Annotated in this window: 43 protein-coding genes (1 of these 43 running past the window's edge); 5 read left to right on the forward strand and 38 right to left on the reverse strand. The window is 21.4% G+C overall.

Annotated elements, in window-relative coordinates; all coding sequences use genetic code 11:
• The first annotated feature begins 1,236 nt into the window (after nucleotides 1-1,236).
• Nucleotides 1,237-1,425, forward strand: a complete 189-nt coding sequence (locus tag ATP_RS00005; RefSeq protein ID WP_012504159.1) for a hypothetical protein — start codon at nucleotides 1,237-1,239, stop codon at nucleotides 1,423-1,425.
• Nucleotides 1,426-1,693: 268 nt separating this feature from the next.
• Here ATP_RS00005 and ATP_RS00010 read toward each other — a convergent pair whose 3' ends face one another.
• From ATP_RS00010 to ATP_RS00060, 10 genes are all read right to left on the reverse strand, one after another.
• A complete protein-coding gene (locus ATP_RS00010) occupies nucleotides 1,694-2,341 on the reverse strand; it encodes a hypothetical protein (protein WP_041186045.1) in 648 nt (215 codons plus the stop codon).
• 70 nt (nucleotides 2,342-2,411) lie between these two features.
• Entirely contained in the window at nucleotides 2,412-3,506 is a 1,095-nt protein-coding gene (locus ATP_RS00015; RefSeq protein ID WP_012504161.1) for a metal ABC transporter permease, read from the reverse strand.
• Nucleotides 3,507-3,512: 6 nt separating this feature from the next.
• Nucleotides 3,513-4,586, reverse strand: a complete 1,074-nt coding sequence (locus ATP_RS00020) for a metal ABC transporter permease (protein ID WP_012504162.1) — start codon at nucleotides 4,584-4,586, stop codon at nucleotides 3,513-3,515.
• A 1-nt stretch (nucleotide 4,587) separates the two neighbouring features.
• A complete protein-coding gene (locus tag ATP_RS00025) occupies nucleotides 4,588-5,334 on the reverse strand; it encodes a metal ABC transporter ATP-binding protein (RefSeq protein ID WP_012504163.1) in 747 nt (248 codons plus the stop codon).
• A gap of 54 nt (nucleotides 5,335-5,388) precedes the next feature.
• Entirely contained in the window at nucleotides 5,389-6,462 is a 1,074-nt protein-coding gene (locus ATP_RS00030) for a metal ABC transporter substrate-binding protein (protein WP_012504164.1), read from the reverse strand.
• 1,592 nt (nucleotides 6,463-8,054) lie between these two features.
• On the reverse strand, nucleotides 8,055-8,774 hold the full coding sequence (locus ATP_RS02725) for a hypothetical protein (RefSeq protein WP_012504165.1): 720 nt from the start codon (nucleotides 8,772-8,774) through the stop codon (nucleotides 8,055-8,057).
• Nucleotides 8,775-8,878: 104 nt separating this feature from the next.
• The gene (locus tag ATP_RS02730) at nucleotides 8,879-9,595 is read right to left on the reverse strand and encodes a hypothetical protein (RefSeq protein WP_012504166.1); all 717 of its coding nucleotides are present in this window, start codon (nucleotides 9,593-9,595) and stop codon (nucleotides 8,879-8,881) included.
• A 1,027-nt stretch (nucleotides 9,596-10,622) separates the two neighbouring features.
• Entirely contained in the window at nucleotides 10,623-11,426 is an 804-nt protein-coding gene (locus ATP_RS00050; RefSeq protein ID WP_012504167.1) for a Bax inhibitor-1/YccA family membrane protein, read from the reverse strand.
• Between the two features lie 491 nt (nucleotides 11,427-11,917).
• Nucleotides 11,918-12,655 carry a hypothetical protein gene (locus ATP_RS00055; RefSeq protein WP_012504168.1) on the reverse strand — a complete coding sequence of 246 codons (738 nt, stop codon included), beginning with the start codon at nucleotides 12,653-12,655 and terminating at the stop codon, nucleotides 11,918-11,920.
• A 219-nt stretch (nucleotides 12,656-12,874) separates the two neighbouring features.
• Nucleotides 12,875-14,140, reverse strand: coding sequence for an AAA family ATPase (locus tag ATP_RS00060; protein ID WP_231834336.1), 1,266 nt, complete (start codon nucleotides 14,138-14,140; stop codon nucleotides 12,875-12,877).
• A gap of 314 nt (nucleotides 14,141-14,454) precedes the next feature.
• Between ATP_RS00060 and ATP_RS00065 the strand changes: the two genes are divergently transcribed.
• On the forward strand, nucleotides 14,455-14,865 hold the full coding sequence (locus tag ATP_RS00065; RefSeq protein WP_012504170.1) for a hypothetical protein: 411 nt from the start codon (nucleotides 14,455-14,457) through the stop codon (nucleotides 14,863-14,865).
• 805 nt (nucleotides 14,866-15,670) lie between these two features.
• Here ATP_RS00065 and ATP_RS00070 read toward each other — a convergent pair.
• From ATP_RS00070 to ATP_RS00155, 18 genes are all read right to left on the reverse strand, one after another.
• Nucleotides 15,671-17,320 (reverse strand): ABC transporter ATP-binding protein/permease, encoded by a 1,650-nt coding sequence (locus tag ATP_RS00070; protein ID WP_012504171.1) that lies wholly within the window; start codon nucleotides 17,318-17,320, stop codon nucleotides 15,671-15,673.
• A gap of 483 nt (nucleotides 17,321-17,803) precedes the next feature.
• Nucleotides 17,804-18,382: a hypothetical protein gene (locus ATP_RS00075; protein ID WP_012504172.1), complete on the reverse strand. Its 579-nt coding sequence runs from the start codon at nucleotides 18,380-18,382 to the stop codon at nucleotides 17,804-17,806.
• 294 nt (nucleotides 18,383-18,676) lie between these two features.
• Nucleotides 18,677-19,375, reverse strand: a complete 699-nt coding sequence (locus tag ATP_RS00080; protein WP_049821837.1) for a hypothetical protein — start codon at nucleotides 19,373-19,375, stop codon at nucleotides 18,677-18,679.
• A gap of 106 nt (nucleotides 19,376-19,481) precedes the next feature.
• Nucleotides 19,482-20,978, reverse strand: a complete 1,497-nt coding sequence (locus ATP_RS00085; protein ID WP_012504174.1) for a carboxypeptidase M32 — start codon at nucleotides 20,976-20,978, stop codon at nucleotides 19,482-19,484.
• A 369-nt stretch (nucleotides 20,979-21,347) separates the two neighbouring features.
• Nucleotides 21,348-23,597: a hypothetical protein gene (locus tag ATP_RS00090; RefSeq protein ID WP_012504175.1), complete on the reverse strand. Its 2,250-nt coding sequence runs from the start codon at nucleotides 23,595-23,597 to the stop codon at nucleotides 21,348-21,350.
• A 271-nt stretch (nucleotides 23,598-23,868) separates the two neighbouring features.
• Nucleotides 23,869-24,639 (reverse strand): hypothetical protein, encoded by a 771-nt coding sequence (locus ATP_RS00095; RefSeq protein ID WP_012504176.1) that lies wholly within the window; start codon nucleotides 24,637-24,639, stop codon nucleotides 23,869-23,871.
• A 741-nt stretch (nucleotides 24,640-25,380) separates the two neighbouring features.
• On the reverse strand, nucleotides 25,381-26,754 hold the full coding sequence (locus ATP_RS00100) for a 2-hydroxycarboxylate transporter family protein (RefSeq protein ID WP_012504177.1): 1,374 nt from the start codon (nucleotides 26,752-26,754) through the stop codon (nucleotides 25,381-25,383).
• 439 nt (nucleotides 26,755-27,193) lie between these two features.
• Entirely contained in the window at nucleotides 27,194-27,910 is a 717-nt protein-coding gene (locus ATP_RS00105; RefSeq protein ID WP_041186046.1) for a hypothetical protein, read from the reverse strand.
• A 645-nt stretch (nucleotides 27,911-28,555) separates the two neighbouring features.
• Nucleotides 28,556-29,131: a hypothetical protein gene (locus tag ATP_RS00110; protein WP_012504179.1), complete on the reverse strand. Its 576-nt coding sequence runs from the start codon at nucleotides 29,129-29,131 to the stop codon at nucleotides 28,556-28,558.
• 115 nt (nucleotides 29,132-29,246) lie between these two features.
• Nucleotides 29,247-29,441, reverse strand: a complete 195-nt coding sequence (locus ATP_RS00115) for a hypothetical protein (RefSeq protein ID WP_012504180.1) — start codon at nucleotides 29,439-29,441, stop codon at nucleotides 29,247-29,249.
• 421 nt (nucleotides 29,442-29,862) lie between these two features.
• Nucleotides 29,863-30,624 carry a hypothetical protein gene (locus ATP_RS00120; RefSeq protein ID WP_148208572.1) on the reverse strand — a complete coding sequence of 254 codons (762 nt, stop codon included), beginning with the start codon at nucleotides 30,622-30,624 and terminating at the stop codon, nucleotides 29,863-29,865.
• A 319-nt stretch (nucleotides 30,625-30,943) separates the two neighbouring features.
• On the reverse strand, nucleotides 30,944-31,144 hold the full coding sequence (locus ATP_RS00125) for a hypothetical protein (protein ID WP_012504182.1): 201 nt from the start codon (nucleotides 31,142-31,144) through the stop codon (nucleotides 30,944-30,946).
• A gap of 147 nt (nucleotides 31,145-31,291) precedes the next feature.
• Nucleotides 31,292-31,603, reverse strand: coding sequence for a hypothetical protein (locus ATP_RS00130; RefSeq protein ID WP_012504183.1), 312 nt, complete (start codon nucleotides 31,601-31,603; stop codon nucleotides 31,292-31,294).
• A 533-nt stretch (nucleotides 31,604-32,136) separates the two neighbouring features.
• Nucleotides 32,137-34,494, reverse strand: a complete 2,358-nt coding sequence (locus tag ATP_RS00135) for an N-6 DNA methylase (protein WP_012504184.1) — start codon at nucleotides 34,492-34,494, stop codon at nucleotides 32,137-32,139.
• 180 nt (nucleotides 34,495-34,674) lie between these two features.
• Entirely contained in the window at nucleotides 34,675-35,535 is an 861-nt protein-coding gene (locus ATP_RS00140; protein WP_012504185.1) for a deoxyribonuclease IV, read from the reverse strand.
• The gene (locus tag ATP_RS00145; protein WP_012504186.1) at nucleotides 35,528-36,724 is read right to left on the reverse strand and encodes a DEAD/DEAH box helicase; all 1,197 of its coding nucleotides are present in this window, start codon (nucleotides 36,722-36,724) and stop codon (nucleotides 35,528-35,530) included. Before ATP_RS00145 ends, ATP_RS00140 begins: the two co-directional genes overlap by 8 nt.
• A gap of 111 nt (nucleotides 36,725-36,835) precedes the next feature.
• Complete coding sequence (locus ATP_RS00150; protein ID WP_012504187.1) at nucleotides 36,836-37,264, reverse strand: transcription antitermination protein NusB; 429 nt, start codon at nucleotides 37,262-37,264, stop codon at nucleotides 36,836-36,838.
• A gap of 50 nt (nucleotides 37,265-37,314) precedes the next feature.
• Nucleotides 37,315-37,929 carry a superoxide dismutase gene (locus ATP_RS00155; protein ID WP_012504188.1) on the reverse strand — a complete coding sequence of 205 codons (615 nt, stop codon included), beginning with the start codon at nucleotides 37,927-37,929 and terminating at the stop codon, nucleotides 37,315-37,317.
• A gap of 348 nt (nucleotides 37,930-38,277) precedes the next feature.
• Between ATP_RS00155 and ATP_RS00160 the strand changes: the two genes are divergently transcribed.
• Nucleotides 38,278-38,952, forward strand: a complete 675-nt coding sequence (locus tag ATP_RS00160) for an adenylate kinase (RefSeq protein WP_012504189.1) — start codon at nucleotides 38,278-38,280, stop codon at nucleotides 38,950-38,952.
• 251 nt (nucleotides 38,953-39,203) lie between these two features.
• Here ATP_RS00160 and ATP_RS00165 read toward each other — a convergent pair whose 3' ends face one another.
• Nucleotides 39,204-39,905 carry a hypothetical protein gene (locus tag ATP_RS00165; protein WP_041186048.1) on the reverse strand — a complete coding sequence of 234 codons (702 nt, stop codon included), beginning with the start codon at nucleotides 39,903-39,905 and terminating at the stop codon, nucleotides 39,204-39,206.
• 1,105 nt (nucleotides 39,906-41,010) lie between these two features.
• Between ATP_RS00165 and ATP_RS00170 the strand changes: the two genes are divergently transcribed.
• A complete protein-coding gene (locus ATP_RS00170; protein ID WP_012504191.1) occupies nucleotides 41,011-41,811 on the forward strand; it encodes a hypothetical protein in 801 nt (266 codons plus the stop codon).
• 397 nt (nucleotides 41,812-42,208) lie between these two features.
• Here ATP_RS00170 and ftsH read toward each other — a convergent pair whose 3' ends face one another.
• From ftsH to ATP_RS00215, 9 genes are all read right to left on the reverse strand, one after another.
• The gene (gene ftsH / locus ATP_RS00175) at nucleotides 42,209-44,011 is read right to left on the reverse strand and encodes an ATP-dependent zinc metalloprotease FtsH (protein WP_012504192.1); all 1,803 of its coding nucleotides are present in this window, start codon (nucleotides 44,009-44,011) and stop codon (nucleotides 42,209-42,211) included.
• Between the two features lie 52 nt (nucleotides 44,012-44,063).
• Nucleotides 44,064-45,872 carry an ABC transporter substrate-binding protein gene (locus ATP_RS00180; protein WP_012504193.1) on the reverse strand — a complete coding sequence of 603 codons (1,809 nt, stop codon included), beginning with the start codon at nucleotides 45,870-45,872 and terminating at the stop codon, nucleotides 44,064-44,066.
• 155 nt (nucleotides 45,873-46,027) lie between these two features.
• Complete coding sequence (locus ATP_RS00185) at nucleotides 46,028-46,654, reverse strand: hypothetical protein (protein WP_041186049.1); 627 nt, start codon at nucleotides 46,652-46,654, stop codon at nucleotides 46,028-46,030.
• Nucleotides 46,655-47,211: 557 nt separating this feature from the next.
• The gene (locus ATP_RS00190) at nucleotides 47,212-47,937 is read right to left on the reverse strand and encodes an FtsH/Yme1/Tma family ATP-dependent metallopeptidase (protein ID WP_041186050.1); all 726 of its coding nucleotides are present in this window, start codon (nucleotides 47,935-47,937) and stop codon (nucleotides 47,212-47,214) included.
• Nucleotides 47,930-50,839, reverse strand: a complete 2,910-nt coding sequence (locus ATP_RS00195; protein ID WP_012504196.1) for a hypothetical protein — start codon at nucleotides 50,837-50,839, stop codon at nucleotides 47,930-47,932. The genes ATP_RS00190 and ATP_RS00195 overlap by 8 nt, the downstream gene beginning before the upstream one ends.
• A 90-nt stretch (nucleotides 50,840-50,929) precedes the next feature.
• Nucleotides 50,930-52,333: an AAA family ATPase gene (locus ATP_RS00200; protein ID WP_012504197.1), complete on the reverse strand. Its 1,404-nt coding sequence runs from the start codon at nucleotides 52,331-52,333 to the stop codon at nucleotides 50,930-50,932.
• A 24-nt stretch (nucleotides 52,334-52,357) separates the two neighbouring features.
• Complete coding sequence (locus ATP_RS00205) at nucleotides 52,358-53,251, reverse strand: hypothetical protein (protein WP_041186051.1); 894 nt, start codon at nucleotides 53,249-53,251, stop codon at nucleotides 52,358-52,360.
• A 57-nt stretch (nucleotides 53,252-53,308) separates the two neighbouring features.
• Nucleotides 53,309-54,712, reverse strand: a complete 1,404-nt coding sequence (locus ATP_RS00210) for a hypothetical protein (RefSeq protein ID WP_148208573.1) — start codon at nucleotides 54,710-54,712, stop codon at nucleotides 53,309-53,311.
• Nucleotides 54,713-55,361: 649 nt separating this feature from the next.
• Nucleotides 55,362-56,624 carry an aminopeptidase P family protein gene (locus ATP_RS00215; protein WP_012504200.1) on the reverse strand — a complete coding sequence of 421 codons (1,263 nt, stop codon included), beginning with the start codon at nucleotides 56,622-56,624 and terminating at the stop codon, nucleotides 55,362-55,364.
• A gap of 407 nt (nucleotides 56,625-57,031) precedes the next feature.
• On the opposite strand from ATP_RS00215, the gene dnaX reads away from it, so the two are divergent.
• Nucleotides 57,032-57,671: the 5' end (the start) of a DNA polymerase III subunit gamma/tau gene (gene dnaX, locus ATP_RS00220; RefSeq protein WP_012504201.1), read on the forward strand. The gene runs 1,103 nt beyond the window's last position; 640 of the gene's 1,743 nt are visible here — the first part of the coding sequence; the start codon lies at nucleotides 57,032-57,034; the stop codon falls past the right edge of the window.

A 57,671-nucleotide genomic window follows, 5' to 3' on the forward strand; every position in this document is an offset into this window, starting at 1 on the left:
ATATATATATAACTTAGACCATGGCGCGCACATCGTTATTAAGCTTCTCAAAAGAAAAACAAAAGAGGGAGGGCTCTGCTTGGGTTTTCGAAAAGCGGGGCGCACCTCCCTTTATTATTTAGTTTACAAAAAAAATAGCAAAATAATCTCATTAATCTTTTTTTTAAATCATTATATATATAAAGAAATTGCAAGATAATTTTTAAATATTATATATATTATTAACATAAATAAATAACTAATTATAATTATTTTTTTTAAGTAAATAATATTTATTTATCTATTTTTAAAAAAAATATGTTAAAATATAATAAATTATTTATTTAAAATATTTTTTAAAAAAATATGTTAAAATATAATTGAAAGCATAAAGATAAGTATAAAAAAAATAAGATTATCATTATTTTTATGCCTTAAATAAAATATTTTATCAATAAAAATTAGAAAGAAAAAAATTGAAAAAAAAATAAATTTAAAAAAAATAAAAAAATAAATAAAAATTACTACTATTTATTTTTATTTAACATAATTTGTATATTATTAATTTTTTTTATCTTAAATTCAATAAATAAAACAGAAAAAAAAGAAATAAATGAAATAATTGATTTAAAAGAAAATGATTCAGAAAATTATAATGATTTACAAACTAAAATTGATAATTTAAATAAAAATTTAAGTCTAAAAGAACAAGAAAAAGAACAACAAATAACCAAATCAGAGCAAGATAAAAAAGATTTACAAACTAAAATTGATAATTTAAATCAAAATTTAAGTCTAAAAGAACAAGAAAAAGAACAACAAATAACCAAATCAGAGCAAGATAAAAAAGATTTACAAACTAAAATTGATAATTTAAATCAAAATTTAAGCCTAAAAGAACAAGAAAAAGAACAACAAATAAAAATTTTAGAACAAGATAAAAAAGATTTACAAACTAAAATAAATAATTTAAATATTGAAAAAGAACAACAAATAACTAATTCAGAACAAGATAAAAAAGATTTACAAGCTAAAATTGATAATTTAAATCAAAATTTAAGTCTAAAAGAACAAGAAAAAACCACACAAATAAAAATTTTAGAACAAGATAAAAAAGATTTACAAGCTAAAATAAATAATTTAAATATTGAAAAAGAACAACAAATAACCAAATCAGAACAAGATAAAAAAGATTTACAAGCTAAAATTGATAATTTAAATCAAGAATTACAAAACTTACAATTAAAAGCTACAGAAATGATAACCCAAACACAAACATATAATAACGAATTACAAACTAAAATAGATATTTTAACTCAAGAAAAAGAACAATTATTAAAAAATTTAAATGAAATACAAAAAAATTCTAGTAATAATGAATCATCACCTTACAATTTACAACAATCAATAGAAAACTTTGTAAAATCAACAACAAATCAGTTTTAATAATAAATTTAAAACTTACTAAAATAATTATTAATTATTATTCTTTATTTATGAAAAATAAAATATATTTTACTCAAAAAGAGAAAAAAGTTTAAAAAAGGGATTATAATAATAATGATAGTTTTAAAAAAACATATAATTTTATATAAAAAGTATCTATTATTTGTTTCTATCAATTTTAAAAATAATAATCATAGTATAAATATAAATAATTTTTAAAACTAACTTAAAATATATAAAAAATAATATAAATAAATTCATTATTATATTATTTTTTATCTAAATAATGGAAATTTTTAAAATAAAATAAAATTCTTAAACAAACTAATAAATTAAATGAGTTAGTAGTCAAATTGGGAAATAAATTTAACAACATAATAATCAAAAAAATAGAATATTTATTTTGTAAATTTAATTTTTCTTTAATAGTATCAAAATATAAATAATAACCATTAAAAGTTTTAGAAATAGTTTGAAAAACAATCATTAATAATAAAAATAAAAATATTTTATAACGTTTATCGAAATTATTAATATTTTTATTATTTGAAAAAGATAAAAATAAATAAGAAAAACAAGGAATAAAAAAATTTGTTAAAGAATTTAAAAATATCCACTGAAATTGAGAAAAATCACTTTTATAACCAAATGTCGCAAATAATTGATAAGAACCGGGTAAAATGTTAACAAAAAAACAAATCATAGAATAAATAATTATACCTAAAAAACTATATCTAAATTCTAAAATAATTACCATCAACATTAAAGGTATACCTGAAATTATAAAAAATTTAATATGAAAAAATGGTACCATAATGTTAGATAAAAATATGTGTTTTGAAAATATTTCTAAAACAAAAGATGAAGTTATTAAAAGAGAAACTATGATTATTTTACGTAAATTTATTAATTTCATTTTCAAAATAAATTTTATTATAACCCCCCAATATTTCTAATATATATATACATATATATATAAATAAAAATTAATTATTAATAACTCCAAATTCTTCATTCTTTTTATATAAAAATTCTTTCCCTTTTAAAGTTACAAATATATAATTACCTTTAAATCTAATATATTTTTTTTCAAATAAAAAATTAAGACATTTTTTATAAAAATTTAAAGACCACTTTAAATCTAAGGGAATTATTTCAGTATCGATTTTTTTTTGTTTTTTATTATGATTTTGAATATGCATTAATAAACTAATTGAAAAAAAAATCTTTTTTTGAAAACGATATTTAAATATTTTAGAAATAATTCCGTTGTTAGGTGCAAAAAAAAGCACTAATAAGAACAAAACTAAAGTAATGAAGGATGTTAAACCAGATAATGGTAAATCTGTTAAAATAGATAAACAATAACCAATATGAGCACTTAAAAAAGCTAATAATATTGATAATAAAACGCTATGAAATAAATTTTTAGCAAATAAAAGAGCAGTTGCAGCTGGTCCTATCATTAAAGCAATTACCAAAATAGAACCAACAGCATCAAAAGAAACTACCGTTGTTAAAGAAACCAAAGTAATTAAAGCATAATTAATTAAACCTACAGAAAAACCTAAAGAAGATGCCAAAGCTTTATCAAAACTTGCAATTTTTAATTCTTTATAAAAAACTAATACAAAAATAATATTTAAAAATAAAACTACTAAAATATTAAAAATCCTTGGTAAAGTTACTAAATTAGGGTCGCCTAGAAGTGCGGCATCAACATCCACATGCGCTTCTTTAATTCCAGTGATATTAAGGCCGATAATAATAACCGCAATAGAAAATAAAAAAGAAAAAGCAATTCCAATTGAAGCATCTTCATTAACTTTTTTATTACTACTCAATAACTCTGATAAATAAGCAGTCAAAAGGCCTGTCAATGTGGCTCCTATAATAAGTAACGGCGAAGATAAATCCTTTGTATATAAAACCGACCCAACAATTCCCAATAAAACACTATGACTAATTGCATCCACTAACATAGATTTTTTTTTCAAAATTAAAAAACTACCTAAAATAGAACAAGCAATAGAAGTGGAAACAATAGCAAAATAAGGATATATCAGTATTATATTAAACATATTTTTTTATATTCTCCCTTCTATTAATTCTTTGACTAATTTTTTTCCTTTAATACTAAAATGAATTTTGTTTTCTTTTAAAATTAAATAACCTTGCTCAAAAAATAAAGGATTAATTTTTTCAATATTTAAATTATTTAAATCATTTTTATTTGTATAAAAATGAATTAATTTTTTAAAAATAATAATCTTCTTTTTATAATGGTAATGTCTGTAATTGTTTTTAATAATACCATTTTGAGGAGCTAAAAGTAAAGATAAAAAAACAAAAATACTTAAAATTAAAGTAATAGCAGGTCCGGTTGGTATAGTGGATTCATTAATTTTAAAAGAACTAATTAAAACACCTAAAATACTGGCAATAATAGAACAAAAACCAGCAATTAAAAAATTTAAAGATAAGCGATTACTCCAATTTCTAGCAATTAATCCGGGAGCAATAATTAAAGAACTAATTAAAATTACTCCTACAATTTGTAAACCAATAATTACTACCAAAATAGTTAAAGAATTGATTATAAAATTCATTATTTTGGGTTTAATTCCTATTATTGTAGCATATTCTTCATTAAAAATAAATAATTTAAGTTCTTTCCAAAAAAGAGTAATAATAAAAAATACTACTATAAAAATAATTATAATTATTTTAAGTTGTTGATGTGATATTGAGGCTGCTTGACCTAAAAAAAACTTATCTAAACGAGAAATTTTAGTATCAGGAGCGTGAATTTGAGCATATGATAAAAGTACCTTACCTAAACCAAAAAAAGAAGATAAAAGTAAAGTTAAAATAGCGTCATATTTAATTTTTTTGGTATACTTTTTAATTATTTCGATCAAAAATAAAACTAAAAAAGAAGCAATAAAGGCACCTAAAAATAAATATTTATCATCAAATTCATTTGTAATTAAATAAACTATGACAATTCCAGGAATACAGGAATGCGATAAAGCATCACCAACTAAAGCTTGCTTTTTTAAAACTAAAAATACCCCTAAAAAACCAGCAGTTATAGCCAAACAAGAAGTTCCTAAAAGTATTTTTAATATATATATCCATCCATCATCTATAGAATTCATTTCATAAACCTACTTCAGTTACTTTTCTTTGAAATTTATTATCAGCATAAGTTTTTTTAATATTTTCTTCGTTAAAATTTTCAGCAATAGTTCCACTAGCTATTTTTTGTAAATTAATTAAAGTTACATGATCAAAATAAACAGGGACTGTATCTAAATCATGATGAACTACAATTAATGTTTTCCCTTGTTTTTGAAGAGACTTTAAAACTTCAATAATAGATTTTTCTGTTTTAATATCTACACCTTGAAAAGGTTCATCCATTAAATAAATATCACCTTCTTGTGCTAAAGCTCGAGCTAAAAATATTCTTTGCTGTTGACCACCTGAAAGTTCAGATATTTGACGATCTTTTAAAGTAGTCATTGAAACTTTTTCCAGACAATCTAAAGCAATGGCTTTATCTTTTTTACCAGGTCTTTGGAACCACCCTAAATGGCCATAACGCCCCATTAAAACAACATCTAAGACAGTTGTGGGAAAATTCCAATCTACCGAATTTCTTTGTGGAACATAAGAAATTTTTTTATAAACTTGTTTATAAGATTGACCGTTGAATAATATCTTTCCCGATATTTTAGGAATTATATTTAACATAGTTTTCAATAAAGTTGATTTTCCAGCACCATTTGGCCCTATAATAGCCATTAAAACACCTTGTGGTACTTCTAAATCAATATCCCATAAAACTGGTTTTGATTCATAAGCAACAGTTAAATCTTTAATATCAATGAAATTTTGTTTCATATTGATTAATTTTTCCTTTCTTATAAAAAAATATTATATTTTTACAATAAATTTTCATTTTTTGCTTAAATATTTGAAAATAATATTTATATTATGTTGAAATGTTTCTATGTAATCATTTTTATCATTTAAAGAATCTGAATATAAAAGATTTTCTTTATCGTCTGTAGTGGGATGGACTATTTTAACCCATTCTAATGATGATTCTTTGAGAGATTTAATAGTATTTTCAGGAACAGAACTTTCAGTAAAAATAGCTTTAACACTATTAGCTTTAATAATAGGAATCAATTCTAAAATCCGACCCGAGCTAACTTCATCTTGAGTAGAAATTCCTTGTATAGGTTCTAATTTAAATATTTTTTTATTTTCTGTTTGTATTTTTGATCCACCATCTTGTATTTTATTTAAAAAATCACATAAATAAGAAAAGGCATCATGAGCTGTAATTAAATAAACTTCTGATTGACCAAAATTTGTGTCAGTAATTTGTTGAATAATATCTTCTTTTAATTTTTTTAATTTTTCATAATAAATATTAAAATTACGATCTATTTGAACTTCAATTTTTGATTTATCTTGAGGTTTAATAATTTTTTTAATTTCTTTTTTTAAACCTTCGCAAACTATTTGCCATAAATCAACATTAAACCAAATATGCGGATCAGGATAGTCACTTTTACCACGTATTATGTCCTGATTATTGTTAGATGTTAAATATTCACCTGCTGAAAAAAACTCACATGCATGATTTTCACTTTGACATAAAGTTTGAAAAGCTTTTTGCATTTGCGCTTCTAAATGAAGACCATTAGTAACCATTAAATCAGCACTTATAATATGCCTTAAATCACTTGGTTTAGCTTGATAATTATGTGGATCAACTCCAGTTGTCATTAAAGTTTTAACCTCAAAATAATCATCATTTGTTTCATTTAATTTAATCCCTTGGGTTAACTGTTGAGATAAATTACCTAACATAGTAGTAGTAGCAACTATCTTTTTAGAAGATTTAAAATCATCAGCCTTCAAAATCTTTAAAAAAGTTAAAATACTTAAAAATACCAATAAAAAAGTACTTAATAATAAAATGCTAATGAAGTAAATTTTTTTTTTTTTTAATTCCATTTGATTATTACCAATTCCTCCTTTTTATATTTTATTTTTTATCAATTGAAAATAATGAAAAAAATTTAAAATAAATTTTTATTTTTATTAGGTTTTAATTTTAAAATTATCATATAATTTCAAATATTTTAAATTTTTATATTTAATTATTCTAAACTCATTTCAAATAATGACAATTAATATCAATAAAAAAATAAAAATTTGAAATAAAAATCATCAAAGTGTAATTAAATTTTAAATATAATGAAAAAAATAAATATTATCTAATATTATTATTATAACTGATATTTAATGTAACTAGTATTTAAAAAAATAATTAAAATATATTTTTTTTCGTAAAATTAAATTTTTTTAATTAAATAATTTCAAACACATTATATAACAATATTAATCAATATTTCAATGTTTAAATTTTTTATTTAATTTAATTTTTATATAAAAAATCGATACTTATTGAAGTTTTTTTATTTTTTAATGATGGAATTTTATTTTAAGATTACAAAAAATTAAAAAAACAATGGAGAATTAATTATTATATTAATTTCAATTTTTTTAAAAATAAAATAATTATTGATAACTGATATTTAAAAAATAAAGATCAATTAATAAATTTTATAATTGTATTTTTTTATTCTTTCAATAAGGATAGTTGAAAAAAAATAAAGCCAAATTTTCTAGATAATCAACCTATCACAAACATTTTTATTATTATCAAAAATGAAATATAAATAAAAAATTAATCAAAAACACGTCATTAAACAAAAATACAATACCCTTTTATAAGAGTATTAATTATTAAAGAAATTTATTTATTTTTTTACATATAAAAAAAATCAAATTTTATTTAAAAACTTAGATTTTTTTTATATGTAATTGAATTTTATACCATATTTTCTTAAATGATAAAATATTATAAAAGAGTGAGAAACTTCAAAAAATTGGTATATTTATAAAGATTTAAACTTTGTCATATAAAATTAACATTTCCAAAAATCTGATCTTAGATAATAAATTTTTTATGCTAATTTTCTTTCATAATTTTTATAATGATATTTATATATTTTTAATATATATATATATTTGGTAAACGTTTAAATATAATTTCTGTGCACCTTTTTTTCCTACATGAGGATGATATATTCCAGGATTTTTATAGCATAATCACAAATTTTTAAGTGTAAAACAAAATGTTCTAATAAATTGCCATAAAATAAATTATAAGATTTTTGATATTCGAAAAAAACTTTTTCAACATATTGGGAATTTCGATAAACTTCTCGCTTCGTATTCAAATATATGATGAATATCTAAACCTTCATGAGAACTTTTAATGATAGAATTATCTTCTTCAAAATCATGATCTAAAAAATAATCACCTTTCTACTTGGCCATATTTGTGTGGTAAAAAACACAGTTGGATCATATGCGGTGGACCAGAAAATGGAACCACTAAAAACACAAAAATAAAATAAAAAATCGTTTATTAAATTTAATTGAATAATCACTAAAAAAAATATTTTGTCAAATTTTTTATTAAAGAATTTTTTAAGTTTAAAAATTAGTGATAATAGGTTATTTAAAAAAAATGACTCTCATTTCGAGAGCCATCCAGAGAGGATCCATTTAAATATTTTTTTTATTAATATTTTTAATATTTTTTTGATTGATTTTGGTTTTGGATTTTTTTCTTTTAATTTTTCATAATACCTTATACTAATCGGAAAATAATTATGAGAATTAATCGTTTTATTAAAATCATTTTCTAAAAAACGGAAAACCCCTAATAATTGAAATAATTTTACATAGTAACACCAAAAACTGGCGTACAATTCACAAACATAATATATTATCAATATACAAAACATAATAACTAAAAAATAAATTAATATATGCATAATTTGATTATAAATCGAGGTTTTATATATAGAAGGATCACGAAGAAAAACTGGAATTAACCATATTATAATTGTAACTAAAACAGTCCAAAATTTTAATTGAGATAATTTTCTTAAAAAATAATTTTTTCCCCAAGGTAATTCTGTACCATATGTATCTAATTTATAAAATTTGTTCCCTCTCCCTTTGCTAGGAACATCTGGCAACGATTCATAAAAATCAATATTATTTAAGGTTTTGGCTTTATTAGGATCTTTATAAATAAATATTGTTCCTCGTATTATTTTAAAACAAATATAAGAATATACTCCTATTAGTATAAAGCATGAAATAAAAATAAAAATCCCAAATATTATTTTGTTTTTCATAAAATCAACATGACTGCTTTTTAATTCTAGTAAAGTAATAAACAACATCGAACTTAAAATTAAAAAAGCGATGATATCTTTAATTATTTGTTTGTATTGAATAATAATAACCTCCCTTCTTTATATATTTTTTATAATTCAAAAATATTTTTTTAAAATAAGAAACGGAAACCTTTAGTAAGAGTGTCATAAACACCGTAACCAATATCTTGAACTGTATTAACGGTTGCACCAACACCTTTAATGACTGAAACGGTGCCTCTACCAATATTATCTGCGAAATCTAAAGGATCTTTTACTTTTTTATAATTATCTTGATTAAAAAGGTTTTTACCTACCTCTTTAAAAACGTTAACTGGATAATTATTTGCTTTATTTATAGTTTTACTAAATTCAAAAAATCCTCTGGCTAAATCACGAGCTACTGGAACATCGTCCACGAAATCGGTCACATTCATTATAACATCTTCAAAATTGCTAATATATGAACTGGCAATTTCTAAAGCGGCAGGATTATTTTTTTCGAAAATATCAACTACTAAATCTGCTAATTTTTCACTTACAACCCCAGCAGCACCAGTAATTAAAAAATTACCGAAAGATAACTTATTAATAGTTTTTTTAGATACTTTTTCAGCAATCTTTTTCATAATTTTTTCAATAGTTATTTTTTTGTTTTTAATATTTTTAACACTTGGCACTTTATCTGACGCTTTATCTATTATAGCGGAAGCAAATTTTACTGCAAGATTACCTTTAGCATGTCTTGCTTTTGAAATATCATGATGTTGTAATACATTCACATCTTCTCTTATTTTCCAAAAACAATACATATGGGGTGAACCATTACCTAACCATCTTAAATCCACAAAATCATAATTGCGATCTCTTTTATTTCTAGTACCACCATCAAAATAAACAGCTAGAATGTCTTCTTCATCCTTAATAGACCAATAAATAGACCCTTCTTTTGTAGCATTATATGATGAAATATTGCTGACAGAACCATTAAAATTAGGATTAATATGGGTTTTAATCTAATTTAGAACTGTATTTTCATCAGCATCAGATTCTAACATGACGTGAATAATTTCTGTTTGTCTAATAGTTCTTTCGGAAAATTCATTCTCACGCAACCCAAAAATTTGATTATTAAAAACCAATAATAAAAAAATAGTGATTCATAAAATAATTTTTTGAAAAAAAAGCAAATTTATTTTTTAACATCATATAATGAATATAAAACCTCAAATTATTTTTTTATATTTCATAAAACTATGTAAATAATTAAAATAAAATTTAATAAATAATATAATTTAGATAGTAAATTCCTTCTTAATTGTTTGATAGTTTAAAATTATATGATATAATTCCAATTTAAAAGTTATCCATTTTTTGTGTTCATTTTTTGGTTCCTTGTTATCATTTGTGAGAGAAAAATAGAACCGTTAGAAGTACCAAAAGAAAAAATTATTTATTAAATTTAACTATATGATAAACAAAAAAAATATTTTGTCAAATTTTTTAAAAATAATTTAGTTTTAATAAAAATTTGAAAAAATATTTTTTTTTAGTTATTATTCAATTAAATTTAATAAACAATTTTTTTTATTTATTTTTGTGTTTTTTAGTAGTTCCATTTTTTTGGTCCACTGCAATATGTTAATAATAATATTGTCTCGATATCTGTTAATTTTTCATTATCTTGATATTTATTTAAAATTTTTTGAATATCTTCGAAATGTTTTTGTAAATTATACAATCTTTGATAAATAAATAAGATTAATAACATCAATTTTATCAAAGTTATTAATCTTATTTCCTCAAGTAATATCAAAAAATCAAAAATTATCTATTATTTAAAATATCCGTTAAATTTTTTTAAAGTTCCAAATATTATTTGCGTTCTCTAAATAGTCCTGCATAATACATTAATTCTAAAATACGAATAAAAATATAAATAAGGGTGATTTGAAAACCTAAAGCCACTTGCCATTCGTATTCTTTGGAAATATTCTGTTGAATAATTTGTTCGGCATATTTAAAATCCATCGCTAAACTCAAAGTACCGATTATAATAGCAAAAATAGAAACGAATGCACCTAAAAATGGGTTCATTTGCTTAATACTATAACCACTGTAAACCCTAGAAAAAAGGATTATTAAGTCGAATAGAACAATCATAAACATCGATATCATAATAAAAATAACAAACTTTTTAGTAACTTTAATAATATTATTGTAAAAAGCTAAATTCATTAATATAAAAAGAATTGAAACACTTAGAAGATCGATAGCTACCAACATTAAAACATTATCATAAACGATATTTAATAAACAAAATAAAACACCAAAAAACATGCCTTCAAAAATAGAATATGTCATCGCTACATATTTAACCATTTGAACAGGCAAAAACCTAGAACCTATAATTAATATAAAAGAAATGATTGGTAAAACAAACAAAATTAAAATAATAGAAACTTTACGATCATTTAACGCAGTTATTTTAGCAGGTTGCACAGTTAAACCACCATTAAAAAGAAAAAAAGTAATGATAGTTGTTGCAATAGTAACTAATAAAAGCGTGATAGTTTTTAAAGCAATACTTTTTCTCGAAACATTATTTTTAGATATGGAAATACTTTTTTTTGTATTAACACTATTTAAAACATCATTTAAAATTATGTTTTTATTCATTTTAAAACTCCTTTTAAAATTATTTTTTATGATTTATTAAGATTAAATTTTTTTTAATTTTTAAAATTATATTATTTGATTTTTTAGTTTATATTTATTTATAAAAATTATATATATTATACATAAAAAAATTAAATTTTAATTTAGATAATATTAATATAAGAATTATTTTTTTGATTTTGGCTAAAAAAATATAAATATATAAAATAAACAATATAATAAGATTATTTATTTAAAACAATATCTTTTTTAATCCTCCTATTTTTTATGTTTAATTTAATTATATTTTTGATGATACATCATTATATCTGATATCTAATCAATTTGTGTTGTTATTACTATTAAATCATTTTTATTGAAATAATAAAAAATATAATTATTACTATAATTATAACAATTTATTAATAAATTGTTAATTTGTTTGATTTAAATATTAAACAATATAATTGCTTTATTTTTAAAAAAATTAAAAATTAATATTTTTTTTAAATTTATTTATCACTATTGATAATTTTTTTAATAAATTTATATACAAATATTATAAAATTTAAAAATAAAATAATACCAATGAAAAATTTCACTAAAGTTAGTTTATCACTGAATAAATCTTGAAATTTTTTCAATACTTGATTCAATATCGTATCATTAGTAGTTTTATCTCTCATATTTTCAATGGGTTGTTCATTAAATGTTGAAGTATGTTGTTGATCATTTCCATAAATTAAATATTGAAGTTCATTAAATACCTCTCGACCATAATCATTAATCATTTTTTTTCTAAAATCATTTTCATTATTTATAGAAATATTATAAGGATATTTTTCTTTTATTATTTTTTGATTTTCCTGATTATTTCTTTGACTACTAACAATACTAACTGTTTTTAACGTTGAACCTTCCCATAAAACTTCACTTGGTTTTGTTAAATAATATAATTCTAATTCATTATTAGGTTGTTTAAATTTAATTATCAAAATTGGTTTTCTTATATTATCTCCTTTTAAAAAAACTTGCAGAAAAATACTAGTAGGTTTAAATTCATGAAATTTTTTCGTTTCCAAATATTTCAAAGGTTTAGAAAAAATTAACTCTTTATCATCTGTTAAATCAGTATATTTTAAATCGATTAATTTAAGTTCTTCTTGAGCTTTAATAAATTGATTAAAAACCAATATTAACGCTAAAAATATCAATAAAAAAAACTTAACAAATAATTTAACTCGGATCATTTAACATATCTTTTCCCTTTCTAAAACAAAAAAAATTTAATATTAATCATAGAAAAAAATATTTTAAAACTACTCAATAAAAACTTTTTTATAATGATTTATAAAACATTTAAATTAATTTATAAATAATTAATGTCAAAATCATAAAAATAGTCAGACCTAATAAAAATTTCACTAAAATTTGATAATCACCAAAAAAATCAGAAAACTTAAAATTAATTAAGTTTTGCTCGAATTTTCAATTTTATCTAAAATTGCGGTATCTTTAGAAACTACCATTGAATAAGCAGTTTTTAAATCTGATATTTGAATTTTATCGCGTAATTTTGGTTTTCTATAATTTTCTGAAATTTTAGGGTCAACAATTTTACGATTTTTAGCAAAAATATTGACAGCTGTTTTTAAAATATTTTCTAAAGTACGATTTGATTTTAAAAAACTATTTTCACCTTGATAATCATCTAAAGCCACATTAATTACTTTGAATAAATAATTTTTCGCTTCATCACTATAAGGATTTTTACGACGATTAATCATAAATTTTAAGAATTCCTCACGTTCTTTACGCTCAAATGGTTTTACTTCAATGTTATAAGTGAAACGTGATTTAATTGCTTCTTCTAATTGGTCAATATGATTTGTGGCCCCAATTACGAAAACTGGTTTATTAGGATTATTATCAATTGAAGTCATTTCAGTTTTAAAAGCATTCACAACATTAGCAACTTCAGCATTAGCTTCAAGATTGTTAATATTAACGAAAATGGTTTCACATTCATCTAAGAAAATGATGGCACCACCTTTTTGTTCAGCTAATTCACGAGCTTTATCAAATAAATCTTTTACCATTTGTGTAGCAATTCCGCGATATTTTTGGGAGAACATTGAACTTGGAACTTCGAAAAAAGGTAATTTAATTTCTTTAGCTACAGCTCTGGCTAAGGTAGTTTTACCTGTACCAGGACAACCATAGAGTAAAATTCCTAAAGGCGGCTCAACATCACCAATATTTTCATAATTAGTTTTATTACGCATATAATCAATAAAACCATCAACTGCCACTTTTTCTTCTTTAAAACCGATTAATTTATCAAATGGTAAAAATTTAGTGGTATCTGCGGGTTGAAATTGTAATCTATCTTCTTCATTTGATTCTTCTGGAGAATTGGGTGGATTACTTTTTACATTTTTTGAATTTGAATTAATTTTTTCACTGGAATTAGTTTCTAACTTTTCATTCGAATGGAAGCCGGAGTGTTCAGTATTTATTTTTGATAATTTTTCTTCTATCGAAACAATTCTCTGATCAAATTTTTTCGATTCCTTGGACATCATGGTCATATAAACCCAAATTATAATTAACAATAAAAATAAAACTAATAAAAATAATTTCATTACAATTAATTTTGAAGATTTTAAAACGGTTGGTGAATTTGATTTATTAAATTCTTTTTCAAATTCTAAATTATTTTTTTCAATTGACATTGATTTCAATTCCTTTTTTTACTAATTATTTATTTAACATTTTTATTATTTTGGATTATCTTTAGAATTTTTTAAAATCTAAAATTTTTTTAAAAATTAAATAATTTAACTTATTATTTCACCATTTTGGCAATTTTTTTTAATTTCAAAAATATTTATTGTTAGAAAGTTATTAATAATATGAATTTTTTTATTTTATGATTAATAATGATTTTATTTTTTTAATATTTAATTTTAAATATACAAATTATGTATATAATATTATTAAGATACTTAAATTTAAATAAAAAAAACATTAAAAGAAAGAATATTTTATGCATAATTTAAAATTAAATATTAAAACATTAATTATTTTAATTATTAATTTAGTTTTGATATTTTTAGTAAGTTGTAATATTATTAAAGCTCAATCAGATAGTAAGCATTTTTTAAATTTAGAAGAAAAACCAAATAAAGAATTATTAGAATCAAAAATATTATCCCAAAAAGAAAAAAAAAGTTTAACATTAAAAAGAGATATAAAACAAAATGAATATGAATTAAAAAAAGATCAAGGAAATAGATTTTTTATTTTACAAAAAAGACGAGAAGGTAATTTTTTTCATCGAACAATTTATTTTTTCAAAGGTTTATATGAATTTATGCGAGAGGATTGGAAAAGTAGTTTTTTCGGTATATCAACTATCGTAATTATTTTTTTAATCATCATATTTATTTTGAGTTAATTTTGATAATTTAATAAATGTTTATAAAAACGTTTGATTCTATATAATCAATAATTTTAAGTTCCAAGAATACATTAAATTTTATTCTGTTGAAAACATTCACATTAAAAAATCAAAATATTTATTTAATATTAGCTAGAAAAATGAGACCATTAAAAAACACCAAATCAAATAAAAAATTGTTGATTAAATTTCACTTCATAATAACTAAAAAAATTATTTTATTAAAACTAAATTAATTAATTTTTAAGAAAATTATTTTTTTTCAAAATTATTTAAATTTAATTTTGATGGGTAATTAAATCAGAAAAAAATTAAAAAATTTTTTAAAAAACTAAAATCTAATGCTAAATATCCTTAATTAACTTGAAAAATTTTTTTATATTAATCTCTTTTACCTCTACTATTATATATAATATATATAATAGTAATTTTTTTTTATTTACGATTAAATAGAGGGTATTTTTTGCAACTCTCACCTTTATTATTGATTAATTTTTACAATACCCAGTTTTGAAGTTTAAAAGTTGAGAGAATATGATAATTTCAATATTTTTGGAGGGGTAGAAAATGATTATCATGATGAATAAATTTAGTAATAATGATAATAATTTCTTTTTGAGATAAATGTTGATTAATTATTTTTCAATTACCTCCTAAAAAATTTCACCATGATGTTCATATTCTGTTTCGAAATAGTTTTAAGGAAATAACTAGGTAGAAAATTTTACTTTTTGATAACAAAAACTATATGGTTACTAAGATATAATAAATTAATATTTGATATTGGCAAAAATTAATATAATTATCTATTTAAAATAACTTCAATAGGTTTTTTTCGAGCGAAATTATAAATAGGATAAAAAATACTAATAAATACAATTAAAAAAGTACTTACAACAATATTTAAAAATGCAATGCCTAAATGTAAATAAAAAATAATGTTTTCTCTAAATGAAATCAAGTCATCCTTCATTTTACCGATGATTGATATTAATTCTGAGGGTAATTTTTGTATAATACTTACTTGTTCGCAGTTTTCTAACCTTACAACATAAAAATTAATCATTTTTTTTACTACATCTTCAATCAAAATATTTCTAAAAGGAATGAAATAAAAAAACAAAATCGCAAAAATAGATATTAAACTAGCAATAACAAAACCTTCACTAAAAAAAATCTTAAACACATCTCTACTTCTAGCGCCTAAAGCTCTTAAAATTCCAATTTCTTTTTTTTTAAATTGAATACTTTGTTTTACAAATCGACCAACAGTAAAAAAAACAGTTATAAAAACAATTAAATTTAAATATAACATATTTTTTGTGCCATTACTTATCGTTGTTTCAGCAAATTGCAAAAAAAATTGAATCGACTTATCTAAAAAATCTATTTTTTTTAATGATTCTTGTAAGGATAATTGTTGTGCATGAGTTTGTAGATTTTTTAATGATTTCACACCAAAAAACGCAGCATTCGTAAAAATTTGGCAATATAACATCAACGCAGATATTAATAAAAAAAATATTAAAGCAATTTTTTTTTCTTTAAAATAACTCATGCCCATTTTAAAAGCTAATTTAAGGGGTAAATAACTACCAATTTTAATCATTTCTCGATGTTCGTGGGTATTATCATTCGCCACTTGATTAGTCGCTATAAAAGAAGCTTTAAAGTCATTTTGGTTTTGGTTTTGCATTTGAAGCAAAATTTCTGGGGTAATTTTTTGTCCAATTTTGAAACTTTTCGGATTAAAACCCTGTTGAGGAGATGGAGAAACATTATTTTTTGATAAGTCTGATAACACTTTTCCATCTTGTAATTCAATAACCCTTTGACCATAACGATAAGCACTTTCCGCATCATGACTAACAATAATCACTAACTTATCCGCAGATAATTTTTTAAAAATTTCTAAAACCTGTTTGCCTGTTTTAGAATCTAGATTGCCGGTGGGTTCATCGGCTAAAATAATGGAAGGATTTTTAATAATAGAACGCGCAATAGCGATTCTTTGTTTTTGACCGCCAGAAAGTTGATTAACTTTTCTCAATTCAAAACCATCTAAATCAAAATCTTTTAATAATTTCTTAATCATAACTGGATCAGCTTTTTTACCTTGTAAATGTAAAGGTAAAGCTAAATTTTGCATAACATTCAGATCTTCAATTAAATTAAAATCTTGAAAAACAAAACCGACACTACCATTACGATAATTATCAAAATCACTTTGTTTAAAATTAACAGTTGAATTGCCATTGATTAATATATCGCCATGATCAAAAAAATCTAAACCACCTAATAAATTTAATAAAGTAGTTTTACCCGAACCAGATTTACCTAACATAAAAATTAATCCTTTATCAGGTAAATTTAAAGATATTTTTTTTAACACATTAACCGGCATTTGAGATTTATTAGCAAAATTTTTAGTTAAATTGACTATTTGAATCATAAAAAATATTTTCTCTTACTTTCTTTTGACATTTGATTGATGTTTATATATATAGAAATAATATCTATATTTTTCATCAAAATATATAATTTGCATTCTGAAAAAGCTTTTAAATCCGTTAATTTTTAAATTCTAGTAATACAATTAAATTCTAATAAACACCATTAAAAAATAAATAACAAACATTAAATTATTATTCTTCATTGCATATTAACTTATTAACCAATTAGAATTTTTTTTGAATCAAAATTTCTTATTTATTTAAAATATTTTCATATTTAAAAATGATGGACAATAATCAAAAATTAAAACTCAATAAAATAAACAGTTTTTAAAAGTTTACAAGAAAGAAATAACATTGAACACCGAAGTTTTCTAAAACCTTAGACTTTTTTTAAAAATAATAAAATTTATTTTTAATAAATAAAAATATAATTTAAAAAATTCACTATTTATTTTAAAAATAAATAGTGCATTTTATCATTATTTTTTGTTTTGTTGTGATAATAAAAATTCTTTTTGTTCAAAATTTTTTATATCTTCATATAATCTTTCTTTTTCATTTTCTAGTTGAATAATTGAATATTTATTTTTTTGGAATATTATATTCCCATTATAAACAACTTCCCAACAATAAATATAGAACAAACTAAATAAAGGATATGTTTCTTCATGATTTGGTAAATCAATAATATTATTAAATATTATACATATAATAGAAATAGTTGCGATTATAGATGTAAAAATTATTTGTATTTTTCCTAATGCGAATAAAGATCTTTCTTTTTTTGGATTATTTTTTGATATATCATAATTTTCTACTTTAAAATTAATATTTTTTTGAATTTTATTTTGTAAATTATTTATTTCTTGTAAAAAATTTTTTTTTATGGAAATTTGTAATTCAATATCGCGTTTAAAAGCAAAAACTTTAAAAAAAGGATAAACACTAAACCATGCTAGACCTAAAGTCAAAACACTTATAACAGTAACGAAAACTAATTGTACTGTACTTAATTTACTTTTATCCAAATTTATATTAATAGTTTGAATTTGATTCATTATTACTCCCTGAAATATTGTATTTTTTTAGACTTTTAAAAAAAATAAAATAACTACTTAGATTTTTTTTTATTTTTTAAAACATTGATTTTTTAAAATATTTTTAAAAAATCTTTATGTTGCAACGAAGTGTTACATTTTTTTATTGAAAATTATTTATTTAACGGAATAATAATTTGGTATTTAATGTTTTATAAAAAATATAATTTCTAATAAACTTCTTAATAACAATAATTAATTTATTAAAATTAATTTAAAAATAGCCATTATCATTATTTTTTGATAAAAACCATCTTAACCCCTATAAGAAAAATATCGATTTTTAATAAAAGCTAATACATAATTATAAAAGTAAAATAAAATTGTTAAAATGATAGACATTAATAAAACTAAAAAATAACCTTGTCCACCTTCACTTGTAATATTAAAAATACCTTTGTTCATAGGATCAATAAATGAATAAGGATATTTAGTATTTTTGTTAAATAAACCTTGAAATAAAAAAAAGTAAAAATAAACTAAAGGTTGAATTAAGCTAATATAAACTTTTTTCATATCTATCGGTGGAATATTTTTAAAAAAATAAAAAATAGTATATAAAATAGGAATTATAGTGTGATGATAATGATAATAAGTTTCTAAGGAAAAACTGAAATCTTTAAGTTCTGTTGGACAAACAATAGTATGATTAATAATTGCAGTAAATAAAATAGATGTTAAAGTAATAAAAGCTAAACAAGAAAATTTAGGATTTTTTCTAAACGAAGTAAAAAATAAAGTCATTGTAATTAAAACTAAAATATTACTTTGATTAGTATAATAATAAATTAAATCCAACCATGTCTTAGAACCTTTAATAGATGATTTTTGATAAATATTTTTTAATTGTATAGTAAAAATAATATAAACTATTAAAATTAAACCCATTGCAAATAATATTTTAAAAACATTATCCGCGCGATGTTTAAATAATTTTTTAAATTGATTTTTCATATTCATTAAATTTCTTTCTTTATTTTTTTTAAAATTAACTTTAAATATAAAAATTATGAAATTAAATTTTTCTATCCAAATATTAAATAATTAAAAATATTAATCTTTAATTAAATAAATATTTATCTTCTAAATATTTTAAAAAAGTATATGGATTAACTTCTTTTTCACCTGTCAATTGAAATAACATTTCTTCACTAGAATAAAGAGAACCAAAATTTCTAAAGTTTTGATTTAAATATTGATTTAAATTACTAAATTCTCCTTGAATGAAATCATTTTTAATGTTAGGATAAATAGTTTTAATTTTTTCCATAACCATCGCGGCTATAATCATACCGTTAGCATAACTTGGAAAATAACCAAAACAACCTGCTGACCAATGAACATCTTGTAAACAACCTTCAGTAAAATTTTTGGGTGAAATACCTAAATAATCTTGCATTTTTTGATTCCAAACGGTTGGTAGTTCATCTAAAGATAATCGATCATTAATTAATAATTCTTCAATTTCAAAACGTAAAATAATATGCAAACAATAAGTAACTTCATCAGAATAAATCCGAATGAAATCAGGTTTAACTTGATTAGCGGCTAAATATAAATTTTCCGTTTTAAATAAATCATCATTTAAATTAAATTTTTGACTTAATAAATTAGTTAAATAATTTAAAAATTCTTTCGATTTACCAACTTGTTTTTCCATTAATAACGATTGACTTTCGTGAAATTGAAAACCTCGAGCATTACCAACAGGCTGATTTTTATATTTTTCAGGTAAATTTTGTTCATACAAAGCATGACCTGTTTCATGTACGGTAGCATAAAAACTATTCAAAAAATTGTCTGCAGAATAATGAGTAGTTAAACGAACATCATGAGGAGTACCACCGCAAAAAGGATGAGCGGATTCATCTAAGCGACCCTTATTAGTATCGAAACCTAAAGTTTGCATAATTTGATAATTAATTTTTTTTTGTTGTTTAATTGGTAAAGAAATTTGTTGATATAAATGTTTTTTTAATTGTTGTTTTTTTAAAATTTCTTTAATTAAAGGAGGTAATTTTTCTTTTAAAACCGCAAAGGTTTTTTTGATACTTTGGACTGTCGTTCCAGTATCATAAAGATCAATTAAAGCATCATATAATGATAAACCCAAAGCTTTAGCACGAACTTGAGCAATTTCCTTAGTATATTTAATAACTTCTGATAAATAAGGTTTAAATAATTCATAATCATTATTAACTTTAGCTTTACGCCAAATTAAATCAGCTTGATTAGTGGCTAAAATCAATTTATTTTGTAATTCTTCAGAAATAATTTCTTTATTTTTAATTGTTAAAGCTATTTCTTTTAAATTAACTTGTTGCCATTGATCTAAATCTTTAATTTCTTTTTGAGCTTCTAAAAGCCAATTTTTATTTTCTTTCGAAATCAATAATTTACGAATAATATTATTTAAAGTAATAATTTCTTTAGTTCGACTATTTTCTGAACCATTTTTCATATTACAAGCAATATCCCAACTTAATAAATTTAAAATATTACCTAAATGCCCAATTTCTTCAAATCTTTGTTCTAATTTATGATAATAAAAATTCATTTTTTTCTCCTGAAATTAAATTTTAATTTACATTTTTTTTAAATAAAAAAAATTAACCTAAAAAATAAAATCATGATTATTAAATCAAAAAAATAATCATTATTATAAATATTATATATTTTTTTATAAAATTTCAACTATAACAAATAAAAAAATAAAAAAAACTACTTTTTTAGAAATTATTAATAATAAATAAGAAAAATAAATAAAAAAACTACTTTTTTAGAAATTATTAATAATAAATAAGAAAAATAAATAAAAAAATAAGAACTAAATGTTTAAATTTTTTTTAATTATTTGAAAGAAATTTAAACATTTATATTCTTATTTTCGTACTAAAAATATTTTTTTTAATTTTAAAATATTATATTATTGTCTATTTTTATTTTTAAAAATTTTAAAAGCGATAAAACCTATAGTAACCACAAAAACAATAGTTATAACATATATCCACCAAGAAATTCCTTGGTCTTGAGTTGTTGCTGTTGTTTGGTCTTGAGTTGTTGTTTTTTGTTCTTGGTTAGTTTTTGTTTTAGTTTCTGTAACTTCCAACGGAATTACTTTTGTATTACTAAAATTTAGTCCTGTACGATTTCCGTCTATATCTATTGTTTTACCTGATAAAATTAAATCTTGTTTTGTTTCAGAAAATTTTATTTCCAAATCTTTTGATTCTAATAATATCATAGGATTGTGTGTTTTAATAAAATCAACAATAAGTTTATATTTGTTAGGATCTGAGTTGTTTGAGTTTTTCATTGTGTTAAATTGTTCTTCTGTTAATGTAATTTTTGTTGTTGATGACGGTAAAAAAATGTCATTAAGATTATTACTAAATGTTAATTGTAATTCATTTTGAACAAAATCACTTTGATTTTCAGTTTTTACTTTTAATTTAAATGTTTTTAATCTATAATTCCAGTCTCCTATCTCTACTTTACCTGATAATGCTGCCGGTATATTATTAGTAATAACTGATGAAAATTGGTCATTTTTAACTGTTTGTTGGTCTGTTGAAACATCCCATGCTTCAAATCTTACAGGTCCCACAGTTAAAGAATTATGATTTTTGTTTTCAATTAATTTTTTTAAATCTGTTTTTTGTAATGATTGTTGATTTTCGCCTGATGTATTTTGATTTTGTCTATCGTCCCTGTTGTTATTTTTTGATTGGGATGATTTTGTTGAATCTTCATCAACTACTTTAACTTTCAATGTAGTCATTTTACTATTAATCAATTTATAACTTTTATTTTCTGGTGTACCAGTGTTTTTACCTTTTAATATAACGTTTTTTGTTGATGAATCAAAATCTACATCAAAATCACTCGCTAATAATTCTGTAAAAGGATTTAATTCTTTAATATTTTGAAAAATAAATTCGTATTTTGCTGATTTTTTAATACTTTTATTGTTTATTTCTTCATATTTTTTTGTGTCTATTTCGAAATTGTCTAACAATTTAAGTCTTTCAAGATCATTATCAAATGATAATTCTACTAGATCATTGTTTGCAGACAAAATTGTTGTTTTCTTGCCTGTATTTAATAATTTTATTTTAACTTTTTTATTTGTGTCGTCAAATGTAATTCCATAATCGTCTTTTGTTATTGCAAGTAATTTATCTTGATTGTCTTTTGTTGGTAATATTTTTGTTATCAAATATGTTTTAATTTTTTCTTTTTGTGCTTCAGTTGTTAGTGTTGCGTTTGCGTCTGTTGTCTCTTTTTTTATAGGACCAATATATAAACTATTGTTATTTTTTGCTTTAATAAATGTTTCTGCATCTTGTAATGCGGGCGAAACATTTAAATCAATAGTTTTTTCTCCTCTAAAATTTAAAAATTCACTTTTATCGTCTGCTTTTCCTTGAGTTTTACCTGATAATTTAACTTGTTTCACACCATTGTTATTAACAGTAATTATTGTAAAATTTTTAAATTCTTGGTCATCTAATTTTGTAAAAGGATTTAATTTATTTATATCCTGAATAATTGTTTTAACTATTTCTTTATATTTGTTATTGTGTGTTTGATTTGCTTTTCTTTTTTGTGATTCTGTTGATTCTAAATCTTCAAGTAGACCTTTTTCCAATATTTCAAAGTCTGCAAATGCTAATACAGTTTTTTTGTCTGTTGATGTTGTTGGAACTCTAAGTTTAGTAAGATCATTAGAAAAGGTAAATGCTGTTTTTGCATCGTCTCCTTCTAAGAATAAAGTTTTTTTGTCTTCTTTCACTTTTGCAACAATTTTTAAATCTTTAATTGTTCCATCAGTTACTTTTAAAACACCTGCTGCATCACCTTCAGCGATTTCTACTGAAAGGTCATAATTGTCTTTTATACCATCTATTTGGTCAAATTCTGTTTTTAATAATGATTTTATTGCATCTATTTGGTCTGATTTTATTGTATATGTGTTTGGTGTTGATTTACCATCAAATACCTTATGTTCTATAGGGCTAATTTTTATTGCTCGAGCATCAACTAATGCTTTAAAATCTTTTTTTTCAGCACTTATTGGAACACTAACAATAAATGCCAAAAACATTAAACATATCGCAAAAAAATAAAATAATATATTTAAATTTTTTTTATTTTTAAAATTCGATGTAAACATAAAACTTTTTTTTACTCCTTTATATTTCTTAATAATATTATTATTAATAAAAAAAATTTAAATATATTATTTATTAACAAAATAACAAATAAAAAAATAAACATACTAATTTTTTTATTATATTCTTTAAGTATAATTATAAAAAATAAAAATTCAAGTAAAATGCAAAAAAATAAATTGATCTTATTTTTTTAATATCTGTTCCCAATCCATCGATCAATTATTAATTTTAAAAATTTTTCATCAAAAATCTGAAAAATAGTTAATTATACTAAATTTCATCTAAAAGAACAGCTAATTTATAAAAATTAATCCAACTAAAAAAATTACCAATTAATAAAGGTAGTGCCAAAATGAAATAATAAATTTTTAAAAACATTGCATTCAAAATTAAATTATGATTAATAAAAAAAATAATAAACAAAAATAAAAAAGGTAATACCAAAAAAGTTAAAAAATACATTTTAATAACGAAAAAATGTCTTTTTTGAAATTCTGAAAAATGAATATCATGCTCTTCTTGACGAATAATTTTGGAGATTACTTTTTTTTCTAAATAATCTAAAAAAATAAAAATTTTTAATCTATTATAAACATATAATACCCAAGAAACTATCAATATTAAAAAAATTAAAAATATGATCAATAAAATAGAACCTAAAATAATAATACGATCTATATTGAGAGTATCAGTCGTCATCATCTGCAAAATAAATTTATTTAATGCCAATTCTTCAGTAGGAGCATAAAAACAAATTTTAATTATCAAAATAAATCCTAGTAAAAATAAACCCCAACTAATCAAATATCTTTTAAAAAAGAGACGTTTAGAATCTAAAAACATATATTTTTTTTTTAATTCATCACATCTGTGATTAACAATTACATCATTTAAAGTCCAAGTTAATAAAAAAAATAATTTTAAATAAAAATGAAAAACATTAAATGATGGATCAAAAAACTTCAGACCTATCAATATCAAACTCATTAAAGTCAAAAATAAATTAATAAAAAAGATTTTTTTAAATTTATTTAAAATCAAATTTTATACCTCCAAATTCATCAAATATATTTTTATTTTCCCAATGAAAATAATTAAAGATAAAAAATTATCATTTAAAAAATTTCTTTAAATTATAATTATTATAATCAATTAATGAAATCAAAATGAAAATAATGCTAAAATAAAAAAAATCAATAATAATAAATATTAATATTTATATTTATAATTGAGTTATTTTATTAACTCTGATTGAAAGAAAAACTAAAAAAAATAAACCTGGTAAATAAAAAAATGATATTTTTTTCCGAAGATAAAATAAAAAGAAATCTCCTGTTTACTCAACTATCAAATAATTAATATTGGAGTAAAGAAATTTTTTAAAGTAATATTGATTATCTTCTTTTTATGGATTATAAGACTGATTAAAAATATTTTCAAAATTAGAAGATTAGTTAATTATTAACTGTTTATATATATGATGCTTTATGAAAATAAATTAATGATGTATTATCAATTCTAAAAAATATTTTCTTATTTAATAAATTTATTTTTCCGAAACCAATTTAATTGACACTGATTTCGAGATTCAATTTCATATTTTAATCATCATTGACAAATAAAAAAATAATAAATTAAAAAAGACTAGCTCGATCATAGCTAGTCTAATTATTAATGGTTTAATTTGAAAAAATCTCAAACAAATCAAAAAATTTATCAATATTAATAACATCATCATACTATTTTAACTATCAACAATGTTGTTGTTATTAATTAATTTTATTAAGATGTATAAAAATATTGAAAACTTAAAGACGAAATAAAAAAAATCATTGGTCCAATAATACGAGTAGTAATGTTCATTAAAGGCAATAAATCTAGTTTTTTACTAATAGTGATAATTCCGCCAAATTCTGGAGAATCACCAACACTGTGAGAACCTAGACCGGCAGTTAAGGCAGCTTCTAATGCATAAAAACCAAATTTTTTCGCCAGTAAAAGAGAAATTAAAGTTACTGTTAATAAAGAAGTTAAAACTAATAAAATTATCTTGGATGCCGTTAAAGCTGCTAATAAAATTTTCCAATTAGTAGTTAAACTAAAACCAACCAACATAGGAGCAGCAAAATTAGTAGTCATAAATTTACCAGTTTGAATCAAATTCCCTTGAAAACTGATAGGCATTAAATTAAATAATTTAAAAATAAATAATAAAATTATCATAAATACTAAAACAAAATCGTTATTTTTAAAAAAGACAAAACTTAATACACGTCCCAACATATAAAAAGCAATCGCTATTAACAATCCTGTTCTGATATCGGACAGTTCAAATAATTTTTTATTTTTATTTGTCAAATCACTTTTATTTTTATTTTTAATATATTCTAATTGACCTTGACCATTTAATTTCGTTTTATTTAAATAATTACACAATAAACTCGTGAAAACAATCGCCAGTATACGAGTTAAAATTAAAGGAGCAATTAAAAATGCACGTAATTCAAAGTTATTTATTTTCGATGATACTCTTCCGTACAGACCATTAGTCAGACCATTAACACCAAAATTAACTCCCCCATTAGTTATAGGAACAAAAACATAAAAAATAGCATCTAAGAAGGAACCTTTGGAAATAAATCCTTTAGGAACTGAAAAGTGTAATAAATGTCCTATTCCTCCAACCAATAAAAAAGCAACCGTAACAGAAATTAAAGTTAAAGGAAGAAATTTCTTCATAGATTTTTTTAATAATTTATTATCAATGCTAAAAATACTACCTGCAATTACTAAAAGAATAAAAAAATGAGGAAAATTAATACCTTTATTAAAAAAATCTTCATGAAATTTTTCTACTAATTTCGGTGATATTACCTTTTGATAAACTAAATAAGAAGGAACTAAAGCACATAATAAAAAACTTAGTCCGAATTTATTCAAAAAAGGGATCATATTACCGACAAAATGTAAAAAAATACCTAAAACCATACATAATAATAAAGGTGTAAATAATTGTTGATAATATGAAGCAGTATTTTGTTTAAACATATAAACATTTAAAACACAAATAAACATTAAACCTAAAAAAAATAAAGATTTTAAACTAAAAATTTCATATTTGTTATTTTTATTTTTTATAATATTGGCTTCTTTCATTTTAATTTCTTCACCTTTTCGATTTTTATAATAATTTTTTTTAAAAATTCAAATTTTAATAAGATCTTATTCAAAATATCTTACTAATAATTATATGATAACATTTAATTTTTAAAAAAAACAATATTTAATTTTTATCATCACAATATAACAAATAATCTTCATCTTTAACATTAGGTTTTCTAAATAAATTTTTTAAAATTAAAAATTTAAAAATATTGTCAATGAAAAAAAAAATAATTTAACTTTAATTGAAAAATATGAAAATAAAATTCATCAAATACTGTTCAATTAAACTTAAAAATAATTGATAAAGAATTTAAAAAAATATCAAAGATAACTAATAATGAAAAATTAAATCATTATCATTAAATAAAAAACTACAAAATTAACCATTAGTAAAAATAATTAAATTTTGTAGTCAATTAAATCCAAAATATTAATCTTCTATAGTTTTGATTGTAAAATCAATTTCTAATTCGATGTTATCAACATTTTTTGAGATTAATTCTTTAATTATAGGATATTCTTTTAATATTTGATAATTTAAAGTTTGTTTAAGGTCTAACTTTAACTTGGGATTTGTTTCTCCTGGTTGTTTTGAAGCTTTTAAAATAACATCATCGATTTGATTTGTTGAATTTTTAAATAATGGTGTTTTTAAGAACCAATCGTATATGTAGTGTTGGTTAAACAAATTGTTTGAAATATTTTTTTTTTCATTTGATGATTTGTCGTAGTATGAAATGTTTTTTATTGCAAAATAATCTACATGAACTTTAATATATTCCTTAGAAGAAACTTGATCATCTAAAAAAACTTCATATTCTCGCGTAATTATTGAATCTTTTATTTGTGGTATTGTTTTTGAAATAGAAGTTTTTGTTGTAATTGGTATTAATTCTGAGTCAGTTTTATTTGAATCTTCTGATGGTTGAAAATTTTCTAAATTAACGGGGTTATTAGTTAGATTTACCTTAAAATATTCTGAAATCTCTGTGTCTGTCGGTGGTTGTATCGGTTTTGGTAATTTAACACTCACTTTATATTGAAGACTTTTTTTATGATTTTGTAAACCATAACAAAAAATTGTGAAAGCAATAAATAAAGGAATTATTAAAAATAATTTTAATAATTTATTTTGACTATAGATCATATTTGACTTTCCCTGATTAAACATAATTTTTAAATTATAATATTGTCTATTTAATTATCAAAATCATATTTATATTTTTTTTAAATTTTATAAAAACTTTAATTAATCAAATTTAACTACTTTTGAACAAATATTTTATTTTTTTATTTGTTATTTTTTAATCTTCTAAAAAGAAAACTTAAACTTGATCTAATTTTTTTGATATTGTAAATGATTTAAAAAAATGTCCAAATGTTATTTATAAGACACCTATGATAAACTAAAACACTTTGATAGTAAATATCTTTATGTCTTGATATTCACTGTTAAATTTTTTCAATTTAAAACTTTGTTTTTTAATTAATGATTATCAAATCATGTTTGAATTAATTGTTTTTATGATGATAAATTTAGACTAAATAACCGATATTAACCACTATTTTATTTTATTTTTTACGTTTAAAAATTGCATTTGGTTGTTAATGTAGTTTTAAAATTATAATATTGTCTATTTAATTATCAAAATCATATTTATATTTTTTTTAAATTTTATAAAAACTTTAATTAATCAAATTTAACTACTTTTGAACAAATATTTTATTTTTTAAAAAGTCTAAAAAAATGCAACACTTCGTTTTTTTTATTTTGCTGAATTATTTTGTAATATCAAAATTGTTTGAAATCGAAAAATTTTGATTCTAAATAATGATGAGTACGTGGTTGTATAGGTGTAAATTCTATAGTTTTAGTAGGTGATTTATAATCTTCTTTAGAATCAAGATTTTGATAAATAATAAATTCAAGTATTTTATTGTAGGAATCTTTTTCATTAGTCCTATAAGCTTTTTTGAATGATGATGAGTTTTCTGAATCCATTTCTTCTATTTGTAAAATGTTGTCATCGTTATCCTTCCATTTCTTGACAAGATCAATTCTACCGTTAACAAACCTTTTTGTATCTGTATAAACTTTACAGACAGATAATTTATCTTCCCAAACAACATCAACAACTTGTTGAATAGTTGGATTATCAATTGTATGTTCCTCTTTATCCTTTTTATATAACAATTTAATAGAAGGAGAAGGCAATTTAGAAGGCAATTTAACCGATAATTGATATTTTGTTTCCCGTTTATGAGCAGGTTGTTGAACACCATTAATGGTTATATAAAGCATCAAAAATAAAAACATTAAAAAAAATAAAAAAATCTTTTTTTTTAAAAAAATTTTAAATAAAGTCATATCCCACCAAACCTCTATTTATCATCAATTTAAATAACAATCTATAACCACAAAAACATCTCTCTATATAAAAGAATTCAAATTCTATATAATATGATTTTTTTATTTAAAGTAATTATTTTTTTGGGGAAGTCTTTGTTTCTATCCATTCTATAAAATTATAATAATACAATATTTTAGGTAAAGCTTGAAATCTAAACAAAATACAAGAACCGTTAATTATTAAAAGTAAAAAATTTAAAAAAATTAAAATTTTTAAATCTAAACTAAAAAATATTGGTGTTGAATTATCACTTTTATTTTTATTCATATCGATTTTTTTCCTAATAAAATAAATTTAATTAATTAAATATTCAAAAGATATATAACTTTAGTTATTAAAAAAATTAATACCAAACAATATTATTTTTTTATCATACAAAAAACCATAATCCGAATTAAATATTTAACTTATTAAAATATATCATTTTAAAAAAAATTTTACAAATATAAAGCAATTAAAAATTTCCGGTAATGAAATGTTTTCTTTTTCTTTGATATCTGTTAAAATTTTAAAACTGAATTAATTGGTTAAAATAAAAAAAATCAACAAAACTCAAACAGAGTTGTTGATTGAATGACATTATTTAATTTAAATAACTCAAAGTTGGTGTTCAAAATACTTTTTAACTAAACTTAAGTTATTTATAGAAAACAAACTATTTTAATGTTCCAAATAGTTTAATTTAAAATTATTTTTTAAACCAAAATAGAAAAATAATCAAACATATAATCAAAATCATCGCTACTGGAATAATTAAAAAATAATATTTCCGAGGAAACTGATTTTGATGCATACTACTAAGCTGTTGAAGATTATGATCATTATTTTCATTTACCGAATATGAAAATGATTCTGGAATACTGTTAAAAGGGTGTGGTGTTTGATCATTATTTTTTTCCAATGTTGATATTTGAGTTACTGAGGTGATACTATTCGGAAATATCAGTTCTTTTAAACTTTTATTAGTAAAATGTACACCATCTCTATACAACTTTTTATAAAAACCATTAAAAATTTTATTTTCATGAGTAACAGGGTCTTTTTCTTCTAAATGTTCGTTCGAAAAGATAACTTTATCATGAGTTTCAAATTCAATTTCAATTAATTTCAACTTAAATAAGATTATAACTGGCACAGGGTTCACATGATTAGATTCGGTATCATCCATAAATTTAGTTTTTATATTAATAACTTTCGTAAAAGATGATTGATCTTGGTTAATTCTTAAATCTAAATAATATCTGTAAACTGGCGAAAATTCCACTTCAATTATAAATTGATTTGGTTGTCTCACAAATAGTGTTAAAGTAAAGTCTTCATGCTTTAAATCTTTATTTTGTTCAACGAAAGAAGAAGGAAGCGATAAACCAACTGAATGGTTATTATTATTTAAAACAGTCGCACTTTCTTCACCTTTAATAAAAATAAAATTTAAAAAACTGACAATCAATAAAAATATTATAAACTTAAATAAAAATTTTTGATTAATGATAAACAAATTTAATATCCTTTTTTCTAATAAAATTATTACTATTAATATTTAAATCTTCAATAATAGTAATATTTTTAAATAATTAAAATAAATATATAAAGTAAAAATATATTTAAAATACTTAATATACCTACTTTAATTTTAAACTTTTTTTAGCATGTTTAAAATTAAAAAAGAATTTTAGAGAAAAAAAATACTAAATTTTTAAATTATTTTAAAAATTTAGTAAAATATTATTCATTTAAATTTTAAAATTAAAAAAACTTTAAAAATATCTTTATAAAAAGTAGTCCTTTTTTTGTTTCACTAAGAATTGAAAAACTAAATGTTTAACTTGAGGATTAACAAACAAAATATTTTTATTTTTAATATATTTGGTTTTAGTATTTAAATTTTTTAAAATTACAATTTTTAAAGTTAATAAATTAGCGTTTTTTAACATTTTTCTAATTTTTTGTTCTTTAGTTTGTTTTTTCATTTTTAAAACCTGACAAATAGATTTTTAATTTTAATAAGTTAAAAAAACTTTTTTAAATCAAAAAAAATATTATATACGAAACGTTTTGGTTTAATAAAAATATCAATTAATTGCAAATTTAAAATAATATTTTAAATAATTTCGTTATTAATACTCCTCGCCTTGTGGAAGAACTGACGATGGTGAAGTAACTGTTAATTTCTCATCTTGTGGAAGAACTGACGATGGCGAAGTAACTGGTAATTTCTCATCTTGTGGAAGAACTGACGATGGCGAAGTAACTGGTAATTGATCTTGATCTTTTTCAGAATCTGGTTTAAAAGTTGTACTTGTAGGAATATTAATTACAGTTCGTAAAATGTCTTCAGGATAAATACCATCAGCCCAAAAAAAAGCTAAACCTAATAAAAAAATCAAACCAATTAAAGCTAAAAATTTTTCTAAAATTATTTTTATCATATCTAACTTCCTTAATTTTAATTTATAAAACTCCTTACACTATTAAATTTTTAAAAATTAGTGAAATAAAATTTCTCTGTGTAATTTGATTAATGAGAAGAACTAATTTATTGTTTGTTATCATAATCAATATTGATTTCATTACTTAAATAAAAAATTATTTTTAAAATTAAAACCTAATTAATTACTACTGCATGAATTAAGTTTCGATTTGAAGTAATTTAAATTTTATCAAAGTAAAAAAATTAGTGATAGTTTTAATCAAATGAGACCTGAATAATAATTATTTCATTCATATGATTTCAAAATATCTCTAATTCATTAAGATAAAATTGAACCAAAAATAAAAAATATTCTTCCCTGCTTAAGCAAAAAAATAAAAATACCATAATAGATATATATATCGAAGTGTTGCATTTTTTTGAACTTTTAAAAAAAATAAAATAACTACTTAAATTTTTTGTTTTATTTTTTTGTTTGTTTACTATCTTTAATATTTATTTTATCAGTATATAAATTTATTATTAAAACTTTTATTTATTAAAATTTTCACTGTAAGGTAATGATTTGATATATTCTTCCATAAATTCCCAATCTGCCCCCCCTTTATCGTTGGTTGGAACTTTAATTTGACTATTTTTCATTTTATCATTGCTCCATTTTCTACCATAATTAAATCTATATTTTTCTTTTTCAAGAAGAATAGTAATAAATAAAGCGTTATAAACATTTAGTTTTTTATTTCTTAAAATAGTTACATCAGGAGTAGCATAAAAAGATTTATTTTGATAAAATGAAGAACCTATGGAGCCGTTATTAGCTATTGTAATACAATTAGCTGGAAAAAGTTTTTTTCCTTTTTGGACGTTATCTTTAACACCATTATTTAAACTGCTGGAACTTACTAAAGGGATGTCTCCTTGTTCTAAATCTTTGATGATATCTTTACCTCTTTCAATCATAAATAATTCTTGAATGGAAAAAAATTTCATTTTATTTATATTTAAATTTAATCGATGAAGTAATTGTTTTTCGTTTGTTAAAGAACACAAAGTATTATTATGAACGTTTAAAAATTCAAAAGCGATCAATTCTTTTATTTTTTTGATAAAAATATCATCAGTTAAATCATCATAATTAGTTGTCAAATATTCTTCGGCCAACCATTCATCATGATATTTAACAGGATGATTAACAGATAAACCTTCTTTGTCTTGTTTATTTTTATAAGTAATTAACCATTCATTCTTAATTGAAGGCCATTTATTGTTAATATCAATTCTTCCTTTATATTTTGTTTTCACAAAACCATCATTTTTAAAATAACCAAAAAAAGTATTAATATTACTATCATGAGGAATATGAGCTTCCCAAATTAAAATGACAGTAGCTACTCCCACAGGATAAAATAAATCTTCAGGCATCGATAAAACTGCTTTTAAAGTATGTTTTTGAAATAATCTTTCTTTAATGGTTAATCCTTTAGTATTTAAGGCAGTGCTCATTTGACAAATAGCGACGCATTCCCCCCCTTTGGTTAAGCAATTCAAACTATTTTCAATAAATTCTAATTGTTCTTCAGCATTTCCATTACTATAAGGAGGATTTAAAAAACTAATATTGGGTTTTTTCTTTTTAACTATTTTTATTAATTCATCATCAAAACAATTTCCATGAAAAATATTACTTTTCCCATCGCCTCTCATCATCATATTAGAACATACATGACTAAACATATCTGGTCTAATTTCAATACCTATCAATTGATTTAATTTAATTTCTGCTTGTTTATTTTTTTCATATTTGACATTTTGAACCATCGCTTTCATTGCTGAAACTAAAAAACCACCAGTGCCACAACAAGGATCAAAAACAATATCATTTGGTTGTATATTTATTAAATCACAAAAAAATTCAGTTATATGAATCGGTGTTAAAACAAGCCCTGTTTTTTTATCACCGCCAGCATATTTAATAAATTGAGTGTAAAATTTACCTAAAATATCAAATTTATTATCACGAATATAAGGTAAAATATTATCATTTACATCATCTATTAAATTTCTTAATAAATTATTAGGTATATTTGTTTTAGTTTTTTTATCTTTAATAAATGGCGAAGTTAATTGCTTATTATTTTTATATTTAGAATATTCAGTTACTATAGTTTGAATTTTATCTTTTGAAATTTGCTTATCTTCTAAAATTTGTTTACAAAATTTTACAATATCATCGATCAGTCTGTCATTTTCTTTATGAGTATATAATTTATACTCATTAATAAAAACTTTGTTTTGTAAAGCTACTAAAATAGAACTAATAATAATACACCTTTCCACTTCAGGGATAGAGTTAGAATGTAATAATTTATTATATTCAACAGCTTTCATTATTAAAGCTTCTTCGCTAATAGGTTTTTTTTGTTCTGTTATTATTTCGTTTAATTGTTGAGGATTTAATATTAGTTTATTTTGAATATTTTTATAATAATAACTTTCTTTAATCCATAAAAAAGTAGATATTTTCTTTTCTTGTTCTGTTTCTCCGCTTATCACGATAGCAGTCACATCAAAATCTTTTTTACAGTAATTAGCATAAAGCAAAACACCATCAAAAGCATAATCTTTATATTGTTTTTTATCTAAACTTTCATGTTTAGTTGTAGATGCTTTACATTCTATTAATATTAATTTATCTTGTTGGTTTACAAATGATATGATAAAATCAGGATAACCTTTTCCATCACCGCTTTTACTAGCTGTTTTAAGTAATTTATTTATTCGAGGATTGTCTGATGATTGTTCTTCAATAATGATATTCGGATTATTATAGTATCCTGCTTCTTTTAACATTTTTCGTACAAGTTGTTCAGTTTTCCTTTCATTTACCATTATTGTTTATTTTCCTTTTTTTATTTTTTTATTTATTTTCTTTTGGATTAAATTTCTTCGTATAAAGCGAAGTGTTGCATTTTTTTAGACTTTTTTTAAAAAATAAAAAAATAAAACAAAAAATCTAAGTAGTTATTTTATTTTTTTAAAAAGTCTAAAAAAATGCAACAGTTCGCTTAATTAATCAAAATGATTTTCGGTTCTAATCATAATAATTTCTTGTTTATAAATCGGTTGACCATCAATATAAGGTGTTTCTAAGATCTTTGGCAAAGATAAAAATAAAGGATGATAAATAATTTCCATTAATGCCTTCAATCCAATTTGTCCTAAGCCTAAATTTTGGTGACGATCTTTTTTACTACCTAAACAGTTTTTGGAATCATTAATATGCAAACAAGAAAGATATTTCAGACCAATAATTTGATCAAAAAGTTCAATCACTTTTAAAAAATTATTTTTAATATCATAACCCGCATCAAATACATGACAAGTATCAAAACAAACCTTAATTCGACTTTGATCCTGAATTAATTGAATAATAGCTTTTAGTTCTTGAAATTCGCGCCCAATTTCTGTACCTTTACCAGCCATAGTTTCTAAAGCAATTTTAGTTCGACAATGTGAGGTATTTTTAAAAATTTGATTAATTCCTTGAGCAATTAATTCAATGGCGGTATTTTTAGTTTGTCGAAGAGCATTTCCAGGATGTAGTACCATTTGACTAATTTGCATTTCGTTAAAACGAATAATTTCTTGAGTTAAAAAATCAATGGCGAATGACCGATTAACTGGATTAGGATTCGCTAAATTAATAATATAAGGAGCATGACCAACTAAATCATCCGGATTAATTTGATGTTGTTTCAATAACGTTAAAGCTTCAGAAATTTTAAAATTATTTAAAGCCACACGTTGAGTGTTCGTGGGTGGCCCACTATAAACCATAAAAGTATTCGCTTGAAAGGCAATAGCCGCTTGAACCGCACCATAAAACATATCGGGTTTTTTTAAAGAAACAAAACAACCAATTTTAAGCATTTTTTTTCTTTCCTTGGGAATATTTTTGAATTGATCGAATTTTATTTTTTTTTCTAGGAGTTTTAATTAAATGCGGTTTGTGGTTGCGATCCGGTTTAGGTTTTAAAATTTCAATTTCTTTAGAAGTTAAAATCATTTGTTGAAAATTAAAATGTTGACTTTTTAATTTATTAATTGTTTTTATTTCTGATTCATTGTAAATGGTAATTACTTCACCTGGTTTTCCCATGCGACCAGTACGACCGGAGCGATGTTGAAAAAATTCTAAATGTAAAGGTAAATCATAATGAATCACTAAAGAAATATCTAAATCTAAACCACGAGCAGCTAAATCACTCGTAATAATATACTGATATTTTAAATTTTCAATAGCTTTTAAACTTTGTTTTCTTTGTTTAACTGATAAATCTGATGAAAAATTAAAAACATTTAACTGATGTTTTTTTAAAGTTTCAAATATCGGTAATTGATCTTGCTTACGAGAAACAAAAATTAAAGCTAAATAAGGTTTTAATTTTTGGGTTAAAGTTAATAAAGTTTTTAATTTATCATGACTTTTTAATAAATAATATTTAATATTTTTTAAATAATTTTTAGTTAAATCAATTAATAAAGTAGGACCAAAATTTTGTTTAATAAAATTAGTTAAAAATGGTTTAAAAGTAGCAGAAAATAGCATTATTTTAGGTTTTGATTTAGTAATCATTAATGGTTTTAAAAAAGATAAAAATTTTCGATCTAACAACATATCAGCTTCATCTAAAACAAAAAAAAGGGTGCGGTTAATTTTTAATTGTCCTAAAGAAATAGCATATTCAAATAATTTTTCTGGAGTAGCGATCACAATTTGAGGTTGCTGTTTTTGTAATTTTAAACTAGTTCTTTTTTTATCCATACCACCATAAAAAATTCGTACTTTAACTGCATTTTCAGGAATCGCTTGTAACATTTTAAAAATTTGTAAAACTAATTCATTTGTTGGTGCGATAATAACAGCTTGAACGACAGCTTGGTTAACGTCAATTTGACTTAAAATTGCTAATAAATAAGCATGAGTTTTACCAGTACCCGTCGGTGCTAAACCAATTAAATGTTGTGGTTGAGAGAAATTTTTAAAAACTTCTTCTTGAATAGGAGTTAAATAAGAAAAATTTAATTTTTGTAATTTATCTTTAATATAATTTTTCAAAATAATTCCATTCTTTCTAAAAATAAAACTTGGTTGATCTTTATTTTTAATTTTTTTTAGTTTAATTAAAGATAAAAAAATCTCTAACTAAAAAATTAGAGAAAAATAACTTTAAATATGGTTTTCAGAGATTTTTTTAACCTCCAAATTAGTTTTGAGAGATTTTAAACTATGATAAATTTGATCTAAAATTTTATTATTAAATTTATGTTGTTTTTGATCATCTAATTCTGAATATCTTTTAGTTAATTCCAAAGCTTCATCAATAATAATAGGAGCAATGATCTTATTTTCTAATAATTCAAACGTAGCCAAACGTAAAATAGCTTGGTCTACTTTATTTAAACGTTTTAATTGATAATTATAAAGATTTTTTTGAATAATTTCATCAATTAAAGTTATTTTAGGAATAATTTTTTGAAAAAAAACCAAACTTTGAGGTTTGGTGGTATAATTCAAAAACTTTAAATCCTGGAGGTAAAAATCATATTGATATAATAAAATAAGTACTTCAATACGTATTAAACTTGGTTTTTTCATAACAAAAGATTTATTTTCCTTTATGAATTTAAAATCAGTTGAAGAAATTCTTATTTTTTTAAAACTGAAGTTAAATTATATTCCACTTGAGACCAATTAATAACACTAAAAAAAGCTTCAATGTAATCAGGACGACGATTTTGATAACTTAAATAATAAGCATGTTCCCATAAATCTAAACCTAATAACGGTGTTCCTAAATGCAAAGGAGTATTTTGATTAATAGTAGTAGTAATTATTAATTTTTGATCGAAAGTTAATAATAACCAAACCCAACCACTACCAAAAAGTTTTTTTCCAGCCGCAATAAATTCATTTTTAAAATTTTCTAAAGATTCAAAATGTCGGTTAATTAAATTAGCTAGTTCATTTTTCGGAGTTTTTTGATAATTTAATTTTAAAATCTTCCAAAAAAAAGAATGATTAAAATGACCACCACCGTGGTTTTGGACCACTGTTCTAATCGCAATTGGAACTAAATTTAAATCAGTTAACATTGCTTCTAAAGAATAATTTAAATTTGGATAATTTTTTAAAGCTTGATTAAAATTATCAACATAAGTCTGATGATGTTTAGTATAGTGAATTTCCATCGTTTTAGCATCGAAAAATGGTTCTAAAGCATCATAATTATAAGATAATTCAGGTAATTTAAAATTTAACACGTTATAGCTTCCCTTTCGGAAAATATTTTTTTAAAATTAAAATTTTTTAAAATATTTATACACAAAAATAAATATCTTATATACACATAATTATAACATGATTTTAATTTTTTATAATTAGATTGAAAATTATTATTTTATATGTTATAAATATTAAGTATAGTTTTAAAAATTGAAATAATTGAATCCAAAGATAATGATAAATAGTTAAAAAATCAAGTTCAATAATGTTGGATTTAAATTTTAACCATTTAAAAATTTTTGAAAAACTTTTGGAAAAAATATACCATAAATCGGCTTAAAAGTTATCTTAAATTTCACTAAGTTAACTTTCAGGAAGGAAAGAAATTGAAAATAATATTATTAGGAGCTCCAGGAACTGGAAAAGGAACTCAAGCTGCTCTTCTTTCTCAAATGTTTAAACTTTACAATATCTCTACTGGAGATATGTTTCGAAAAAATTTTAGTCAAAATACTGAGCTAGGAAACTTAGCTAAAGCTTATATTTTAAAAGGACTTTTAGTTCCGGATGAAATCACTAACAAAATGGTGATAGATTACTTATCTGAAGATAAATTTAAAAAAGGCTTTTTACTTGATGGCTTTCCACGCAATTTAGCTCAAGCCAAAATGTTAAAAAAATTTTTTCAAACTAAAAAAATTAATTTAACCGCAGTAATTTATTTAAATACTTCAGAAGATTGTTTACAAAAAAGAATTACTGGCCGTCGAATTTGTCCGAAGTGTGGTAATATTTATCATATTGAAACAAAAATTCCGCGAAAATTATGGTTTTGTGATGATGATCAAACCCCTTTAATCCAAAGAAAAGATGATCAAAAAGAAACTTTTTTAAAACGTTTAGTAGTCTATAAAAAAGAAACTTTACCTTTAGTTAAATATTTTAAAAATCAAACACCGACGCATTTTTTAGAAATTAAAGTAGATGATTTGAAAACTTCAATTTCGGAAGTAACCAATTTAATTTTAATACAAATGCGAAAAGCAAAAATAATTTTTTAAAAAATTTTATAATTATTAAAAAAATAGTTGTTGTAAACAATTTTTTTATATAAAAAAACTAAAAAAATAAAATAAATTCAACTTTTAAAACTAACTAAATTATTAATTAAAAAATCAATAGTTTGTGTAGTTTATGACGTTTAGTTATTTAAAAAAAATGACTCTCAGTTTGAGAGTCATTTAAATATTTTTTATTCATTTTTTTTATTGATTTTGGTTTTTTGGTTTTATGCTTTTAATTTTTTATAATACTACTCAATAATCAGAAAATAATTATGGTAATTAATAGTTTTATTAAAATCATTTTCTAAAAAATGGAAAATTCCTAATAATTGAAATAATTTTACATAATAACACCAAAAAATAGCAAAATTTTCCAAAAATTTATATATATTTCCATTTCCTAATAAAAAACATACAGTAAGTGAAATACGATATAAAATATCATAACAAATATTATAATAAATCTCAATTTTATCTTTATCTATAGAACAATAAAAAACTGGAATTAAAAAATGTGTAATTATAAATAAAAACATCATTAAAAATAATAATGAAAAAAATATTCTTAAAAAATAATTTTTTTCGGAATGTGATTCTGTACCATGATTAATTAATTTATTATTACAATCTCTTTTTTTACGAAAAATAAAAATATCCAAAAACAAAAATAATTGACCAAAATCAATATTATTTAAGTTTTTTTCTTTATCAAGATCTTTATAAATAAATGCTGTTCCGTTTGTTATTTTAAAACAAATATAAAAAAATAATCCAATTATCATAAAGAATGAAATAAAAATAAAAATCCAATATATTATTTCATTTTTCATAAAATCAAAATAACTTTTGTTTACTTTTAGTAAATTTTTTACTTCTAGTAACGTAATAACAAAAATAGAACTTAAAATCAACAAAACGATTATATCTTTAATTCTTTGTTTACGTTGCATCATATAACCTCCTTTTTTTTATATTTTTTGATAATTTATTAATATTTTTTTAAAATAAAAAACGGTTAAGTTTTAAAAAAGTATCTTGAACACCGTAAGTAATATCTTTAACTGCATTAACTGTTGCTTTACTAATGCTTTAAAAATGATCAGCATTAGGTTCTAATATATTACGTGAATAATTTCTATTTGTCTAATAGTTCTTTCTGAAAATTCATTCTCACGCAGCCCAAAAAAACTTAATTATCAAAAACAAATAATAAACAAATAGTCATCATTCAAATAATTTTTTGAGAAAAAGCCAATTAATTTTTTAACATATAATCAATGTTAAACTTCCAATGAATAATTAAAATAAAAAAATAATAAATAATATAATTTAAATAGCAATTTCTTCTTAACTCTTTTAATAATTTAATTATATGATATCACTCCGATTTATAAAGGTTATCTATTTGTTGGTTACTTGTTATAATTTGTGATTTTATAAGTGGTTAAATTGTCTCTTTATTTTTTTTATAAGTAATTTTAGTTTTAATTAATAAAATAGGAGGAGGGAACTTTAATCAATATAAATCTCAGAAAATAGGACTATTATAAATACCAAAAGAAAAAATTATTTATTAAATTTAACTATATGATAAACAAAAAAAATTTTGTCAAATTTTTATTAAAAATAAATTAATTATTTTTTTTAAAAAGTGATTTTTGCTTTCTTGTGTAAATTTTTATGATATATAATCAATATATTTTCAACTTAAATAACAAAACTAAAAATTAAATATTTAATTTTAAAAAGTATTTTATTGTCCAATTTTAAGATTTAAGGTAATATACAAATTTATATTTTTCATGTCTAACATTATGCAAAATATTTACCAGTAATAATGAATTTAATTCAATCTAATTTAGCAACTTAGTATTTTTTTGATCAAAATAATATTTTAAATAAAAAAAAATAATTGAAATAGCTTTATTACTCAATAGTTAAGGCTAAATTTATCTTCTATTAATTAAAATATAAATAAACAACTACTAGTTTTTTTAAGAGCGAAAAAAAATAAGTATAATAAAAATGTGATTTTTTTATTAGAAAGTCATAAAAATGTCAAAAATAAACAAACTTTTATTCATAATAAGTGCGTTAAGTTTAATTAGTTTAGTTATTGGATGGTTATTTTTTAAAACTGTAAATAAGAAAAAAAATCTAGATAACTTTTCACAATTTTTAAATCATCACGATTTACCTAATGATCAAGCTTTAAATGATTCGGATGCTGCTAATAATTGGGATATTAACGGCATAATGAAAAAATTTACCGAAACTAAAAATTCTATTTTAAATGCGACTACTGAAACCGAAGCTAAAGATAAAAAAATAAATTTTTATCATGAATTAGTTGAAATAATGGAAAAAATGGCACCTTATCAAAATAAATTTAATATTCAAGAAAAACAATTTTATGATGTTCAATTACCACAAATAACATCCGAATTTATTAATACTAATTATCCAATTCGGTACGAAATTTTAGATAAAAATATTGATCCACAAAAAACCAAAATTGAAGCTAATAAAACCTATAGTAAAATAATTAGTAAATTTAATCAAAATGATGAATTAGTTATAAAAGAATATTATATTAAAACACTCAATTTTGAACAACTTATTAGGTTGAATGAATATTATCAAGCTAATAAGTTTAAAAAAATAATAACTTATTATCATATGGATGATAATTATATGATATTTAATATTAATCCTAATGATCCTAAAACCAAACCTAAATTAGAAATAACTGAATATAATCTTTATAGTCAAAGACAAGATACTAAATACAATCGAGAAGGTCAAATTATCAGTATAAAACCACCTATTTATGAAACTATCGAAAGTAAAAATTAAATTCAAACATTATGATCCCACTCTCTTTTAAGAGAGTTTTTTTATTTAACTACCGTTAACCAAATTTAATCTATAAAATAATTAATATCATGTTATTAAAAATCTCAAAAATAATATTCAAAAAATATCTCCAAACATTAATCAAATCAACCGAAAAAAACAAAAGATCAAGATAGTTAATTTATTTTCTTCTGCTAACGAATTAAATTCTTTTTCTGCGTGTATGAATAATAATTTTTTCTTCTGAACCAACTATTTTTTTGAAATCTATATTTTAACTTCAATCTCTGTTTTAATTGTTAATTTTTCATCACAATGTTTTTATTTTGATATTTTTTTACTTTAATTAGCACTAATAAAATAAAAAAAGACTCCAAAAAGTCTTTTGATTAAATTCTTATTTCTTAGTATTTACAACTAATTGTTCTATTTCTGCTTGAGTAATCGTTTCTTGTTCTAATAATAAATGAGCGATTTGATCTAATAAGGTTTTATTTTCTAACATTAAATGTTTAGTTCGGGCATAACAATTATCAATGATTTTTTTAATTGCGGTATCAATCAGTTTTTTATCCGAAAATTCGGAATCTTGACTAACTCCTAAATCACTCATCCCGTATTTAGTCACCATTAACCGGGCAATTTTAGTCGCTTGTCGAAAGTCGTCAAAGGCACCAGAAGAAATATCATCAAAAACTAATTCTTCCGCGACACGTCCTCCTAAAAAGGATTGGATTTGTGCTAACATTCTTTTTCGAGAAGAAAAGAAAGTTTCTTTTTCTGGCATCATTAAATTATAACCACCAGCGTTACCCCGAGGGATAATCGTAATTTTTTGAACTTTTTGAGCGTGTTTTAATTTAATCCCAATGACTGCGTGTCCTGCTTCATGATAAGCAACCATACGGCGTTCTTCAGGGTCATATTTAATCGATTTCTTAGCGGGTCCCATTAAAACGCGGTCTAGAGCTTCGGATAATTCAGTCATGGTAATGAAATCTTTGTGATTACGGACAGTCAAAATCGAAGCTTCATTTAAAACCGCAGCTAATTGGGCCCCACTCATCCCTGGAGTTTGTTGTGCTAATTGATGAAAATCAATATCAGAAGATAATTTTTTGTTTTGGGCGTGTAGTTTTAAAATCTCCGCACGTGATTTAATATCTGGTAAATTAACCAGAATTTTACGATCAAATCTCCCTGGTCGTAATAAGGCTGCATCTAACATATCGGCGCGATTAGTAGCTCCAATCACAATAATACCTTTTGCTTGGGTAAAACCATCCATTTCGGTTAAAAGTTGATTTAAAGTTTGATCTTTTTCTTGATTACCGCCTGAAGAATTACCACCTCTTTTACCACCTAGAACATCAATTTCATCAATAAATAACACACAAGGAGCATTTAATTTCGCTTCTTTAAACAATGTTCTGACCCTGGAAGCGCCTACACCTACATACATTTCCACAAATTCCGAACCTGAAACAGCATAAAAAGGAACACTGGCTTCGCCCGCTAAAGCTTTGGCTAATAAAGTTTTACCAGTTCCGGGTGGTCCTTCTAATAAAACGCCCTTCGGAATGGCAGCCCCTATGGTTTCGTATTTTTGTGGTTGTTTTAAAAAATCAATTAATTCGGTCATCTCTTCTTTTTCTTCCGTATTCCCAGCCACATCTTTGAAAGTGAAAAGGGATTTTTGTTTGGCCGAAACTTTAGCATTCGAATTAAGTTTACCTGACGATTTTTTTATATTAGAAATAATATAAAACATAAAAATAGTACTAGAAACAATTGGCACTAAACTTAAAATTAATTCTGATAAATGAAAATCAGTTTTAGGATCTTTTATTTGAATATTCTCTCTACCTTTAATTAAAGAATGAATTTCATGAAAAAAAATCGAATCTACAACAGCATACCATTTTTCTTTTGTGGTTAAATTATTTTTATTTTTAACTAAAATTTCAACTCTATAAAATGATTTTTCAAAAATAGTAGAATTTGTTTCGTAAAAAACAATCTCTTCCACTAAATGATTATCGTCTTTAATTTTTTTTATAATTTCATCAGTTCTTTTTTTAATACCTTTAATTCTTCGTTCAAATGTTAAATCTAGAATTAACAAAATACAAAATAAAATGCTGAAAAAAATAACCAAAAACTTTAAATTAAATATTTTTTTAAAATAATGAGTTTTCATATTTTATATCCTTATTATATTTTTAATTTTTGTCTACTATTTAAAAAAAATATTAAGTTTTGTTATTAAGTTTTGTTAATAGTTCTGAAATATCATCATTATTAAATAATTCATTACTTTTGGTTTGATAAACAATATATTTTTTATTTTCCGATAAAGGTAAAAAACTTTTGTTTTTTTGAATAGTTTCTTGTAAACATTTTTGTAAAGATATTAATAATTTTTTATTTAATTCTTTATCTTGATTAATTTCTTGTTGACATTTTTCATAAATATTTTTTATCTCTAATGTATTAAACTCACAATCATTTGGTAAATTAAATTTATTTTTTATTTTTTCAATTTGATTAGGTTCTATATCTTTTGAAAAATTTAACTTAAATTTAATTAGATCAGATAAATTTATTTTTTCTAATAAAGAAAAATATTCTTTAGTTCGACAACTAGTAATAATTAAATCATAAACACATTGAAATTCCGCTAAAGTTATATCGGTATATAACGGAAAATATTTAACTTCTATTTTTATTTTATCTTTAATATCTAAATTTAAATTTTGTTCTATTTGTTCTTTTAAAAAAAATGCTATTGCTTTTTTTTGTGGTTCATCTTCACAAACCAATTCTAAAACTAATATACTTTGCGAAGGATTTTTTTGTTGCCATTCATCATAACATTCATCATAAGCTTTTTGTAATAAATCATTAATATCTTCAGGAATATTTTCTAAATAAATTTTTTTCATATCATTATCAATATGTTCTATTGAAATACATTCACTATTTCTATTTTTTTGAATTATTTTAATTAAAGCTTTTTTAAAATTATCATTTCTAATAATAGTTGGCACTTCTTTTTTAATGTTTTCATCTCTAAAAAAAGAAGCATCATTTCTTTCGCCTTGATTTAAAAATAAAGCTAATAAATCATTAGAAGCAGAAATAGGAATAAATTTTAACGATTCTTCTTTCGGTTTTGAAGTTAATTCTATTTCATTTAAACTTCCGGAATAAAAATCATCAACTTTTTTTTGTTCATCAGTTATAACTTGATAAAAAATATTTTTAATATTTTTATTATCAAGATTTATATTTTCTAATAATAAACCTTCCTTTGGAATATATTTTTTCACTTTATATTCACCATAAGAAACAAAATTATTTCGAGGCTCCCCATAATTTTGAAAATTATTTTCATATTCAGATGGTAATAAAACTAAATTATTAACCCAATTAGTAATAATTTTTTTAAGATCATCATCAAAATTCAAATAAGTCGAATGAAAAATTAAAGTAAATTTTAAATCATCTTTTTTTTCAAAACAAGTTAATTTTTTATCTTTGTGACTTTTACTTTTATTATTATAATACAACAAAGCATTTTTTAATCTTAATAACCAATGAAATATTTTATTCTCTGAAGAAAATTTATTTTTATTATGATCTAAATAATTTTTTATAGTGTTATAAACAGCATCAGAATTAATTTTTTCTCCGTTTTCGAAAGTTAAATTTTGATTTATTTCAAAATTAACTTTTATTAATTCATTATCTTCATTATCCTTTACAATTTCTGGTTCTGAATTAATAAAAGGTTTTGTTAGAAAATTTAATATTTCTCGTTGATATTTTTTCTCAAAACTTTTTTTATTGACGTTAACTTCTTTTAAAGGATCTAAACAATAAGGCAAAGAATTAAAAGCTTTTTTGTAAGTAATTCTAGAATCGAAATCAAAAATTTCTTTTTTCGGAAGCGAAGGATCATTAATGTTTAATACTTGAAATATAATGATAGTTGCCGAAAATAAAACAATTAAAATTATTAAAAAAATTAAAATAATACGACGATAATTAAATTTCATATTTATAATCTCCTAGTTTTTTAATTATCATTTTTGAAAATTAAATAATATTTTAAATTAACTAATTATTTATAAATTTAATTTTATTTTAATATTTACTCTTAAGAATTTTTCAAGAACTAAATCATAATTTATTTTTTAATAATTACTTTATATTATTTTTTATAAAAAATATAAATAGTTCCTCCATTATGCATTGTTTTTAAGTCCTCTAAAGTGTATCTAGATATTTCATTACCTTCTTCATCTTCTTCTTCATCGCCACCTCTTCTTAAACCACCATCAAAATAAACAGCTATTAAATTACCTGGAGGATCTTTAATAGGACAATCAAACATCCCTGGTTGTACGATATAATTTGTTTGTTCTTCACTTACAACAGAACTACCTGTTATTGTTTTATCAATCGAATTATAAGTAGGAGGGTTAAAAGTTGAAAAACTAAATAATTCACATAATGTTGATTTGTTTGACTTAAGATATGAATATTTATTAAAAATATTTTGCTGCAAATATTCTTTAATTTGCTTTAATTCTTCGCCTTCTTTAACATAAACTTCATGAATTAATTTATTTGATTCATCTTTTCCTTGATTTGATTCAGAATTATTTGATTCATCTTTTTCTTGATTTGATTCAGAACTAATAGGTTTATTAGTCGAAAAATAGTTACTATTATAAATTTTATATAATCCAATTACTAATATTATTAAAAATAATATTGAAATAACAATTATAAAGATTTTTTTATTTTTTTTAAATAAAAATGTTTGTAAATCCAAATTTTTTACCACCTTTTAATTATTATTTTCTTATATATTTATATATTTTTACTCAAAAATTGTATCTTGATAATATATATATAATTTAATCGCACTTAAATAATAGATAAATATGCTAAACGCACTGTTCAATATTAAAATTCAAAACTTAACAAAATGAAAAAATTTTATAAAGTTTTCGCAAAAAATTGGCTATATATTAGTGTAGGGATTTTTTTAAAAATCATCGTTTTTAAAAATAAAAAAAATAAAACAAAAATCTAAATGGTTTTTTATTTTTTTTCTAAAAGTATAAAAAAAATGCAACACTTCGTAAAAATTATTTTTATTTTAACCTCATTCAAAAATAAATTAATTAAACATTTTCAATATTATAGCAACATAAAATAAAAAAACAAGTAAAAAGCTTTTTACTTGTTTTTTATGTAACTTTATTAATTATTTAAATTTCAAAAATTAATATATTAAAATAAAAATGATTAAAGTAATATAAATTTTTTTTGATTTTCTAAATTTTAATTTCTTTTTTATTTTTAAAAAAAACTCATCGGCGTCTTTTATTTTAAAATAAATTGTTTTTTTAAATAAGGAATAATGTGTTTTACATCTTGATGAGTAATTTTCTTACGAGATAATAATAAATCAGCAATGTATTCTAAATATTTTTTATTTTGATTTAAAATAAACTTAACTTTTTTAATATTTGCATGAATGAATTGATTCATTTGAAATTCAGAATATTGATATTTTAATAATTTTTTTTTAATTGATATTAAGTCAGAACCGCAACCTTCACCCACTTTATAGAAAGGAATCTTGTGATCATCTTTTAAAATTAATTCAGCTGCAGCACCTCCCAAAGCAACAAAAACTTGTAACATAGGGTTTTTTGAAAAATAACTAGTATAAGTTTTACCTAAAGTGTTTTTTTCGGGTAAAATATCAGCTTTGATAAATTGACATGCATTATTTGATTTTGATGACAAACATAAAGAAATTAAAGAATGACCTGCTTCATGATAAGCTGTATAATATTCTTCTGCGTGATATTTTTTATAATCAATAAGATTTTTTTGTGGTTCTTGATCAGAAATTATTTCATAAGGTGGTTTTTGGGGAAATACATTTTGATAAACTTCATCAAAAAAATTATCAATATCTGTTTTATTAGTTAAATATATCAAAATCAAAAATAATATTTCCAATAATAATATCATTAAAAAAATATATTTATACTTTTTTCGATTTATTGTATCTCGACAATATTCGTTGTTATTAAACATATAAATATTTTTTATGCCCTTCTGTTTTTGAAATATCTAAATTTTGTAATATATTAATATCATTTACATTATGATTAAAGTTTAATAGTTCTATAATCCAGTTTTGACATAATGAATATTCATCATTATTTTGAATAAAGCTACGTAAGGGTTGTTCTGTATTATTATCTATATTACTTTTTATTTCTTGGTTTATTGCATTAATATCTTTTTTGGTGTTTGTTATGAGATTTTTCAAGTTTTGAATATTTTCTGGTGAAGACAATAATGATGAATTATGTATTTTAAATAATTCATTTGATGATAATTTTTGTTCTATTTGGTTGAAATCCTCTTTTTTTTGATCAAAAAATTTTTCTAATACCTGTTCTTGTGTTAATTGTTTTGAAATTAAGTTTTGAATCGACTGTATTTTTTGTTCAATTTTGTTATTTGATTCTAATAGATTATTTAAATTTTTAACTTGAACCAAGTAGTAGTCATTCGTAGTTTTGTTTTTTTGAAAGTTTTGTTTATCATTTAATAAATTTTTTTGTATGGAATCATATTTCTTTGTGTATTTATCTTTAAATTTTTGTAATACTTGTTCACGATTTTTTATTTCATCATCAAATAATATTAAAGATTCTTCCTTTATAATATTCGATAATGAAATTATATCTTTTTGTCTTCGCTTAATTATATCATTATTTTGTTGTATAATTTTTTCAATTGTTTCAAAAATGTCTTTATATTTCAATATCAATGGATCAATAACATTAAGCATTAAAACATCATGATGTCTCAATGAATTAATTTTTTGATATAAAAAATGTTCTGAATTTTGCGTGATATCATTAAAAGTATTATTAATTAATGTAGTGTCTAAAATAGAAATTGCTTCTTGTGGTTTATTATTCAAACTATTATTTATTTTTTTTATCATATCATTTATGTCATCTAATAATTTCTTACTACTATCATTCAATAATTTTTTTGAATGTTCTATAGTCGATGTTGTTCGTTGATCTTGCTGAAAAGGATGCGGAGTTTTTAATCTTTCTAATCGGCATATATTTTGTTGTATTTGTGATTTGATTAATGATTTTTCATCATTTTCTTTTCTTATTGTCTCTATAAATTGTGAATTTTCTTTTATGAATGTTGAAGTTTTTGTTATATAATAGTCATTAATTGTTGAATTAAATAATGATTGAATTGAATTTTTCGGAACCGAAGACAAAAATTTTATAAAGTCTTTAATTTTTGCATCAATTATATTATATTGTTTTTCTAACGATGTATTTTTTTCGCTTATGTCATCATTTATCGTTTTAATATCCTTTTCTAATAATCTAATTAATACATCTTTATCCTGTAAAAAAAAATTATTGCCATTGTTGTTATTTGAAGTAAACGTATTTTCAATTTCCTTTTTTTGTCTTTCTAAATCTAATAAAATATATTTTTTATTAGCTTCAAATGATTTCAATATCTTTGTATATTGTTGAATAAATCTTTCAGATAAACCCTGAAAAATATCTTTTATTTCTGCATTTATATGATTTGGTGTTTGTAAATCTGACTCTGATTTTAAAATATAATTTTTATTATGCCATCTATGATATAAAGAATATAAGGTTGGAAATTGTTGTTCATGTACATCATTTGTTGTTGTTAAAAATGATGATTCTGTTAACAAATGTTCTAATTTTTTATTATGAACAAGTATTTTTGAATAATAATCGTTTATTCTATTTGTTAAATTCTTAATAAGAGTTTCTCTATTTTTAATAGGATTATTTTCCAATTTTAAATATTCTATTACTTGTTTTAATAGTAATGATGATTTTGTCTCTGTCTCTTCTTCAACACTGAATAAAAAAGAACATTCTTTATTAATATCAATGTTTATGTTTTGATTAATTTCTTGTATTGCTTGTAAAAATTTAGAATCACTTTGATCCACGATATATTTAGTTAAAGAGGGAAAATCTAATTTTTGAATATCAAAATTATTATTATCATTAAGTGCAAGTTCAGTATTAAATTTTTCCATTTCTTCCATTGGTATACCTTTAAATTGATAAGAAGGAATATCTAATGATTTCTGATTATTGGTTGAACTTTGTAATTTAAGAATAATTTCCTGAAAAGTTTTTAAATTTTCTTTATCTTGCTTTATTAAAGGTATTAAAATATCGTCATGATAATCATTCATTATTTCAATTCTAAATTGTGTATTGGCAATACGAGGTGTTTGACTAAAAATTTGAGTTCTTTTTAAATTTTGCTTATCATTATCTTTTTGTTTAGATCGAATATAATCAATATTATTACTATCAACAAAGCCACCATAACCACCATAAGATAAAACAATTTTTTTATAATCATCATCATTAAATTGCGGTGGTTGAATACTATTGTTTCTTTCCGAATTTGTTGTACTTAATTTTTGTAATGATTTTTGATAAATCTCTTGAATCAATGGTTCTTTTAATTCTGATAATAAATCTTGATAACCTTGATTATTATAATCTTCAATAAATTGTTTTCGTCTTTCATCAAATTCTTTCTCTTGTTCTTCACGTTGTTGTTGTTTTTTTGTTTCAATGTTTTGAACAACTAAATTTATATTATTTTCATTATTTTTCGGTATTGCAGAATTAAAATCATTAGAATTATTTTTTAATCTTTCGTTAAATGATTCCTCTTGTTCTCGACGTTGTTGATTTTGTGTTTCAATTAACGAATTATCAAAAGATAATGATGATGCTGATAATGTTATAGAATAATTCAAAAAAATTAAAACTTGGAAACAAAAAATAATAAAAAATAAACAATAAATAATAGTAAATTGAAATTTATTTTTATAATTAAGATTGATTTTTAAAAAATTCTTTAAATCTATTGAATTTATCATTAATTTTTTAACCTCATTATGTATTATTTTAATTTTATTTATTTTTTAAAGCTATTAAATTATTCATCCAATTTATAAGTTCCCACCCAATCATTTCTTATTTTTTATTTTCAAATATTGATCAAAAATTGTAGGACCTAAATATTCACTTAAAGCTTCATTTAAATCACTTATTAAAATTCTTGAATGCCCATGACCAGATGCTAAGTTCGCTGCTTTATCGATTAACATATCTAATTTACGATGAGATTGAATATCATAAAAATGTGTTTTAACCATTTCTAAATCTTCATCAAAAGTAGCTTCTTCTGGCATAACAGTCTTTTGTTGCATGTTTGGGTTTGTTTTGTATTTTTCTTTATCTGTAGTATTATATGCATCTTTATATTGTTTGTATTGGTTATAAAATTCTAAAAATCTTTTATATTTTAATAATTTATCATTAGCACTTTCTAATTTACCTTTAGATTCTTTGATTCCGATTGCATCAATCATATAATGTTGATTTTTTATTAAATCGGAAAAATGTTCAGGTTGTCGTAAAGATTTATTAAACATTTCTACAATTTGTGTTAAATATTCATAAGCTGCTGGATCACATTCATATTTTTTCATTGAATTTTTTAAAAAACCCAATCTTTCGTCTTCTTTTAAATAACCAAAATATAACTTTTCTAAACGAGAAAGAATTGCAGAATCAATACGATCTATATAGTTTGTAGCAGCAATAAAATAAATAGGATATTCGGGATCTGTTTTAACTCCATCTAATTCCTGTAAAAAAAGATTAGTTTTTTTAGCATCCCCTGTTTCAAGATTAGTTGAAACTCTTGATTTCATTAATTCTTCTGCTTCGTCACAAAAAATGATAGAAGGGCTATTTTTACGTGCTTTTTTGAATATTTGTTCAATTTTTTCTAAACTATCTGAAGTAGTAATGGTATAAAAACTCATTTGAGCTTCTTTAGCAAAACATTTAGCTAAATAAGTTTTACCAGTACCAGGAGGACCATAAAAAACTACACCTTTAGGTAATTTATTTGTTTTATGTTTGGTAGCACGTAAAAAGAATTCTTGATTATCTGCTTTTCTTAATTGATAATTATCACTATTATTAAACATATCTTGTATTTTTTCTAAAAATTTTTTTTGAGGAAATGAACCATAAACTTGCTCAAATTTATCAAATTCTTCGAAATTAATATCAGGAGGAGTCATTAATTCTACTAATCCAATATTATTATTTATCTTTATCATTCTGTTGTGGTAATCATCATTAATTGATAAATTATCTTTATTATAATTAGTAGCGACAGAAGAAGGTTTGGATTTTAATTCTGAAAATTTTTCTTCTGATTCAGAATTATGTATATTTGTGCTTTGATTATTATTAACACTAGTCGAATTACTTATTTTGACAAAAACTAATATAATTATTGCAACTATTATAATCAAAATACTTAAAGTTAAAAATATTATTTTTTTTATCTTCATTTTTTATCCCTTTAATCGTTAGAATTATTTTATGCCCATTATCAAATTAGAAAATTGTCTTGGAATTTTGTTTTCTTTTGTTGTATTAATTTTTCTAATGATTTTTCTAATTGATTTCAAGAAAAATAAATTGTAATTACGATCTATGCTTTTTAATATTAATTTTTCATATGGTATTGATGAATTATTTATTTTTTGCTGAAATTCTTTTTGTATAAGTAAAATATTTAATAAATTAGCATAAAAAGTTAAAAAAACTCTGCCAGATTCTATATCTTTTATTAAATTTACAATTACACTATTGTTATTTTGTCCTAATTTTTCCTCTAATTTTTCCCATGTATTTAATTCACTTAAAGAATTTATATTACTATTTAAAGTAATTTTAAATTCATCATGCTTACGACAACATTCTATGAAACCCTTCATAAGATTTATTAATTCTTGTTGTTCTCTATATTCACTAAATGATTCTATAACATTTTGATCCGGTTCTAAATTATCCGACTGAAAAAGTTGAAGTGATTTTTCAAAAATATCTCTATTTTTTTGATCATTTTCTTCATTATTTTGGTATTTTTTTAATGATTCAATAACTGTTGTTAAATTTTGATAATATTTTGAGTCTATATCGTTGTTTAAAGATTGTTGTAAACACATTTCTTGTATTTTATTCAATGAATCTAATGAATTAACAACTAATGTACCATTATTATTAGTAATAATATTAGATTCTTTTGGAATATCTGTTTTTGGTGCTAAATTTTTTATTTTATTAACCTTATATAAAGAGTAAATACTTAGAAATAAATTTATAAAAATAAAAAAAAATAATATTATTGCAATGAATTTAATTTTTATATTATTAGAATTATTATCAATATGATTTACTGATGAATGATTTTTTTTTATTTCCATTTTTTTCACTTTCTGTTTATTTATTATTTAATTTTTTATAAAGAATTTTCTAATAAACTATAATAAAATATCTTGTAATTGATTATTTTTTTTTTGTAATTCTTGAAACACTTTCAATATTATTTCGTTGTCAAATTTGTGTTTTAAATTTTCGTTTTCTATATCCGAATTTAAAATAAAATTAGATTCTTCATAAGGAAATGTTGAAAATGATTTATCATAATAATATGATATATTATCATTTGATAACTTTTGACATAATTGTCTAAATGTTTTTTCGTTAGTCATATCTTTCATATAATCAATGATGATGTTATTATAACTGTTTTGTTGAAACGTTGATAAATTTGGTAATTCACCCCATTTATGTTCTAAGCCACTATCTAAGTCATTAATAACTTTCGATGGTAATCGAAAATACGAAAATAAAACTGTATGTAATTGACGCAAATATGGAATAATAATTTTTTGTTTGTTACATTCTCTGATTTCTTCTGTTGTTTTACTTCGTTTTTCATCAAAAGAAGTATTTATTCTCTTTATAATAACATCTATTTGACCTAAATAAGAAGTAATGCTTGTAATTATATATTTTAATTGATTAATTTGTAATTGTAAATTCGGATTTAATTGATCATATTGATCATATAGTAGTTTTTCTTGTTCTGTTAATAGTAATGCTTTTTCTTGAAAAATTTGGTAGGAATTGGGAGAAAAACCATTATTTAAAATAAATTCTTTTTTTTTAAAAATAATTTCTAAAAATTGTTTATATTTTAAAAAATGTTGTTTAATAATAAAAAAAGCTTTGAGATTTACCTCTTTTTCAAAACCTAAAAGTGAATTTTCTACTTCTTTTTGTTTTTCTTGAAATTCTTTATAAAATTTATTTTTTTTTATTAATTCGTTTAATTTAGAATCCAAATCATTTTTTATTGTTGTATTTGATTGAACACATTGGTTCAAATTAGATAATAAATCTTCTATTTGCATTTCAAAAAAAATTGTTATACAACTATTTTTTTTATTTTCACTCAAATTATTGTCGTCGCTATAATTAACATATTCTTGCTTTATTTTTTGAAAGAAATTTTTTAAAATAGATTGAAAATTTGTTTGTAAATGTTGTTCTTGTTCAAAACGTTGATTATTTGTATTTAAATTGTAATTAATTGGGATAACTATTATTTTTCTTAATTCTTCTTTTATTTTATTAATTGTAGTATCATCAGTTTCCCAATTAAATATTAATTGTTGTCTATTTTTTTTAGCTTCGCAAAAAGATAAAAGTTTTTTAAAAATATCTTTACGATGAATATCATTAATTTCTGTTTCAACTTCTTTAAGTAGAATTGAATAATCAACTTGCACTTCATAATTAGTTTTTTTATTTTTTTTATAATAAAAACAGCAAATTAAAAAAATAATAATTAAGGAAATAATTAATAATACAAATGACAAAATGATTATTTTAATTCTCTTAGAAAAATTTTTTATTGAAATCATATTTGAAAATTTGAAAATTCATAACCTCCCCTTTTTTAATAATTTTTAATAATTAAAAAAATAATATTTACATAAATCATAATATAATTTAAAAAATAAAACAAATAAAACAAATAAAATATTAGAATCATAAAAAATTTAAAAAAAGCTAAATTAAAAAATATGTTGATGTTTATTACAAAAAAAGAAAGGAAATATGATCAAAAATGATAAAAAAATAAAAAAATATCAAAGAATCATTGTAATAAAGTGTGATGAAGTAATTTTTATAGATTACAAAAATAATATCTATGTAAATTTCTCAAATGATCATCAAAGTATTATTAGTATCCTTATCTTTCATTAAGACACCAATAATTATTGTTTTTAGCAATAAAAAAAAGACTAACATAAATTGTTAGTCTGAATGTTTTTAAAAAGTTAAAATTATAAAAATTTTGAAATATGGTTTTTAAATTATTTATTTCAACCTTATGAATAAATCTTTATTATTTTAAAAATCTTTAAAAATCATAAAGATTTAAATTTAAAATTAATATTAACATTTAAAATTTAAAATATATAAACTCTTAAAATTAATTATATTTTAAAAATAAAAATTTTATTAATTAATAAATTTTTGCATTAAATTTTCAATTTCAAAAATTTCTTTTGGAATATGTTGTGATAAATTAATTGCTCCATTATTTTTAATTAAAATATTATCTTCGATACGAATTCCAATATTAAATTCAGGCAAATATAAACCAGGTTCGACAGTAACCACACTATTTTCTCCTAAAATATCATCTTGAGAAAAATTTAAATCATGTAGATCTAAACCTAAATGATGTCCGAAGTTATGATAACAATATTGATTAATATTGGTATTTTCTTTAAATAATCCTATTTTTTTTAATCCTTTAGCCATAATATCTTTACCATAGGTATTAAATTCACCAAAAGTGTGATAAGGTCGTACCCATTCAATAATTTTTTTATTTGTTTCTAAAACTAAATTATAAATTTGTTTTTGAAAAGAATTAAATTTACCACTAATAGGATAACAACGAGTAATATCGGAAGAATATTTTTTATATTCCACACCAGCATCAAATAATAAAAGTTCATTTTTATTTAATAAATTATTATTTTTATTATAATGTAAAATCAAGGCATTTTTACCGCACGCCGCAATAGTATCAAAAGATTTTTTAGTTTGATTTTTCTCTAAATAATAATTATAATGAGCATCTGTTTGATATTCATATTTACATTTTTTAATATTTTTTATCATATTTATTAAAGCATGATGATTAACATGCAAAGCTTTTTGAATATTTTCTAATTCTTCCAGTTTTTTTTGTTTTCTTAAATAAAATAATATAGAAGAACTATTATAAATCTTTAAAAAAGGATATAAATTTGATAAAAATTTAAATTGTTTGAAAGCCCAATTAATAGAAATTTCTGAGGGCAAACAAAATAAATCAAGATAAATACCCTTAAATATTTCTTGAGGATAATTTTTAATAAAATTAATTTTTTGATTTAAAAATTTATTAAAACTTAAAATATTTAAAATATTTAATAATGGTAATTGAGAAATTTCAGCAATTTCCTTAAAACTTAAAAATTCTCCATCCCATAATAAAGTTAATTGATCAGAAACATTAGCAAACAAAAAAGTTTGAGTTTGATTATTTTTTTTGATCAATAATAAAATTGTATTCTCTTGATTAATTCCAGTTAAATAATAAAAATTACGATTAACTTCGAAAGGAAATTTTTGATCACCATTTTTAAATGCACTAACACCAGAATAAAATAAAGCTATCGTATTATTTTTCATTTGACTAATAAAATTATTTCTATTTTGTAAAAACATTAATAAAACCCCTTAACTTAAATAACTTAAAAATTTTACTCTTATATTTAAAAATAATGAAAACATACATTTCTATAATAAGAATTCAATAACAATAAAAAATAAATTAAACTAATTATAACATAGAAAAATTAAATTTTAAAATTATATTTAAACCCAATATAAAAACATGATTATTAATTTAAAAAAATTTATTAATCATATTCTTTGTATTTTAAGCAAAGTAATTATTCATATCATTATTTTTTTATGTTATAATATTTAATAGGTATAATTACCCTTATTTAAATATTTAAATTAAATATAGTACGATTATAACACAATTGTTTTTATTATTTAAATATATTCAAATTTGAAATAATTATTAAAATACTCTCTATTTACTAATTTTTTTCAAGGAGAATTATATGTCTTATATAGCTTTTTACCGTAAATATAGACCAAAGTTTTTTAAAAATGTTGTTGGACAAAAAATTATTATTCAAACTTTAAGAAATGCTATTATATATAAAAAATTAAGCCATTGTTATTTATTTAGTGGTAATAAAGGTACTGGAAAAACAACTTTAGCTAAAATATTTTCTAAAACAATTAACTGTTTGAATAATAAAGATGGTGATTGTTGTGGATATTGTGAAGCCTGCAATATAATCGATAAACAAAATTCTGATATTATCGAAATAGATGGCGCTTCTTATAATGGTGTTGAAGAAATTAGAGATTTAAAAAATAAAATAAATTATAAAACTAATTTTTTAAAATACAAAATTTATATTATTGATGAAGTACATGTTTTAACAGGAAATGCATTTAATGCTTTATTAAAAACATTAGAAGAACCACCAAAACATGTTATTTTTATTTTTGCAACAACCGAAAGTCATAAAATCCCTGAAACAATTTTATCTCGTACACAACATTTTCATCTTTTAAATATTCAAAAACAACATATAATAGAAAAACTAACAGAAATAGTGGATTTAGAAAAAATATCCATCGATAAAGAAGCTTTGGAAAAAATTGCTTTTTATTCTCAAGGTAGTTTAA

It is taken from the genome of Candidatus Phytoplasma mali (genome assembly GCF_000026205.1).
In the GTDB taxonomy this organism is placed as follows: Bacteria; Bacillota_I; Bacilli_A; order Acholeplasmatales; family Acholeplasmataceae; genus Phytoplasma; species Phytoplasma mali.

Bases quoted from the DNA above. Each gene is read 5' to 3' on its own strand.
- ATP_RS00005 (WP_012504159.1), top strand. From the start codon at position 1,237: ATGATAACCCAAACACAAACATATAATAACGAATTACAAACTAAAATA.
- ATP_RS00010 (WP_041186045.1), bottom strand. From the start codon at position 2,341: ATGAAATTAATAAATTTACGTAAAATAATCATAGTTTCTCTTTTAATA.
- ATP_RS00015 (WP_012504161.1), bottom strand. From the start codon at position 3,506: ATGTTTAATATAATACTGATATATCCTTATTTTGCTATTGTTTCCACT.
- ATP_RS00020 (WP_012504162.1), bottom strand. From the start codon at position 4,586: ATGAATTCTATAGATGATGGATGGATATATATATTAAAAATACTTTTA.
- ATP_RS00025 (WP_012504163.1), bottom strand. From the start codon at position 5,334: ATGAAACAAAATTTCATTGATATTAAAGATTTAACTGTTGCTTATGAA.
- ATP_RS00030 (WP_012504164.1), bottom strand. From the start codon at position 6,462: ATGGAATTAAAAAAAAAAAAAATTTACTTCATTAGCATTTTATTATTA.
- ATP_RS02725 (WP_012504165.1), bottom strand. From the start codon at position 8,774: ATGTTGTTTATTACTTTACTAGAATTAAAAAGCAGTCATGTTGATTTT.
- ATP_RS00050 (WP_012504167.1), bottom strand. From the start codon at position 11,426: ATGAATAAAAACATAATTTTAAATGATGTTTTAAATAGTGTTAATACA.
- ATP_RS00055 (WP_012504168.1), bottom strand. From the start codon at position 12,655: ATGATCCGAGTTAAATTATTTGTTAAGTTTTTTTTATTGATATTTTTA.
- ATP_RS00060 (WP_231834336.1), bottom strand. From the start codon at position 14,140: ATGTCAATTGAAAAAAATAATTTAGAATTTGAAAAAGAATTTAATAAA.
- ATP_RS00065 (WP_012504170.1), top strand. From the start codon at position 14,455: ATGCATAATTTAAAATTAAATATTAAAACATTAATTATTTTAATTATT.
- ATP_RS00070 (WP_012504171.1), bottom strand. From the start codon at position 17,320: ATGATTCAAATAGTCAATTTAACTAAAAATTTTGCTAATAAATCTCAA.
- ATP_RS00075 (WP_012504172.1), bottom strand. From the start codon at position 18,382: ATGAATCAAATTCAAACTATTAATATAAATTTGGATAAAAGTAAATTA.
- ATP_RS00080 (WP_049821837.1), bottom strand. From the start codon at position 19,375: ATGAAAAATCAATTTAAAAAATTATTTAAACATCGCGCGGATAATGTT.
- ATP_RS00085 (WP_012504174.1), bottom strand. From the start codon at position 20,978: ATGAATTTTTATTATCATAAATTAGAACAAAGATTTGAAGAAATTGGG.
- ATP_RS00090 (WP_012504175.1), bottom strand. From the start codon at position 23,597: ATGTTTACATCGAATTTTAAAAATAAAAAAAATTTAAATATATTATTT.
- ATP_RS00100 (WP_012504177.1), bottom strand. From the start codon at position 26,754: ATGAAAGAAGCCAATATTATAAAAAATAAAAATAACAAATATGAAATT.
- ATP_RS00105 (WP_041186046.1), bottom strand. From the start codon at position 27,910: ATGATCTATAGTCAAAATAAATTATTAAAATTATTTTTAATAATTCCT.
- ATP_RS00110 (WP_012504179.1), bottom strand. From the start codon at position 29,131: ATGACTTTATTTAAAATTTTTTTAAAAAAAAAGATTTTTTTATTTTTT.
- ATP_RS00115 (WP_012504180.1), bottom strand. From the start codon at position 29,441: ATGAATAAAAATAAAAGTGATAATTCAACACCAATATTTTTTAGTTTA.
- ATP_RS00125 (WP_012504182.1), bottom strand. From the start codon at position 31,144: ATGAAAAAACAAACTAAAGAACAAAAAATTAGAAAAATGTTAAAAAAC.
- ATP_RS00130 (WP_012504183.1), bottom strand. From the start codon at position 31,603: ATGATAAAAATAATTTTAGAAAAATTTTTAGCTTTAATTGGTTTGATT.
- ATP_RS00135 (WP_012504184.1), bottom strand. From the start codon at position 34,494: ATGGTAAATGAAAGGAAAACTGAACAACTTGTACGAAAAATGTTAAAA.
- ATP_RS00140 (WP_012504185.1), bottom strand. From the start codon at position 35,535: ATGCTTAAAATTGGTTGTTTTGTTTCTTTAAAAAAACCCGATATGTTT.
- ATP_RS00150 (WP_012504187.1), bottom strand. From the start codon at position 37,264: ATGAAAAAACCAAGTTTAATACGTATTGAAGTACTTATTTTATTATAT.
- ATP_RS00165 (WP_041186048.1), bottom strand. From the start codon at position 39,905: ATGCAACGTAAACAAAGAATTAAAGATATAATCGTTTTGTTGATTTTA.
- ATP_RS00170 (WP_012504191.1), top strand. From the start codon at position 41,011: ATGTCAAAAATAAACAAACTTTTATTCATAATAAGTGCGTTAAGTTTA.
- ftsH (WP_012504192.1), bottom strand. From the start codon at position 44,011: ATGAAAACTCATTATTTTAAAAAAATATTTAATTTAAAGTTTTTGGTT.
- ATP_RS00180 (WP_012504193.1), bottom strand. From the start codon at position 45,872: ATGAAATTTAATTATCGTCGTATTATTTTAATTTTTTTAATAATTTTA.
- ATP_RS00190 (WP_041186050.1), bottom strand. From the start codon at position 47,937: ATGTTTAATAACAACGAATATTGTCGAGATACAATAAATCGAAAAAAG.
- ATP_RS00195 (WP_012504196.1), bottom strand. From the start codon at position 50,839: ATGATAAATTCAATAGATTTAAAGAATTTTTTAAAAATCAATCTTAAT.
- ATP_RS00200 (WP_012504197.1), bottom strand. From the start codon at position 52,333: ATGAAGATAAAAAAAATAATATTTTTAACTTTAAGTATTTTGATTATA.
- ATP_RS00205 (WP_041186051.1), bottom strand. From the start codon at position 53,251: ATGGAAATAAAAAAAAATCATTCATCAGTAAATCATATTGATAATAAT.
- ATP_RS00215 (WP_012504200.1), bottom strand. From the start codon at position 56,624: ATGTTTTTACAAAATAGAAATAATTTTATTAGTCAAATGAAAAATAAT.